This is a genomic window from Mesorhizobium sp. M0768 (assembly GCF_040320195.1).
Classification (GTDB): domain Bacteria; phylum Pseudomonadota; class Alphaproteobacteria; order Rhizobiales; family Rhizobiaceae; genus Mesorhizobium.
Genome location: NZ_JAMYPD010000001.1, coordinates 451,511 through 502,127, shown reverse-complemented (window position 1 = coordinate 502,127; position 50,617 = coordinate 451,511). Strand labels below are relative to the sequence as shown.

General features: G+C 63.2%; 47 protein-coding genes. 23 read left to right on the top strand and 24 right to left on the bottom strand.

What is annotated here, in order from left to right:
* Positions 1 to 66 precede the first annotated feature (66 nt).
* The 3 genes from cobU to NKI08_RS02370 all read left to right on the top strand — a co-directional run bounded on the left by cobU (position 67) and on the right by NKI08_RS02370 (position 1,998).
* Positions 67 to 564: a bifunctional adenosylcobinamide kinase/adenosylcobinamide-phosphate guanylyltransferase gene (cobU, locus tag NKI08_RS02380; RefSeq protein ID WP_352766979.1), complete on the top strand. Its 498-nt coding sequence runs from the start codon at positions 67 to 69 to the stop codon at positions 562 to 564.
* 1 nt (position 565) lies between these two features.
* Positions 566 to 1,183 carry a cob(I)yrinic acid a,c-diamide adenosyltransferase gene (cobO, locus tag NKI08_RS02375; protein ID WP_352613961.1) on the top strand — a complete coding sequence of 206 codons (618 nt, stop codon included), beginning with the start codon at positions 566 to 568 and terminating at the stop codon, positions 1,181 to 1,183.
* Between the two features lie 500 nt (positions 1,184 to 1,683).
* Positions 1,684 to 1,998, top strand: a complete 315-nt coding sequence (locus tag NKI08_RS02370; RefSeq protein WP_352470255.1) for a hypothetical protein — start codon at positions 1,684 to 1,686, stop codon at positions 1,996 to 1,998.
* A gap of 27 nt (positions 1,999 to 2,025) precedes the next feature.
* Here the strand turns inward: NKI08_RS02370 and cbiB are convergent, their stop codons facing one another.
* A complete protein-coding gene (cbiB, locus tag NKI08_RS02365; RefSeq protein ID WP_352613962.1) occupies positions 2,026 to 2,994 on the bottom strand; it encodes an adenosylcobinamide-phosphate synthase CbiB in 969 nt (322 codons plus the stop codon).
* On the opposite strand from cbiB, the gene cobD reads away from it, so the two are divergent.
* The 3 genes from cobD to NKI08_RS02350 are packed head-to-tail and all read left to right on the top strand — an operon-like array spanning position 2,993 to position 5,825.
* On the top strand, positions 2,993 to 4,051 hold the full coding sequence (cobD, locus tag NKI08_RS02360) for a threonine-phosphate decarboxylase CobD (protein WP_352766956.1): 1,059 nt from the start codon (positions 2,993 to 2,995) through the stop codon (positions 4,049 to 4,051). The two genes, cbiB and cobD, sit on opposite strands and share 2 nt — an antisense overlap.
* Positions 4,048 to 4,551 (top strand): tyrosine phosphatase family protein, encoded by a 504-nt coding sequence (locus NKI08_RS02355; protein WP_352766954.1) that lies wholly within the window; start codon positions 4,048 to 4,050, stop codon positions 4,549 to 4,551. The genes cobD and NKI08_RS02355 overlap by 4 nt, the downstream gene beginning before the upstream one ends.
* A gap of 59 nt (positions 4,552 to 4,610) precedes the next feature.
* Positions 4,611 to 5,825, top strand: a complete 1,215-nt coding sequence (locus NKI08_RS02350; RefSeq protein ID WP_352766952.1) for a serine hydrolase domain-containing protein — start codon at positions 4,611 to 4,613, stop codon at positions 5,823 to 5,825.
* A 62-nt stretch (positions 5,826 to 5,887) separates the two neighbouring features.
* On the opposite strand, the gene NKI08_RS02345 is transcribed toward NKI08_RS02350, so the two are convergent.
* Positions 5,888 to 6,691: a creatininase family protein gene (locus tag NKI08_RS02345; RefSeq protein ID WP_352681647.1), complete on the bottom strand. Its 804-nt coding sequence runs from the start codon at positions 6,689 to 6,691 to the stop codon at positions 5,888 to 5,890.
* Positions 6,692 to 6,748: 57 nt separating this feature from the next.
* Positions 6,749 to 7,132 (bottom strand): RidA family protein, encoded by a 384-nt coding sequence (locus NKI08_RS02340; RefSeq protein ID WP_352766950.1) that lies wholly within the window; start codon positions 7,130 to 7,132, stop codon positions 6,749 to 6,751.
* 379 nt (positions 7,133 to 7,511) lie between these two features.
* Here NKI08_RS02340 and NKI08_RS02335 point away from each other — a divergent pair, with 379 nt between their 5' ends.
* From NKI08_RS02335 to NKI08_RS02310, 6 genes are all read left to right on the top strand, one after another.
* A complete protein-coding gene (locus NKI08_RS02335; RefSeq protein ID WP_352766948.1) occupies positions 7,512 to 8,516 on the top strand; it encodes an ABC transporter substrate-binding protein in 1,005 nt (334 codons plus the stop codon).
* A gap of 3 nt (positions 8,517 to 8,519) precedes the next feature.
* Positions 8,520 to 9,344 carry an ABC transporter ATP-binding protein gene (locus NKI08_RS02330; RefSeq protein ID WP_352452129.1) on the top strand — a complete coding sequence of 275 codons (825 nt, stop codon included), beginning with the start codon at positions 8,520 to 8,522 and terminating at the stop codon, positions 9,342 to 9,344.
* Complete coding sequence (locus NKI08_RS02325; protein WP_352490743.1) at positions 9,331 to 10,182, top strand: ABC transporter permease; 852 nt, start codon at positions 9,331 to 9,333, stop codon at positions 10,180 to 10,182. Before NKI08_RS02330 ends, NKI08_RS02325 begins: the two co-directional genes overlap by 14 nt.
* A gap of 17 nt (positions 10,183 to 10,199) precedes the next feature.
* Complete coding sequence (locus NKI08_RS02320) at positions 10,200 to 11,498, top strand: cytosine deaminase (protein ID WP_352766977.1); 1,299 nt, start codon at positions 10,200 to 10,202, stop codon at positions 11,496 to 11,498.
* Positions 11,495 to 12,895: an FAD-binding oxidoreductase gene (locus NKI08_RS02315; RefSeq protein WP_502899544.1), complete on the top strand. Its 1,401-nt coding sequence runs from the start codon at positions 11,495 to 11,497 to the stop codon at positions 12,893 to 12,895. Before NKI08_RS02320 ends, NKI08_RS02315 begins: the two co-directional genes overlap by 4 nt.
* Positions 12,896 to 13,120: 225 nt before the next feature.
* Entirely contained in the window at positions 13,121 to 13,702 is a 582-nt protein-coding gene (locus NKI08_RS02310; protein ID WP_352766945.1) for an NAD(P)H-dependent oxidoreductase, read from the top strand.
* Between the two features lie 227 nt (positions 13,703 to 13,929).
* Here the strand turns inward: NKI08_RS02310 and NKI08_RS02305 are convergent, their stop codons facing one another.
* The 5 genes from NKI08_RS02305 to NKI08_RS02285 form a co-directional block, all read right to left on the bottom strand.
* Positions 13,930 to 16,404 (bottom strand): GcvT family protein, encoded by a 2,475-nt coding sequence (locus NKI08_RS02305; protein ID WP_352766943.1) that lies wholly within the window; start codon positions 16,402 to 16,404, stop codon positions 13,930 to 13,932.
* On the bottom strand, positions 16,401 to 17,582 hold the full coding sequence (locus NKI08_RS02300) for a pyridoxal phosphate-dependent aminotransferase (protein ID WP_352766941.1): 1,182 nt from the start codon (positions 17,580 to 17,582) through the stop codon (positions 16,401 to 16,403). The genes NKI08_RS02305 and NKI08_RS02300 overlap by 4 nt, the downstream gene beginning before the upstream one ends.
* Positions 17,582 to 18,481, bottom strand: a complete 900-nt coding sequence (locus NKI08_RS02295) for a homocysteine S-methyltransferase family protein (RefSeq protein WP_352766939.1) — start codon at positions 18,479 to 18,481, stop codon at positions 17,582 to 17,584. The genes NKI08_RS02300 and NKI08_RS02295 overlap by 1 nt, the downstream gene beginning before the upstream one ends.
* A complete protein-coding gene (locus NKI08_RS02290; RefSeq protein WP_352766937.1) occupies positions 18,478 to 20,931 on the bottom strand; it encodes a GcvT family protein in 2,454 nt (817 codons plus the stop codon). Before NKI08_RS02290 ends, NKI08_RS02295 begins: the two co-directional genes overlap by 4 nt.
* 76 nt (positions 20,932 to 21,007) lie before the next feature.
* Entirely contained in the window at positions 21,008 to 21,601 is a 594-nt protein-coding gene (locus tag NKI08_RS02285) for a helix-turn-helix domain-containing protein (RefSeq protein WP_352766935.1), read from the bottom strand.
* Positions 21,602 to 21,871: 270 nt separating this feature from the next.
* On the opposite strand from NKI08_RS02285, the gene NKI08_RS02280 reads away from it, so the two are divergent.
* A complete protein-coding gene (locus NKI08_RS02280) occupies positions 21,872 to 22,570 on the top strand; it encodes a nitroreductase (RefSeq protein WP_352766933.1) in 699 nt (232 codons plus the stop codon).
* Positions 22,571 to 22,589: 19 nt separating this feature from the next.
* Here the strand turns inward: NKI08_RS02280 and NKI08_RS02275 are convergent, their stop codons facing one another.
* The 4 genes from NKI08_RS02275 to NKI08_RS02260 form a co-directional block, all read right to left on the bottom strand.
* The gene (locus tag NKI08_RS02275; RefSeq protein ID WP_352766931.1) at positions 22,590 to 23,177 is read right to left on the bottom strand and encodes a sarcosine oxidase subunit gamma; all 588 of its coding nucleotides are present in this window, start codon (positions 23,175 to 23,177) and stop codon (positions 22,590 to 22,592) included.
* Complete coding sequence (locus NKI08_RS02270) at positions 23,170 to 26,166, bottom strand: sarcosine oxidase subunit alpha (RefSeq protein ID WP_352766929.1); 2,997 nt, start codon at positions 26,164 to 26,166, stop codon at positions 23,170 to 23,172. Before NKI08_RS02270 ends, NKI08_RS02275 begins: the two co-directional genes overlap by 8 nt.
* A complete protein-coding gene (locus tag NKI08_RS02265) occupies positions 26,163 to 26,459 on the bottom strand; it encodes a sarcosine oxidase subunit delta (RefSeq protein ID WP_023676536.1) in 297 nt (98 codons plus the stop codon). Before NKI08_RS02265 ends, NKI08_RS02270 begins: the two co-directional genes overlap by 4 nt.
* Positions 26,460 to 26,529: 70 nt before the next feature.
* The gene (locus NKI08_RS02260) at positions 26,530 to 27,789 is read right to left on the bottom strand and encodes a sarcosine oxidase subunit beta (RefSeq protein ID WP_352500964.1); all 1,260 of its coding nucleotides are present in this window, start codon (positions 27,787 to 27,789) and stop codon (positions 26,530 to 26,532) included.
* A 253-nt stretch (positions 27,790 to 28,042) separates the two neighbouring features.
* Here NKI08_RS02260 and NKI08_RS02255 point away from each other — a divergent pair, with 253 nt between their 5' ends.
* The 8 genes from NKI08_RS02255 (at position 28,043) to NKI08_RS02220 (ending at position 38,393) form a co-directional block, all read left to right on the top strand.
* Positions 28,043 to 30,532 carry a mechanosensitive ion channel family protein gene (locus NKI08_RS02255; protein ID WP_352766927.1) on the top strand — a complete coding sequence of 830 codons (2,490 nt, stop codon included), beginning with the start codon at positions 28,043 to 28,045 and terminating at the stop codon, positions 30,530 to 30,532.
* Between the two features lie 156 nt (positions 30,533 to 30,688).
* A complete protein-coding gene (locus tag NKI08_RS02250) occupies positions 30,689 to 30,952 on the top strand; it encodes a hypothetical protein (RefSeq protein ID WP_352452117.1) in 264 nt (87 codons plus the stop codon).
* Positions 30,953 to 31,220: 268 nt separating this feature from the next.
* Complete coding sequence (locus NKI08_RS02245) at positions 31,221 to 33,782, top strand: GcvT family protein (RefSeq protein WP_352766925.1); 2,562 nt, start codon at positions 31,221 to 31,223, stop codon at positions 33,780 to 33,782.
* 7 nt (positions 33,783 to 33,789) lie between these two features.
* Positions 33,790 to 34,752, top strand: a complete 963-nt coding sequence (locus NKI08_RS02240) for a site-2 protease family protein (RefSeq protein ID WP_352766923.1) — start codon at positions 33,790 to 33,792, stop codon at positions 34,750 to 34,752.
* Positions 34,753 to 34,852: 100 nt separating this feature from the next.
* On the top strand, positions 34,853 to 35,701 hold the full coding sequence (locus tag NKI08_RS02235) for a DUF1194 domain-containing protein (RefSeq protein ID WP_352766921.1): 849 nt from the start codon (positions 34,853 to 34,855) through the stop codon (positions 35,699 to 35,701).
* Between the two features lie 114 nt (positions 35,702 to 35,815).
* Entirely contained in the window at positions 35,816 to 36,766 is a 951-nt protein-coding gene (locus NKI08_RS02230; RefSeq protein WP_352766919.1) for an ABC transporter substrate-binding protein, read from the top strand.
* Between the two features lie 71 nt (positions 36,767 to 36,837).
* Entirely contained in the window at positions 36,838 to 37,614 is a 777-nt protein-coding gene (locus NKI08_RS02225; RefSeq protein WP_352539653.1) for an ABC transporter permease, read from the top strand.
* Entirely contained in the window at positions 37,611 to 38,393 is a 783-nt protein-coding gene (locus NKI08_RS02220; protein WP_352500960.1) for an ABC transporter ATP-binding protein, read from the top strand. Before NKI08_RS02225 ends, NKI08_RS02220 begins: the two co-directional genes overlap by 4 nt.
* 10 nt (positions 38,394 to 38,403) lie before the next feature.
* Here NKI08_RS02220 and NKI08_RS02215 read toward each other — a convergent pair whose 3' ends face one another.
* On the bottom strand, positions 38,404 to 38,577 hold the full coding sequence (locus NKI08_RS02215; RefSeq protein WP_352470283.1) for a type II toxin -antitoxin system TacA 1-like antitoxin: 174 nt from the start codon (positions 38,575 to 38,577) through the stop codon (positions 38,404 to 38,406).
* 57 nt (positions 38,578 to 38,634) lie between these two features.
* Positions 38,635 to 39,573, bottom strand: a complete 939-nt coding sequence (locus NKI08_RS02210; protein ID WP_352501106.1) for a GlxA family transcriptional regulator — start codon at positions 39,571 to 39,573, stop codon at positions 38,635 to 38,637.
* Between the two features lie 222 nt (positions 39,574 to 39,795).
* On the opposite strand from NKI08_RS02210, the gene NKI08_RS02205 reads away from it, so the two are divergent.
* Complete coding sequence (locus NKI08_RS02205) at positions 39,796 to 40,254, top strand: hypothetical protein (protein WP_352501115.1); 459 nt, start codon at positions 39,796 to 39,798, stop codon at positions 40,252 to 40,254.
* 140 nt (positions 40,255 to 40,394) lie between these two features.
* On the opposite strand, the gene NKI08_RS02200 is transcribed toward NKI08_RS02205, so the two are convergent.
* On the bottom strand, positions 40,395 to 40,580 hold the full coding sequence (locus NKI08_RS02200; RefSeq protein ID WP_352452109.1) for a hypothetical protein: 186 nt from the start codon (positions 40,578 to 40,580) through the stop codon (positions 40,395 to 40,397).
* A 229-nt stretch (positions 40,581 to 40,809) separates the two neighbouring features.
* Between NKI08_RS02200 and NKI08_RS02195 the strand changes: the two genes are divergently transcribed.
* Complete coding sequence (locus tag NKI08_RS02195; protein WP_023676521.1) at positions 40,810 to 41,709, top strand: LysR substrate-binding domain-containing protein; 900 nt, start codon at positions 40,810 to 40,812, stop codon at positions 41,707 to 41,709.
* Positions 41,710 to 41,715: 6 nt separating this feature from the next.
* Here NKI08_RS02195 and NKI08_RS02190 read toward each other — a convergent pair whose 3' ends face one another.
* From NKI08_RS02190 to NKI08_RS02150, 9 genes are all read right to left on the bottom strand, one after another.
* Complete coding sequence (locus NKI08_RS02190) at positions 41,716 to 42,699, bottom strand: alpha/beta hydrolase (protein ID WP_352500958.1); 984 nt, start codon at positions 42,697 to 42,699, stop codon at positions 41,716 to 41,718.
* Between the two features lie 268 nt (positions 42,700 to 42,967).
* Positions 42,968 to 43,150 carry a hypothetical protein gene (locus tag NKI08_RS02185; RefSeq protein ID WP_352500957.1) on the bottom strand — a complete coding sequence of 61 codons (183 nt, stop codon included), beginning with the start codon at positions 43,148 to 43,150 and terminating at the stop codon, positions 42,968 to 42,970.
* Between the two features lie 186 nt (positions 43,151 to 43,336).
* Positions 43,337 to 45,406 (bottom strand): ASKHA domain-containing protein, encoded by a 2,070-nt coding sequence (locus NKI08_RS02180; protein ID WP_023676517.1) that lies wholly within the window; start codon positions 45,404 to 45,406, stop codon positions 43,337 to 43,339.
* Between the two features lie 113 nt (positions 45,407 to 45,519).
* Complete coding sequence (locus tag NKI08_RS02175) at positions 45,520 to 46,494, bottom strand: methyltetrahydrofolate cobalamin methyltransferase (protein WP_023676516.1); 975 nt, start codon at positions 46,492 to 46,494, stop codon at positions 45,520 to 45,522.
* A gap of 80 nt (positions 46,495 to 46,574) precedes the next feature.
* A complete protein-coding gene (locus NKI08_RS02170) occupies positions 46,575 to 47,666 on the bottom strand; it encodes a methylenetetrahydrofolate reductase (RefSeq protein WP_352766915.1) in 1,092 nt (363 codons plus the stop codon).
* Complete coding sequence (locus tag NKI08_RS02165; RefSeq protein ID WP_352766913.1) at positions 47,663 to 48,286, bottom strand: methylenetetrahydrofolate reductase C-terminal domain-containing protein; 624 nt, start codon at positions 48,284 to 48,286, stop codon at positions 47,663 to 47,665. The genes NKI08_RS02170 and NKI08_RS02165 overlap by 4 nt, the downstream gene beginning before the upstream one ends.
* Positions 48,279 to 48,581, bottom strand: coding sequence for a virulence factor (locus tag NKI08_RS02160; protein ID WP_352452105.1), 303 nt, complete (start codon positions 48,579 to 48,581; stop codon positions 48,279 to 48,281). The genes NKI08_RS02165 and NKI08_RS02160 overlap by 8 nt, the downstream gene beginning before the upstream one ends.
* Positions 48,582 to 48,816: 235 nt before the next feature.
* On the bottom strand, positions 48,817 to 49,728 hold the full coding sequence (locus tag NKI08_RS02155) for a fatty acid desaturase (RefSeq protein ID WP_352747900.1): 912 nt from the start codon (positions 49,726 to 49,728) through the stop codon (positions 48,817 to 48,819).
* Positions 49,729 to 49,771: 43 nt separating this feature from the next.
* Positions 49,772 to 50,554: a formyl transferase gene (locus NKI08_RS02150; RefSeq protein ID WP_352766911.1), complete on the bottom strand. Its 783-nt coding sequence runs from the start codon at positions 50,552 to 50,554 to the stop codon at positions 49,772 to 49,774.
* Positions 50,555 to 50,617: the final 63 nt, after the last annotated feature.

Sequence of the window (50,617 nt, the reverse complement as noted above, 5' to 3'; positions counted from 1 at the left end):
GCGGAGGGTTCACGGCCCGGGCCACCTGCCGGCGCTACTGGTTTCCCGGCCGGGGGTGGGGGGGCAGTGCCCGTGGGCGGGGGCGGGGCGCGCGCCGCAACGCGCGCGCATGCCGAGAGCCTGGTGACGGTCGGCCCGCCGCCTTGGAGCTATATCGCCACGGCGCAAGCCTATGACGACGAGATGCGCCAGCGCATCGCGCTGCACCGCTCGCGCCGCGGCGCCGGCTGGACGACCATCGATGCGCCGCTCGACCTTGCCGGCGCGATCGGAGCGCTGCCTGACGGCCAGCCGGTGCTGATCGATTGCCTGACGCTGTGGCTGACCAACCATATGCTGGCCGACCATGATGTCGGGGCCGAATGCCGGAGGCTGGCCGATGTGCTGTCGCGGCCGCGTGGGCCGTGGTTCGTGGTGTCCAACGAGGTCGGCCAGGGCATCGTGCCGGACAATGCGCTGGCAAGACGGTTTCGCGACGCCGCCGGCCGGCTGAACCAGGACGTCGCGGCTGTTGCCGGCACCGTGCTTTTGATGGTGGCGGGGCTGCCGCTCAAGGTGAAATGACATGGCTGATACTATCGATCCCAAGGACGAGGAACGCCACCGCGCCAAGATGGCCAAGCGCAAGGCGGTGCAGGACGCCGAGGTCGCGGCCAAGACGGTCGAGAAGGGGCTGCTGATCGTCAACACCGGACCGGGCAAGGGCAAGACCACGGCCGCCTTCGGGCTGGCGCTCAGGATGCTCGGCTATGGCAAGCGCGTCGGCGTCGTTCAGTTCATCAAGGGCAAATGGCATACCGGCGAGAAGGACGCGTTTGCTAGTTTTGGCGATCGTGTCGTCTGGCACGCCATGGGCGAGGGCTTTACCTGGGAGACACAGGACCTGAAGCGCGACGTCGCGGCGGCCGAGGCTGCCTGGGCGAAGGCGCTGGAGCTGATGGCCGACCCGTCGATCAGCCTGGTGGTGCTCGACGAGCTGAACATCGCGCTGCGCTACGACTACCTCGATCTCGAAAAGGTGGTCGCGGCGCTGAAGGCGCGTCGCGCAGGCCTGCATGTCGTCGTCACCGGCCGCAACGCCAAACCGGTATTGGTCGAGGCGGCCGACCTGGTCACCGAGATGGGCGTGACCAAGCACCACTTCTCCGCCGGCGTGAAGGCGCAGCAGGGGATCGAGTTCTGAGGGGTGTTGCTGGCGCCTCTTCTTCCTTCTCCCCTTGTGGGAGAAGGTGGATTGGCGCGCAGCGCCAAGACGGTTGAGGGGTGCTGGCCGGAGCGCTGTTGGTGCCAAGCTGGAACACCCCTCATCCGGCCGCTTCGCGGCCACCTTCTCCCACAAGGGGAGAAGGGAAAGCCGCACGAAGCGGCTCGCCCCTGGAATGGTAAGGGTGAGGGGCGGCGCCGACCTGACGCGATTAGTTGAAGCGTAGCCCTATTTTGTTCTTGCTTTGTGCCGGCAGCTATGCTACTAATTTTGGTATGGTGCTAATTGGGCTCCAACGACCCGTCGCTTGGCGGGTTTTTTGTTTCGCCTGAGATCGGGCGAAGATCACAACAGAATTATGACCGTCGAGATTACCCCAACTAGTGCGATCAGCAGAAAGTCGGCGATCCGGTAGAGTTTCAGTGCCGCCGGATGTCAGGGGATAGAGTTCTGGTCGCTTGCGAAGCTGGAGATTGTTCGTGGACCAGGCGGTAATCGTCTATCTTATTCTCAATGATGGTCAGTTTGGTGCCGCTGACGAACGCGAATCCATTTATGCGCTCGAGGATCGGCTAGAGAAAGCTATCGAGGATGCATCGGTCGGCGAGTTTGACGGTGACTTGTTTGGTGAAGGCGAATGCATCCTCTACATGTATGGGCCAAACGCTGAACGACTTTTTGTCGTAGTCGAACCCTTATTGAAATCTTCTCCCGTAGCTGCCGGTGGGTACGCGATCAAAAGGTTTGGCGTGGAAGCCGATCCGAGCGCAAAGGAAGTCCGTGTTACCTGGTAGGTCGGGTTTGCCGACCCATTCGGACGTTCACGCGGCGATGACGATCACCACGATGATCCCGAACAGCGCGATCAGCAGTAAGTCGGCGACGCGGTAGAGTTTGAGGGCCCGTCGGATGTCGGCGCTCTCCACCTCGCGCCGGCCGCCTTCGCCCATCAATGCGTCTTCGACCATGACGCCGTCATAGGAACGGGGGCCGGCGAGCGCCAGGCCGAGCGCGCCGGCCATCGCTGCCTCCGGCCAGCCGGCATTGGGCGAGCGGTGTTTTTTCGCATCGCGCCGCACGGCGTGCCAAGCGCCCTTGGCGTCGGCGCCCTTGACCAGGAAAGCGGCGAGTACGATCAGCAGCGCCGTCAGCCGCGACGCCGGCAGATTGATCCAGTCGTCGAAGCGCGCAGCCGCCCAGCCGAAGGCTTCGTGGCGCGGGGTGCGATGGCCGATCATCGAATCGGCGGTGTTGGCGGCCTTGTAGGCGACGCCGCCGGCGAGCCCGCCGATACCGAGCCAGAAGGCCGGAGCGACGACGCCGTCGGAGAAATTCTCGGCCAGGCTTTCGATCGCGGCGCGGCAGACAGCGGCCCTGTCGAGCTTTTCCGGGTCGCGACCGACGATCCGCGAGACGGCAATTCGGCCCATGTCCAGTCCGCCGCTGTCGAGGGCATCGGCGACCGCTTCGACATGCTCGGCCAGGCTCTTCTGCGACAGCAGCGACGTCGCCAGGATTGCGGTGACCAACAAGCCGAGGGGAATGCTCCAAAGCAAGGTTTCGAGCCAGAGGGCGAGGGCGGCCGGCACCAGCACGATCACCAGCAGCGCGAAGACGCCCCAGCCGCGACGGTGGGCGTCGGAATCAGTGGCGCGGTTGAGCCTGCGGTCGAGAAAGGATATCAGCCTGCCGAACCAGGTGACGGGATGGCCAATGGCATCGAAGAGCCGGGCCGGGTAGCCGAGTACAAGTTCGATGGCCAGCGCCAGGAAAGTGATCAGGATCGGCATGAAGTCTCTTGATGGAGTGACGGCGGCAGTGGACCACGGCGGAAGCCTTGGCCGGGCGAGGGCGATTTTCCCTCACGCGCCGCTGCCTTTCGTCGACCTCTCGACCGGGATCAATCCGCACTCCTACCCGCTTTTCGATTTGCCCGCCACCGCCCTGTCGCGATTGCCGGAATCAGCGCGCAGCCGCGACTTGGCTGAACTCGCGGCAAGCGCCTATGGCGCCCCGTCGGCGGCGAATGTCGCAGCGGCGCCCGGCACGCAGATCCTGTTGCCGCGCGTCGCTTCCCTGGTCAGCCCGGGCACGGCGCTGGTGCTCGGGCCGACTTATGCCGAGCATCGGCGGGCAGCGGCGATCGCCGGCCATGCGGCGGCTGAAGTCGATGATTTCGAAGCCCTGGCGGCGGCCGACCTTGCCGTCGTCGTCAATCCCAACAACCCGGACGGGCGCGTCGTCGAGCGCGAAAGATTGCTTCGACTTGCCGGGACATTGCGCGCCAGAGGTGGGCTGCTGGTGGTCGACGAGGCCTTCATGGATGTCGGCCCGCGCAGCGAAAGCGTGGCCGGCGACGTCGACCAGGGCGGCATCGTCGTGCTGCGTTCGTTCGGCAAGTTCTTCGGCCTGGCCGGCCTGCGGCTTGGCTTTGCACTGGCCGGTGCGCTGACGGTCGAGCGGCTGGAGGCGCAATTCGGGCCATGGGCGGTTGCCGGGCCGGCGCTCGAATATGGCATAAGGGCGCTTGCCGATACCGGCTGGCAGGCCGGGATGCGGCGCCGTCTGGCCGAGGATGCCGCGCGGCTCGATACGCTGTTCGCCCGCTTCGGCGTGCCTGTCGCCGGTGGCACCGCGTTGTTCCGCTATATCAGGCTGGCGGGCGCCGCCGGCCTGTTTTCGGTGCTCGGCCAGCGCGGCATCCTGCTTCGGCATTTCGCCGATCGTCCGGATGCGCTGCGCGCCGGCCTGCCGGGAGCCGATGAAGAATGGCGGCGGCTCGAATCGGCACTTGCCGGCTGGGCCTCGCGGCGCGACGATGATGCCAAGGGAGAAACTACCCAATGATCCACGTCTGCTCGCTGTCCAAAGTCGAGGAAACGGTAACGAAGACCGGGGCCGGGCGGCTGCTTTCGCTGCTCGCTGCCGGAACGGAGGTGATGCGACCGGCCTCGATCACCAGGGAAAACCATCTGCATCTGGTCATGCACGACATTGCGGTGGCGCAGGAGGGCATGACCATGCCGGGCGAGGAGCATGTCGTGAACCTGCTCGATTTCGCATGCCAATGGGATCGCTCGCGGCCGCTGGTGGTGCATTGCTATGCCGGCATCAGCCGCTCGACCGCTTCGGCCTATATCATCGCGGCAGCGCTGGCGCCGAAGCGCGACGAGGCCGAGTTGGCCGAGACGCTGCGCGCGCTGTCGCCCACGGCGACACCCAATCCGCGGCTGATCGCAATTGCCGACGCACTGCTCGATCGCAGGGGCCGGATGATCGAAGCGATCCAGGCGATCGGGCGCGGCGCGGATGCTTTCGAAGGCACGCCGTTCGAATTGAAAATCTGAGCCTAAAAACAAATTCCAGGAAAAGTGCGCAGGAGTTCTAGGACACGGCCAAGGGGCGAATGATGATCGGGAGAATTTTGGCCATCGTTGTTGGCGTGGTCTGCGCGACAGGCAGCGCCATGGCCGCGTCCATGCCGGCTCTCAAGTCGATCGACCTGGCAGCGCTCCAAGCCACTGTCGAGGGTTTGGCCAAGGAACTTATGCTGCCCGGTGCCATGGTTTTGCTCAAGACTCCGCAGGGCAACCTCGTCTTCGGCTACGGTACGACTGAACTGGGTGCCACGAACCCGCCGCGCGCCGATACCCACTTCCGTGCGGCCTCGAACACCAAGACGATGACCGCCGCTGTCATCGTGCAACTGGTGCAGGAGGGGAAACTGAGCTTCGCCGATCTGATCTCGAAATACGTCCAGCGCGTTCCCAACGGCGACGAGATAACCATTCGGCAGCTCATAACAATGCGGAGCGGCCTCCCTAACTTCACCAATGCGCCGGAACTTGCCGAAAGCCTGGACAAGTATCCTTACAAGGCATGGACCGCCGATGAAGTACTCGGCATGGCGTTCAAACGGCCGCCGGACTTCGCGCCGGGTGCCGAATTCGAGTACAACAACACCAACTACTATCTGCTCGGCCTTGTTGCCGAGAAGATCGACGGCAAGCCGCTCTCGACCATCTTCCGGGACCGCCTGTTCGGGCCGCTCGGCATGAAGAACACCGCGTTGCCGCCGAGCACGTCGAACGCCATCCCCGAGCCATACTCAAACGGCTATCTCTACGGCAGTACTTCGTACGCCCTGGCTGATGCGCCCTATCCGGACGACCTCCAGGCTGCGGCCAGGGCGGGAACGCTCAAGCCCAACGATGACACATGGCAGAACCCGTCCGCCTACTTTGCGGCTGGCGGAGTCATCTCCACCGCGGATGACCTCGCGACCTGGATGCGCGCGCTAGTCGGGGGCAAGCTCTTCAATGCCGACTTTCAGCGGCAGTGGCTTGCAAGCCCTGAGGCGCCGGAGCCGGGCGAACCCGCCATGCAAAAATACGGCTATGGCATCCTAACGCTGACCTTCGGGCGTAACGAAATCTACTATCACGAAGGCGAGATGCCCGGTTACCAGTCCTTCATGGGCTACGATCCGGCCAATGACGTGACCCTGGTCATATGGACCAACCTGACTCTCGCGCTCGACGGCCAGGCGACCGCCAACACCTTGATGGTGAAGATACTGGACGAAATCTACACGGTGTCGCCGCTTCAAGAGGTGAAGTGAGGATCCTCGCGCGAATGGAATCGCTCCTCGTGAGCGAGGCCTGAGCTGGTGGGATCAAACACCTAAGCCAACCAATCCGCCAGCTTTGCATTGCGCACGTCTCTCAGCAGGCCAATGAAGCCGTCGGCCTGATGCTCGGCGGTGAGCTGGCCTTTTTCGGCGGTTGCAACGCTGGCGTCGCCGACCACGCCATTCGGGTTGAGATCGCTGGCGATCCAGGCGAAGGCGTGCGTTCCGGTGTGGCGCAGCAGCGCAAATTCCTTTTCGGCGCGGGCGACCTTGGACACGAAATTGTCGGCCTTGGCCATGTCGACGAGATCGGGCCGGAAATGCAGCATCAACGAGGTCTCGACGTCGCCGCCATGAATGCCGTGGCGGTCCTCGAGCTCGGTGTACATGCCGGCCGGCCGGCCAAAACGCTGCCAGCTGGTCTTTACCGCCAGCATCTTTGTCCGCACGCGCAATTCGCGGGTGACGATGCCCATGATCTCCTCATTGCCGCCATGCGAGTTGACGACAATCAGTTTTCGGACGCCGGCGCGCGCGACCGACAGGCCAAGTTCGGTCCACGCCTCGACCAAGGTCGTCGCCGGCAAAGTGAGGGTGCCGGGCGCATGCAAATGCTCGTTCGACTTGCCTACCGCCTGGACCGGCAGGATGCGGATGTCGAGATCGCCGGGCAGGCGCGCGATCACCGTTTCCAGCATGCCGTTCATGATCGAGGTGTCGGTCGAGACCGGCAGATGCGGGCCGTGCTGCTCAATCGCCGCCAGCGGCAGAACGGCAATGGTCGCCTCAGGATCGACGGTCGCGTATTCGGTGGTCCGGTAGTCACCCCACCATACGCGTTTTTTTGCAGCGGTCATGTCATGCCCTCTTGAACCGACAAGCCCAGACCTAACGCGGGAACGATCGGCTGTCGATCATCCCGCCGCAATGACCTCGATCTCGACCTTGAATTCCGGCCGGGCAAACCCGGACACGATCATCAGCGTCGAGGCCGGCGCCGGGCTGGCGAACAGCCGGTCGCGAACCTCCATATAGGGGCGCAGGAAGGCGCGGTCGGTGACGTAGGCATTGATGCGGACGATGTCGGACAGGCCGAGCCCGGCCTCGCCGAGAATCGCCGATATGTTCCGGAAACAAAGCTCGGCCTGTGCGCCGGCCTCCTCGGGAATCTGGTCATCCGCTGTGATCGCGACCTGGCCCGAACACAGAACCAGCCGCTTTCCGGGCGGCAGTTCGACGCCATGGCTGTAGCGGGCGAAGGGGGGCTTGATCGACTTCGGCGTGAGAAATTTGAACATGGCAATCTCCGTTCACGGCAGCCTATCGCATCGGCCCGAAAATCGGGATCGATTTTCGGAAAGCACGATGCGAAGATTCAAAGTTTTAGAGCGTACTTTGTGCGTCCAAGTGGACGCACGTCGCTCTAAGGCCGGATCGATGCGGGCATCAAGATGGCGGTGCATGTCACGAGGGCGATTATGGACAGGCGATCAAAAAATAGGCACGATGCCTTTCGTACAGCATGACCCGTCCGGCCTTCGCGCCGCCATTGCTCAGGCGGGCATTGCACAAGCGGGCGGTCCCGGCGCAACGCGCCGGTGGCATGTGTCTTGCTTCTTGAAACAATGGTGTCGAGCCCGGCGCGTGACGCGCCGGAGCGAACAAAGGGTGGTGTGGATGTACAGAAAACTCAAGATTTCGACGTGCGCGATCGTGCTGCTTGGCGCAGGCACGCTTGCCGCGGCAGCGAACGAAAAAGTCACCTTCGGCACCAACTGGCTGGCTGAGCCGGAGCATGGCGGTTACTACCAGGCCGTGGCGGACGGCACCTATGCGGCCTGCGGCATCGACGTGACGATCATGCAGGGCGGCCCACAGGTCAGCGGCCGGCCGCTGCTGCTGGCCGGCAAGATCGATTTTTACATGGGCGGCAATCTGCTGTCGGCTTTCGATGCCGTGCAGCAAGGCATACCGATGCGCGTCGTGGCGGCCGACTTCCAGAAGGACCCGCAGGTCATCATGTCCCATCCCGGGCAGGGGCTGGACAAATGGGAAGACCTGAAGAACGCCGAGCAGTACATCCTCGGCGACGAAGGTGCGCAGACCTTCTTCCAGTGGATGGTCACCGACCTCGGCTTCGATGCCGCCAAGCGCGTGCCCTACACCTTCAACCCGGCACCGTTCATCGCCAACAAGAAGTCGATCCAGCAGGGTTACGTCACCTCGGAGCCATTCGCCGTCCAGAAGCAGGGCGGTTTCACGCCGAACCAGTTCCTGCTGGCCGACTATGGCTGGGACACATATGCAACGACGGTCGAGACCATGCAGGAGACGATCGACAAGCGTCCCGAGGTGGTCCAGTGCTTCGTCGATGGCTCGGCCAAGGGCTGGTACAATTATCTCTACGGCGACAACAAGGCCGCCAACGAGATGATCAAGAAGGAAAATCCGGACATGACGGATGAGCAGATCGCTTTCTCGATCGAGCAGCTGAAGAAGTTCGGCGTGGTCGATTCCGGCGACAGCGAAAAGCTCGGCATCGGCGCCATGAGCGACGCGCGCATCCAGAGTTTTTACGACAAGATGGTGAAGGCCAAGGTCGCGCCGGCGGGTATCGACATCAAGAAGGCCTACACGCTGGCCTTCGTCAACAAGAGCGTCGGGCTCGACCTGAAGAAGTAGGCCGTGAAGCTGGAGAAAGTGGCGCAACAGCCAGGAAGTGTATCGGAGCCGACGCTGTTGGCGCTGCGTGGCGTCGGCAAGGTTTTTTCCAACGGCGTCACCGCGCTCAGCAATGTCGAGCTGACGATCCGGGAGGGCGATTTCCTCAGCCTGCTCGGGCCGTCGGGCTGCGGCAAATCGACGGCGCTGCGGCTGATTGCCGGCCTGTCGACGCCGACCTCGGGCGTGCTCGACTGGCGCGGCAGCGGCGCCCTCGAGCGTTCGAATATCGGCTTCGTCTTCCAGGAGCCGACGCTGCTGCCCTGGGCCGACGTCTTCGACAATGTCTGGCTGCCGTTGCGTCTGAAGGGTGTGTCGCGGGCCAAGGCGGCGCCGGCGGTGATGGAGATGCTGGCGCGGGTTCACCTGACCGGCTTCGAGAAGGCCGTGCCGCGCGAACTGTCAGGCGGCATGAAAATGCGCGTCTCGATCGCCCGCGCCATGGTGACCAAGCCGCGCATTCTGTTGATGGACGAGCCGTTCGCCGCACTCGACGAGATCACCCGCTTCAAGCTCAACAACGATCTTCTGGAGCTATGGCAGGATGAGCGTTTTACCGTCGTTTTCGTCACCCACAGCGTCTTCGAAAGCGTATTCCTCTCCAACCGCGTCGTCGTCATGGCGGCGCGGCCGGGCCGGGTGTTTGCCGAGCTTGCCGTCGACGCGCCCTATCCGCGCGACGAGGCGTTTCGCACCTCGCCCGACTATGCCGCGCTCTGCCGCCAGGCATCCGACGTGCTGATCGGCGCCATCAACTCAACTGCCGGACCGCATCATGACGGCCATTGAAGAACCAGTCTTGGCGCTCGACCCGGAGGAGGCGCGCCGCGTCCGCCAGGAGCGCTTCGAGCGCATCGGCAGATGGCTGCTGCCGCTGGCGATCATGATCCTGGCCATCTGGCTGTGGGACCGCATCTGTGTCTGGAACGACATTCCGAAATACATACTGCCGCGCCCCGGCGTGGTGCTGCAAACGCTGCACGACGATGCCGGGCTGCTGTTCTCGTCGCTGCTGGTGACGCTCCGGATCACCTTCTTGAGCCTGCTTCTCGCCGTGGTCGGCGGTGTCGGGCTGGCAGTGCTGTTCGCTCAATCGAAATGGGTGGAGATGTCGTTCTTTCCGTTCGCCATCGTGCTGCAGGTGACGCCGATCGTCGCGATCTTTCCGCTGATCAATATCTATGTCGACAACCAGACGACGAAGCTTTTGCTTTGCGCCTGGATCGTCGCCTTCTTCCCGATCCTCTCCAACACCACGCTCGGCCTCAATTCCGTCGACCGCAATCTGCGCGACATGTTCAAGCTCAACGGTGCGACCCGCTGGCAGCAATTGCGCTATCTGCGGCTGCCGGCGGCGATGCCTTATTTCCTCGGCGGGCTGAAGATCGCCGGCGGCCTGTCGCTGATCGGCGCGGTGGTGGCAGAGTTCGTCGCCGGGGCCACCGGCCAGTCGTCCGGCCTCGCCTCGCGCATCATCGAGGCCGGCTACCGGCTCAACGCGCCAAGGCTGTTCGCGGCGCTGATCCTGATCTCGCTCACCGGCATCCTGATCTTCCTGGTGCTGTCGCTGATTTCGCATCTCATTTTGCGGCGCTGGCACGAGAGCGCGCTGAGGCAGGAGCGGTGATGGTGAGCAGCGCCGCCTTGATACCGGCTTCTGGTTCCTACCATCTCGCCAAGGTTCGGCTTCATGCCTCACTTACGCCGCGCTTTTCCGGAGCCTTCGATACCGACGGGTTTGGGCTCGCCGATATCGCAATCGCCGATGGCAAGATCTCCGGGATTACGGCGCATCTATCCAACGCACCGGCGGACGCCACCGACCTCGGCGGCCGCATCGTGCTGCCGTGCTTCGTCGATTGCCACACCCATATCGACAAGGGCCATATCTGGCCTCGAAAGCCCAACCCGGACGGCACCTTCATGGCCGCTTTGAACGCCACCGGCGCCGACCGGGCGGCGCGCTGGAGCGCCGACGACGTTGCCCGTCGCATGGATTTTTCGCTGCGCTGCGCCTACGCGCACGGCACCAGGGCGCTGCGCACGCATCTCGACAGCGTCGCGCCGCAGGAAGAGATCTCCTGGCCGGTGTTCGAGACGATGCGGGAGAAATGGCGCGGCCGCATCGAGCTGCAGGCGGCCTGCCTGCTCGGCATCGAAGGCGTGCGCGACAGGAAATGGTTCGAGAGGCTGGCCAAGCGGGTGGCTGCCGCCAAGGGTGTCCTCGGGGTCGTCACCTACATGGTGCCAGATCTCGAAGAATTGCTCGACCAGGTGTTCGCGCAGGCGATCAAGCACGGCCTCGACCTCGATTTCCACGCCGACGAGACCGACGATATCGCGGCGATCTCGCTGAAGAAAATCGCCGAAGCCGCCCTTTGGAACGGTTTTGACGGGAACATCCTAGTCGGCCATTGCTGCTCGCTGGCGCGCCAGCCCGACCTCGACGTGCTCGACACCCTGGACAAGGTCGCCAAGGCCGGCTTGGCGGTGGTGTCGCTGCCGATGTGCAATCTCTATCTGCAGGACCGGCGCGGCGACAACACCACGCCGCGCTGGCGCGGGGTGACGCTGCTGCATGAGATGAAGGCGCGCGGCATTGCCGTCGCCGTCGCTTCCGACAACACGCGCGACCCGTTCTATGCCTATGGCGATCTCGACATGCTGGAGGTCTATCGCATGGCGACGCGCATCCTGCATCTAGACCATCCCGTCGCCGACTGGCCGCAAGCGGTGACTTCGACGCCGGCCAAGGTGATGCGGCTCGATGGTGTTGGCACGCTTGCCGCCGGAGGGTCGGCCGATTTCGTCGTCTTCAAGGGGCGGAGCTGGACGGAATTGCTGTCGCGGCCCGAATCGGATCGCATCGTCGTGCGCGACGGGCATGCGATCGAGCGCCAGCTGCCCGATTATGCCGAACTCGATGATCTGATGGTGGAATGATGGATATTGCGGCGCTCAAGCGCGACCTGGACGGTTTGAAGATCGACGACCATCCGGCGATCGTCCAGCAGAAGAGCCGCGACTTCTACTGGTACAGCCCGGTGCTGAAGCAGCAGCTCGAGCACGTCACCGGTGACCTGATCGTGACGCCGAAAACCGAAGACGAGGTCGTCCGCATTCTCGCCGCCTGCCACCGGCACGGCGTCCCGGTGACGCCGCGCGGCAGCGGCACCGGCAATTACGGGCAGGCGATGCCCTTGTCCGGCGGCGTCGTGCTCAATCTCGCCGAGATGAACGCGGTCAAGACGATCGCCCCCGGCCGTGTCGTCACCGGCCCCGGCGCCGTGCTCGCCGACATCGACAGAGCGACGCGGGCGCATTCCGGCCAGGAGCTCCGCATGTCGCCGTCGACCTACAACACCGCATCGATCGGCGGCTTCGTTGCCGGCGGCTCCGGCGGTATCGGCTCGATCCGCTGGGGTGGACTGCGCGACCTCGGCAACGTCATCCGGCTGAGGACCGTGACGATGGAGGCTGAGCCGCGGGTCATGGAGCTCACCGGCGAGGACGTGCTGAAGGTCATGCACGCCTACGGCACCAACGGCATCATCACCGAAGTCGAGATGCCGCTGACTGCCAGCTATGACTGGATCGACGTCATCGTCGGCTTCGACGATTTCATGGATGCGGCCGGCTTCGGCAACGATCTCGCCATCCAGGACGGCATACTGGCGAAACTGATCACACCGATCGCAGCACCCATCCCCTACGATTACTTCAAGCGCCACCAGCGGTTTTTCCGGCGCGGCCAAAGCATCGTCGTCTTGATGATCGCGCCGCATGCGATGGATGCCTTCCTCGCCTTCACGGCGCGCAGTAAGGGCGAGATCGTCTTTCGCGCCGACAAGGAGGCCGATCTCAAGGGGCTGCCGCCGGCCTATGAGCTGACCTGGAATCACACGACGCTGCGTGCCATCCGGGTCGACCCGACGATCACCTATCTGCAGACCCGCTATCCGTCGCCGGACCACCTCGGCCACGTCAAGGCGATGGTCGACCGCTTCGGCGACGAGGTGCCGGCGCATCTCGAATTCATCCGCTTCGACGGCGCCATCGGCATCGCAGGGCTGCCGCTGGTCCGCTTCACCACGGCGGAGCGGCTCGACGAGATCATCCGCATCCACGAGGACAATGGCTGCTGGATCTTCAACCCGCACCGCTACACGCTGGAAGAAGGCGGCATGAAGCGCACCGACGAGGTGCAGCTCGCCTTCAAACGCGAGACCGACCCGCAAGGCCTGCTCAATCCCGGCAAGATGATCGCCTGGGAGAACCCGGACTATGACTATCGCTCGGGCAAGTCGTTCCTGTTCAAGGGACTGGAGAAGGCGGTTTGAGACGATGACGGGCGTGTGGCGCTGTACCCCCCTCTGGCCTGCCCTCTTTGCCACCACTTGGCATCTCCCCCTCAAGGGGGGAGATTGGCAGTTCCATCGTCTCGACCATCTTCCAACGTCGTCGAGTGGCGAACGCGATACTGACAGCCGATCTCCCCACTTGAGGGGGAGATGCCCGGCAGGGCAGAGGGGGGTGCTTGGTGCCGACTTGCGAGATGTTCTCCTGTGAACATTCTCGTCCTCTATGCTCATCCTGTGGAGACCAGCTTCAATGCCGGCCTGCACCGGACCATCGTCGAGCGGCTGAAAGCGGCCGGCCATGTCGTCGACGACTGCGATCTCTATGCCGAGGGTTTCGATCCCAGGCTGACGCGGGCCGAACGGCTGTCCTATCACGACGAACGCAGCGACGGCGATCCGGCGTCAGCCTATATCGAGCGCCTTCTGCGGGCCGAGGCGCTGGTGCTGTCGTTTCCGGTGTGGAACTTCGGCTATCCGGCCATTCTGAAAGGCTTTTTCGATCGCGTCTTCCTGCCCGGCGTGTCGTTCAAGCTGGTCGACGGCAAGGTGCAGCCGTCACTGCACAACATCCGCAAGGTGGTCGCGGTCACGACCTATGGCGGCAGCCGGTTCCGAGCCATGCTGATGGGTGACCCGCCGCGCAAGCTGGTCAAGCGGGTGCTGCGCGCCACCATCAAACCCGGCGGGTCGGTCTCCTATCTCGCGCATTACTCGATGAACCTGTCGACGGACGAGACGCGGACGAGGTTCATCGCGAAGGTCGCGGCCAGGATGGACGCGTTCTGACGCGGGAGGGGACTTTTCCTTCTCCCCTTGTGGGAGAAGGTGGATCGGCGCGTAGCGCCGAGCCGGATGAGGGGTGCTGGAAGAAACGCGGCGTGGGAAGATTGGGACGGGAGCGCTAAACGCTAATTCCGTTGAGGTAGCGATCCTTCCAACACCCTCATCCGACACCCCTCATCCGACCGAGCTTCGCTCGGCCACCTTCTCCCACAAGGGCAGAAGGACAAGGGTTACATCCGCACCCGTTCCGATTTTGGATCGTACATCGGCTTGAGCGAGGCCTCGGCGGCAAAGCGCTCGCCGGCGATCTCGATCTCGTAGGACGACGACAGGACATCCGCCTCGCTCTCGCCCTGGCACGGCACGTAACCAAGCCCGATCGCGCCGCCGAGATGATGGCCGTAATTGCCCGAGGTGATCGGACCGACGATCTTGCCGTCGCGCAGGATCGCCTCATTGTGGAAGAGCAGCGGCTCGGTGTCGTTCAGGCGGAACTGCACCAGCCGGCGTGACAGGCCGGTTTCTTTCTTCTTCAGCACCGCATCGCGGCCGAGGAAGTCTCCCTTGGTGGTCTTCACCGCGAAACCCAGCCCGGCCTCCAGCACATTGTCCTCGTCGGTGATGTCGTGGCCGAAATGCCTGAACGCCTTTTCGATGCGGCAGGAATCCAGTGTGTGCAGGCCGCATAGCTTCAGGCCGACGTCGGCGCCGGCTTCTTCTATCGCCTCGAAGACGTGGGCGGCCTGATCGGTCGAGACATAAAGCTCCCAGCCGAGCTCGCCGACATAGGTGACGCGGTGGGCGCGGGCCAGGCCCATGCCGATTTCGATCTCCTGAAACGTGCCGAACGGATTGTTGTTATTGGAGAAATCATTCGGGCTGACCTTTTGGATCAGCTTCCTCGAATCCGGGCCCATCAGGCAAAGCACGGCTTCGGTCGCCGTCACATCGGTGATGACGACGAACTCGTCGGCAAGGTGTTTTCTCAGCCAAGCCAGGTCGCGTTGCAGCGTCGCACCGGGCACGACGAGCAAGAAGGCGGTTTCGGACAATCGCGAGACGGTGAGGTCGCTCTCGATGCCGCCGCGCTGGTTGAGCATCTGGGTGTAGACGATCTTGCCCGGCGTCACGTCCATGTCGTTGGCGCAGAGCCTTTGCAGGAAGGCGCAGGCGTCGCGGCCCTCGACGCGGATCTTGCCGAACGAGGTCATGTCGAACAGGCCGACGCCGTTTCGGACCGCCAGATGCTCCTCGCGCTGGTTGTCGAACCAGTTCTGCCGCTTCCAGGAATAGCGGTATTCGCGCTCCTGGCCGGGCCTAGCGAACCAGTTGGCGCGCTCCCAGCCGGCGACCTCGCCGAACACGGCGCCGCGCGCCTTCAGATGTTCGTGCAGCGGCGAACGGCGGACGTTTCGCGAGGTTGCCATCTGCCGGTACGGAAAATGATCGGCATAGAGCAGGCCGAGCGTTTCGGACACGCGCTCCTTGAGATAGCGGCGGTTCTTCTGGAACGGCTGGGCGCGGCGGATGTCGACCTCCCAGAGGTCGAAGGGCGCCTCGCCGTCATTGATCCATTGCGCCAGCGCCATGCCGGCGCCGCCGGAGGAGACGATGCCGATCGAATTGTAGCCGGTCGCCATCCAGTAGCCGGAAAGCTCCGGCGCCTCGCCGAGATAATAGCGATCGTCGGGGGTAAAACTCTCGGGGCCGTTGAAGAAGGTGTGGATGCCGGCGGTGGCCAGCATCGGCATGCGGTTGACGCCCATTTCCAGGATCGGCTCGAAATGGTCCATGTCCTGCGGCAACTGGTCGAAGCAGAAATCCTCACTTATGCCGTTCATGCCCCAAGGCTTGGCCACCGGCTCGAAAGCGCCGAGCATCATCTTGCCGGCATCTTCCTTGTAGTAGGCGCACTCGTCCGGCACGCGCAGCACCGGCAAGCGGGAAAGCCCGGGGATCGGTTCCGTGACGAGATAGAAATGTTCGCAGGCGTGCAACGGGATGGTGACGCCGTTCCGGGCGCCAAGTTCGCGTGCCCACATGCCGGCGCAGTTGACGACGATATCGGCCTCGATCAGGCCTTGCTCGTCGCCCTGCGCCCAGGAAACGCCGGTGACGCGGCCGGCCCTGGTATGCACCTTGGTCACCTTGACGTTCTCGACGATCGTCGCCCCGCGCTGGCGCGCGCCCTTGGCCAACGCCATGGCGATATTGGCCGGGTCGCACTGACCGTCGAGCGGCAGATGCACGGCGCCGACCACATCGGAAACATTGAGATGCGGGTACATCTGCTTGACTTCGTTGGGCGAAATCTCGCGCACGTCGACATCGAAGGCGCGGGCGAGAGATGCCTGCCGATAGATCTCGTGCTTGCGCTCCTCGGTCAACGCCACCGTGATCGAGCCGACCTGGCGCATGCCGGTGCCGACATCGGTCTCGGCCTCCAGCTTGACGTAGAGGTCGGCCGAGTACTTCGCCAGCCGCGTCATGTTCTGCGAGCCGCGCAGCTGGCCGATCAGGCCGGCGGCGTGCCATGTCGTGCCCGACGTCAGCTGCTTGCGCTCGAGCAGCACGATATCGGTCCAGCCGAGCTTGGCCAGATGATAGGCGACCGAGCAGCCGGAGACGCCGCCACCGATGATGACCGCCCTCGCTTTGGGAGGAATGACCTTGGTCGGAATGGTTTTGGTGGGCGAGGCGTTCATGCGGCCTCGCGACCATAGCTGGAGGCAAAGCGGCGCAGGCGCGTGGCAGCCTCCATCAGTACCGGCTCAGGCTGGCAGAGGCTGAAGCGGATGTGGCCGGCGGCGGCCTCGCCGAAGCTCGAGCCGGGCATAACGCCGACATTTTCCTGGTCGAGGAAGGCCCAGGCGAATTTTTCGTCGTCCGGCTCGATCGCCGATATGTCGAGCATGACGTACATGCCGCCTTCGGAGCCGCGCACGGTGATGTTGTTCATGCCGCGCATGGCATCGAGGACGACGGTGCGCCTCGCGGCGTAGCGCTCGGCGATTTCCTTGACGCCGTAGCCATTTTCGAGCGCCTCGGCGCAGGCGAGGCTGATGAAGGCCGGCAGGCCGTAGGTCATCACCAGATTGAGGTCGGTCAACAGCGAGACCATTGATTCCGGCCCGGTCAGCCAGCCCATGCGCCAGCCGGTCATGCCGTGGCTCTTGGACATCGAATTGATGACCAGCGTGCGTTCCGCCATGCAGGGCAGCGAGCGTGGTGAGACGTGCTCGCCGCCGCCCAGCGTCCAGTAGACCTCGTCCGACAGCAGCCAGAGGTCATGTTCGCGGCAGATCTGCGCCAGCTCTTCCAGGCGCTCGCGCGAATAGACGGCGCCCGTGGGATTGTTCGGCGTGTTGATCAGGATGGCGCGGGTGTTCGGCCGAAGGGCGGCGCGGATGTCGGCGGCGCGCGGCTGAAAGCAATCCTCGGCGGGGGTCTCGACGACGCTGAACTCGGCGCCCGCCGCACTGAAGGTGTTGGGATAGGTGGCGTAATAGGGCGCGACGACGATGGCATGGTCGCCCTGGTCGAGAACCGCTTGAATGGCCGCGTAAAGCGCGGCCTGCCCGCCCGGAGTGGCGATGACCTGGTTGGGGCTGGTCGCAACCCCGGTGCACCGCGTCGAGGCCGCCGCCATCGCCTTGCGCAGGCGTGGAACGCCGGCAAGCGGCGTGTAGTGGTGATTGCTGGCGCGAACCGCCGTCACGCAGGCTTCGATCGTCTCGCTCGGCGTGTCGAAATCATGGTCGCCGACCGACAGCATGATAATGTCCTCGCCGGCCTGCTTGCGCGCCCAGGCAGCGGAATGAACCTCCCAGCCATCCTTGCCCGAAGGCACGATGCCGGAAATGCGCGAAGATGGCTTGGGCATTATGCTGCTCCCGAAATTTCATAACCGGCCTGTTCGAGCCGGTCGCGCAGCGCGGCGATGTGGGCCGGTCCGACTTCGCAGCAGCCGCCGACAATGCCGGCGCCGGCCTCGACCCAATCGACCGCCTGGCCGGCATAGGCATCCGGATCGAGGTCGTGGCGGGCGTGCAGCACTTCCACCGTACCGCCATGCTTGAGCGCCTCAATCGAGGTGAAGCCGTTGGCATAAGCGCCGACCGGACCGCCGAGAGCGATCAGTTCGGGCAGCGCTGCAGCGATCGCTTCGGGCCGGCAGCAATTGATCAGCCGGGCCGCGACGGGCAGGCCGGCAAGAGCGCCCGCCGCCGCCGCAATGGCTTCGCCGCTGCGCAGGCGCGGCGTGCCGTGGTCGGCAAGCGTCCACGACACCCATACGGGCTTGCCGCTTTCCGACGCCGCGGTGACGGCGGCGCGCGCCTCTTCGGCCGACGCCATGGTTTCGCACAGAAACAGATCGACGCCGTCCGCCTGCTCGGCAACGATACGGCGATAGATGTCGAGCGTATCCTGGAAGGATATCGTCAGCGCCGGCGCATAGCTGCCGAACAGCGGCGACAGGCAGCCGGCAATCGCCGCGTCGCCGGCCTGGTCGCGGGCTTGCCTTGCCAGTTCGATGCCGCGCTTCTGCAGCGGCTTGAACAGCTCTTCCGCGCCTTCGCGTGCCAGCCGCTCCGGCGTGGCTGAATAGGTGTTGATGGTGATGACGCGGGCGCCGGCGCGGATGAATTCCGCATGCAGGTCGCGCACCAGATCCGGTTCGTCGATCAGCACCCTGGCCGACCACAGCGGCGTCGGCTCGGAACTGCTGCGGCGGACCAGCTCCTGGCCCATGCCGCCATCGGTAAGGATAACAGTCTTCATGCTCTGAGCCTCTCGTTCTTTGGATCCCATAACGGCTCATCCTTCTGCACGACCGCCCGAAAACGTTCGCCGAAGATCTCGACCTCGACAGCGGTTCCCGGCTCGGTGAGGTCGGCGCGCAGCACGCCGAGCGCGATCGACTTGTCGATGCGATGACCCCAGCCGCCGGACGTCGTCTCGCCGACGATCCCGCCGTCATGCCAAAGCGTCGACATGGTGGGCGCGTCGCAATCGCCGGGGTTTTCGACGACCAGCGTGACGAAGCGCTTCTTGATGCCCTGCTGCTTCTCGTTCTGCAGCGCCGCCTTGCCGCGGAAGTCGGGCTTATCCCATCTGACGAATCGCTCCAGCCCGCCCTGCAGGATCGAGTAGTCGGTCGACAGGTCGCCCTTCCAGGTACGGTAGCCTTTTTCGAGCCGTAGCGAATCCAGCGCGTACATGCCGAACGGTTTCAAGCCGTGCTTCTGGCCGGCCGCCCAGACGGCGTCGAAGATGGCTGCGGTATCGTCGACCTTGCTGTGGATTTCCCAGCCGAGCTCGCCGGCGAAGGACACGCGCACCAGCTTTGCCCAACGTCCGGCGATACTGGTTTCCTGATGCGTCAGCCAGGGCAGGGTGAGGTCGGCCGCGCAGAGTTCGGCGAGGATTTTTCGCGAGTTGGGGCCGGCGAGGATCTGGGTGGAGTATTCCTCTGTCCGGTCGACCAGCTTGAATGTGGCGTCCTTCGGGATGCGCGATTTCAGCCATTCGAAATCATGCCACTGAGCCACAGCGGCGGTGATCAGTGTCATCAGGTTCTCGTCGTGGCGGACCACCGACATTTCGGTGACGATGCGGCCCTTGTCGTCGGCAAAATAGACGAGGCCGATGCGGCCGGGTTTCGGCACCAGGCCTGTCACCTGGAGGCTCAGCCATTCGGCGGCACCCGGACCGTCGAGATTGAAACGGGAAAACCCCGGCAGGTCCAGAATGCCGGCGGCATCGCGCACGGCGAGGCATTCCTCGCGCACACGATGCTGCCACGGCCCGTCGCGGCGGAAAGTCAGCGTGGATTCTTCGGAGATGTCGTCGCCTGGCTTCGCATACCAGGTGGCGCGTTCCCAGCCATTATAGGCGTCGAACCGGGCGCCGAGTGCCTTGATGCGGTCGTGGAGCGGCGACAGCTTGCGGTCGCGCCCGGCCGGCCAGGCATGGCGCGGGAACTGGATGGCATATTCGTTGCCGTAGATCTCCATGCCCTTGGCCACGCAATAATCCGGGGCCGAGGCAAAGGCGGTGAAACGGCGCGGATCGCACGACCACATGTCCCATTCGGTCTGGCCCTCGGTCACCCATTCGGCCAGCACCTTGCCGGCGCCGCCGCCCTGGGCGATGCCGAAGGTAAAGACGCAGGCCTCGAAGGCGTTGGGCACGCCGGGCATCGGGCCGATCAGCGGGTTGCCGTCCGGCGCATAGGGGATCGGCCCGTTGATGACCTTGGAAAGGCCGGCGGTGCCGAGGATCGGCACGCGGGCGACAGCATCGGCCAGGTAATGTTCCAGCCGGTCGAGATCGTCGGGAAACAGCTGGAACGAAAAGTCGTCGGGCATCGGGTCGTTGTGGCCGACCCAGTGGGCGCGGCAATTGCGCTCATAGGGGCCGAGATTCATGCCGTTCTTTTCCTGGCGCAGATAATAGGACGTATCGACGTCGCGCAGCAGCGGCAGCTTCTTGCCCTGTTCCTTCGACCACGCCGCCAGTTCGGGGATTTCCTCGAACAGGATATATTGATGGCTCATCACCATCATTGGCACCTCGCGGCCGAACATCCTGCCGACTTCGGCGGCGCGGTAGCCGGCGGCGTTGACGACGATCTCGCAGCGGATCTCGCCTTGCGCCGTCTCGACCACCCACTCGTGATTGTCTCGGCTCACGCCGGTTACCGGACAGAAGCGGATGATCTTCGCGCCCATGTCGCGCGCGCCCTTGGCCAGTGCCTGGGTCAGCTGCGCGGGATCGATATCGCCATCATTCGGATCGTAGAGCGCGCCTTTCAGCTCATGCGTCTCGATGAAGGGGTAACGGCGCTTGATCTCGTCGAGCCCGACCACGTCGATATCCATGCCCTGGTAACGGCCCATGCCCTTGGCGCGCTGGAATTCCTGCATGCGCTCCGCGCTATGGGCTAGCCTGAGCGAGCCGGTGACGTGGTAGTTCATGGGATAGCCGACCTCGTCGGCCAGCCGGCGATAGAGCTCGGTCGAATATCGCTGCATGTTCATCAGCGACCATGACGAGGAGAAAGTCGGCACGTTGCCGGCGGCATGCCAGGTCGAGCCGGAAGTCAGCTCGTTCTTCTCCAGAAGCACGCAGTCGGTCCAGCCCGCCTTGGCGAGATGGTAGAGCGAGGAGGCGCCGATGGCACCGCCTCCGATGATCACAACGCGTGCCGTGGTCGGCAAACCGGCCATGTTCTTCTCCGACTATTTGTTTTGATGCATGTCGTTGTCCCAAAACCGCCACGCACTTTGGGCGACATGCATTCGTTCAATAGACAGGCGGCGAAACCACCCAGATGACGACAGCCGGCTCGGCTCCAGGATTGCGCCAGCGGAACGGCTTGCCGTCGAAGCGGAAGGAGTCGCCTTCGCCAAGCCGGTGCCAGACGCCGGCAATTTCGATGTCGAAACTGCCCGAAGCGACGTAGCCGGCTTCCTCGGTCGGCCGGCGCGCCTCGGCCTTCATCTCGGCACCCGGAGCGAAGACCGAACGCAGCATCTCGAAGCTACCGCCGAGATCGGGCGACAGAAGCTCCTCCACCAGGCCGGAATCGCTTGTGCCAAGCGTGCGCCGGTTGCCGGCGCGCACGACCACGCCGCGCTCGGTCTCGACAGGCACGTCATGGCTGAAGAACAGGCTGACCGGCACGCCGAACAATTCGGCGAAGGCCCTGAGATCGCCGAGCGACGGGACCGACAGACCGCGCTCGACCTGGCTGACCCAGCCGACGGAACGGCCGAGCTTCAGTGCGATTTCAGCAAGCGTCAAGCCGCGCGCCTTGCGCAACGCGCGAATGTCGCCGGCCAGGAGCCGTTCGCCGCTGTCCTGTTCCGATCTGGCGGCGGTTGAGGGCAAAGCCATCCCTGTCTCGGTGAAAAATTCCCAACAAATTTCATTTGATGGCGGGTTCATGAAAAAATCAAGAGGATTTTCACGAAACCACAAGATTTACTTGCGCCATTTTGACGGTTCGGGCAAAGGCTCGGCGCACGAGCGGCGAGTGGGGCGTCCGGTCGAGGCGGGTAGGCTATCGGGCGTTCAAAAAGACGCGCAAGGATGCTCCATCACTTCTAGTCGGCGCATGATCCTTCCGGAAAATCGGGTTCGGGATCATACGCAAAAGGACGGCCCATGCTGGAAAACAACACCCGGATTGCGGCGGCGATCGTCGATGACGCGATCACCTCGCGGCGGTCGGTACGCGCCTTCTTGCCCGATATGGTCGACGACGAGACCATCCGCGATATTCTCGCCGTTGCCGCGCGCGCGCCCTCAGGCACCAACATGCAGCCCTGGAAAGTCTATGTGACCAAGGGCGAGGTCAAGCAGCGCATCACCGATGCCATCCTCAGCTCGGGCATCCGCGCCGAAAAGGCCGAGTGGGACGAGTACCGCTACTATCCCGACCAGTTCTTCGAACCCTATCTGACGCGACGGCGCGCCAACGGCTTCGGCCTCTACGGCGTGCTCGGCATCGGCCGGCGCGAGGTCGACAGGATGCGTGCGCAGCACGACCGCAACTTCGTCTTCTTCGATGCGCCTGTCGGCATGATCTTCACCGTCGACCGGCGGCTGAACAAGGGGTCGTGGATCGACTACGGCATGTTCCTGCAAAACATCATGGTCGCCGCGCGGGGCAGGGGCCTGCACACCTGTCCGCAAGCTGCCTTCGCGCCCTATCACCGGCAGATCAGGCCGGTGCTCAACATTCCCGACGAGGAGATCGTCGTCTGCGGCATGGCGCTCGGCCATGAGGATACGTCCAAGCCCGAAAATGCCTTCCGCACCGACCGCGCGCCGCTGGAAGAGTGGGTGACGTTCGCGGAGTGACGTGAAGCGCCGTCCGGCTCTACTGCACTTCGTAGCCGACTTCCTCGCTCGCATGGCAGAGCGCTTTCCAGAACGAGCGGGCAAACGAGCGGAACACATAGATGTCGAACTGATCGGCGCCGGTGCGCTGGATCTGCGCGAAGATGTCGTGATGCATGGTCGAGCGGCCGGCGCCGATCGGGAAGGCCGGCAGCGCGAAGTCGATGGCGAAGAATTTCGCCAGCACCCACTCGGCCTTCGGCCCGGCGATACGGATCGCGGTGCGGCCGTGCGAAAGGTCGGTCACCGTACCGATGGCCGAAGTGACGACACTGGCAAAGGCCGGCCCCAATCCCTCGGCTTCATCGACCACAGTGAACTTTCCCGGCGCAAAGCCGAACACCGACCTGGCGCCGTTCGTCACACCGCCACCGGCGCCGTCGGGCAAAGCCAGGCCGGTGACCGCATGGATGCCGGCCATCAACGTCTTCTCCTCGCCGGGCCAGGCGGCGAGCTGCAGGATCGAACCCGGCCTGGTTTCGGAGAGGATGATTTCGACACCATGCTCGAAATTGCCATGCGAGCCCGGATGCAGCACCGGCTCAAGCGGTGATTGGCGTTCAACCATGCATGCGGCTCCCGTCCGGATCGAAGAAATGGTTGGAGACGATCTCGACCGGCCCGAACCGGTTGCGCAGCGGGTCGGAGACATAAGCGCGCGTGCCGCGCCGCGCCTTGCCGCCCTTGACCAGGGCAAGCGCGATATATTTACCGAGCGCCGGCGAATAGCAGCAAGCGGTGATGTGGCCAAGCGAGCCGTGCGGATTGGCTTCGTCAAGCTCCTCGACGATGTGCCCGCCGCCGTTGAGCGGCTGGTTGTCGAGCGAAACAATACCGACGAGTTCCAGGCGGTCCGGCGCGATCAGCCCCTCGCGGTCCATCATCGCCGAGCCGATGAACGGCTTCTTCTTCGACAGCATCCAGTCGAGATGCAGGTCGCGTGCCGTGGTGCGGCCGTCGATCTCGGCACCGGTGACGTGGCCTTTGTCGATGCGCATGGTGCCCAGCGCCTCCAGCCCGTAGGTCACCAGCCCGAACGGCTTGCCGGCTTCGATCAGCGCCTCCCAGACATGGGTGCCGTAGCCGGCGCCGGAATAGACCTCGAAGGCCATTTCGCCGGAGAAGGACAGCCGGCAGATCATCACCGGCACGCCGGCGATTTCGCCGTGGACGATGCCCATGAAGGGCAGGGCGGTATTGTCGACGGCGGTGCCGCTAACGCAAGCAGCCAGTATCTGCCTTGCCTTCGGCCCACCGATGGCGGCACCGGCCCATTGGTCGGTGACCGAGGCGACGTGGACCTTCAGCTCCGGCCAGATCACGTCGAGGAAATACTCCAGATGCTGCATCACCTTGCCGGCATTGGCGGTGGTGGTGGTCATCAGGAAATCCTGCTCGCCGAGGCGCCACGTGGTGCCGTCGTCAAAGGCGAGACCGTCCTCGCGCAGCATCAGCCCGTAGCGCGCCTTGCCGACGGCCAGCGTCGAAAACATGTTGGTGTATACGCGGTCGAGGAATTCCGCCGCGTCGGGGCCTTGCACGGCGATCTTGCCCAGTGTCGAGACATCGACGATGCCGGCGCTCTCGCGCGTGGCTCTCGCTTCGCGCACATAGGCCTGCTCGATCGTCTCGCCGGGATGGCCGTAGATCATCGGCCGATACCACAGGCCGGCCGAATACATGGTGGCGCCGTTGGCGACGTGCCAGTCATGCATCGGCGTCAGCCGCTCGGGCTTCAGATCGCCGAAGCGTTCGGCGGCTAGCGAGCCGATCGACACCGCCGAAAAGGGCGGGCGAAAGCGCGTCGTGCCGACCTCTGGGATCGGCTTGCCGAGCGCCTCGGCCATGATGGCGAGGCCGGGTATGTTGGAGCTCTTGCCCTGGTCGGTTGCCATGCCGAGCGTGGTGTAGCGCTTCAGATGCTCGACCGAGACGAAGCCTTCGCGATGCGCCAGCCGCACGTCATCCGCCGTCACGTCATGCTGGAAGTCGACGAAACTCTTTCCCTTGGCCTTGATCTCGAGCACCGGCGCCGGATCGGGATCGCAAGGTGCTGCCTCGACGGCAGGCAAGGCCGCCGGCGTGGCGGTTGCGCCCGCTGCGGAAAGGCCGGCGGCGCGGCCTTCGGCGATCGCCTCGGCGGTGGAGAAACTGCCGGTGAAGGCGCCGGCGCCGATCCATTGCCGCGTCGTCGGCTTGGGCGGCAGGAACGCTTGCAATGCTTCGTTCCATTCCGCTCTCGCGCCGGCCTGGCTGGCCAGATGAATGGTCGGCGACCATCCGCCCGACATCAGCAGGCAATCGGCGTGGATGCTGCGCGCTTCGCCGGAAAGCGCGCCGTTGACCATGTCGAAGCGCTGCACCTTGAAGCCGGAAAGCGCCTTGCCGCCCTCGGTGGCGATTACCGCGTGGCCAGAAAGGATCTCGGCCTCCGCTTCGCCGGCCAGCTTGCGCATTTCGCTCGAAAGTTCTGGGCGCACGTCGACGATGGCGACGACGACGGCGCCGGCCTTCTTCAGCGCAAGCGCGGAGCGATAGGCGCTGTCATTGTTGGTGAACAGCGCGACCCTGTCGCCCGGCAGCACGCCATATTCATTGGCAAAACGCTCGGCAGCATGCGCCAGCATCACGCCTGGCCGATCGTTGCCCGGAAAGACCAGCGGACGCTCCAGGGAGCCGGTGGCCAGCACCACCGACTTGGCGCGGATCGTCCAATAGCGATGGCGCGGCTCGCCCTTGCCGGCCTTTTCCTTGTGGTCGGTGACACGTTCGAGCGCGGCAAGCGTGTTGCCGTCATAATAACCCCAGACAGTAGTGCGCGGCAAAAGGCGGATATTGTCACGGCCTTCAAGCTGACCGGCGGCGCGCGCTGCCCAGTCGGCGGCCGGCATGCCATCGATCGTCTCGCGCGACCAATTGGCCGAGCCGCCGAAATGCGGCTCGAGCTCGGCCAGGATGACGCGTGCACCCTGATCGGCAGCCGCCCTGGCGGCCATCAGCCCCGCCGGGCCGGAGCCGACCACCAGCACATCGCAAAACGCGTTCATGCGTTCGTAGCGCGCCGTATCGGGAGCCGTGCCTGCCTTGCCCAGGCCGGCGGCACGGCGGATGAAATGCTCACAGAACATCCAGAAGCGAGTGCCCTTCAGCGGACCGATCACCGGTCCCATGAAGGTTTTGTAGTAGAAGCCGGCCGACAAAAGCTTGCCGCCGAGCTGGTTCACGGCACTGACGTCCCAGGCAAGCGAAGGGAAGCGGTTCTGGCTGACTGCGGCCAGCCCGTCATAAATTTCGACCATTGTGGCGGGGATGTTCGGCTCGCGAACCTCGCCCCTCAACACTGTGACCAGCGCGTTCGGTTCCTCGACGCCGGCGGTCAGCACGCCGCGCGGGCGGTGATATTTGAACGAACGCCCAAACAGGGTGACGCCGTTGGCCACCAGCGCCGAAGCCAGCGTGTCGCCGGCATGGCCGGTATAAGGCGCGCCGTCGAAGGTGAAACGGATGGTCCGCAGCCGGTCGATGCGCCCCCCGGCCTCTGTACGGCGCGGGCTCATGGCTTGTCCTCGGCCCGGTGCCGCGCAACCGAGTTGTGGTCGCCGCGCGCGAACGCGGTGCTGGAGATCTCGTGCGTCAGCGTATTGCGCACGACCCTGAGATGGGCGCGGCAGCCGCCGGAATGCTGCCAGATCTCATTGTGGTCGCCGGCCGGGTTAAGCCGGTCGTAGACATAGGCGTTCCAGGCGTCGAGGTTCTGCGAGGCGGGCTGGGGGCGCTGGCGATTGCCGTCGCCCTGATAGGTGAATTCGATCACGTCGCGCGGGCCGCAATAGGGGCAGGTGATGAGCATGGATCTCTTAAACTTCTCGTTTGACCATGATCTTGTCCGAAAACCGGTTTCCACTTTTCGGGATCATGGCCTAATGCAGCCGGGGCGTGGCGCCCTGGCCCTTGTCGTCGATCACCAGGCCACGGTAGAAGCGGTCGAGCGTGAAGGCCGCGTTGAGACCGTGCGGCTCGTCCTTGGCAATGGTCCAGGCAAAGCACCAGCCGGAAGCCGGCGTCGCCTTGAAGCCGCCATAGCACCAGCCGCAGTTGAGATACATGCCCGGCAGCGGACCGGTGGTGATGATTGGCGAGCCGTCCATCGACATGTCGCAGACGCCGCCCCATGAGCGCAGCATGCGGACACGGGCCAGCCCAGGGAACAGCGCCAGCATCTCGCTCATCACCTCATCGACGATAGGCAGGCTGCCGCGTTGGGCGTAGCTGTTGTAGCCGTCGAGATCGCCGCCATAGACAAGCCCGCCCTTGTCAGATTGCGACATATAAAAATGGCCCATGCCGAAGGTCAGGACCGTATCGATGAACGGTTTTAGCGATTCCGTGACGAAGGCCTGCAGCACGTGGCTCTCGATCGGCATCGTCTCGATGCCGGCAAGCCGCATGACCCGCCCGGTGCTGCCGGCAACCGCGACCGCTACCTTTTTTGCGCGGATTTCGCCGCGCGTTGTCGTGACGCCGATGATGCGGTCGCCGTCGCGCAGGAAGCCGGTGACCTCGCAATTTTCGATGATGTCGACGCCGCGGCGATCTGCGCCGCGTGCATAGCCCCAGGCGACGGCGTCGTGGCGGGCGGTGCCGGCGCGCCGCTGCATCAGGCCACCGACGATCGGGAAACGCGCGGTGGCCGAGACGTCGAGCGCCGGCACCAGGCGCGCGATTTCGGCCGTGGTCATCAGTTCGGCGTCAACGCCGAGATGGCGCATGGCGTTTCCGCGCCGGGCATAGTCGTCGAGCTGAGCAGGTGTGTGGGCGAGGTTCAGGCAGCCGCGCTGCGAGAACATGACGTTGTAGTTGAGGTCATGGGCCAGGTTCTCCCACAGCTTCATCGAATGTTCGTAGAAACGCGTGTTGGCCGGCAGGAGATAGTTGGAACGGACCGCCGTGGTGTTGCGGCCGACATTGCCGGAGCCGAGCCAGCCCTTCTCGAGCACCGCGACATTTGTGATGCCGTGCTCCTTGGCGAGATAGTAGGCGGTCGACAGGCCATGGCCGCCGCCGCCGATGACGATCACGTCGTAGGACGCTTTCGGGTCGGGCTTGCGCCAGGCCGGCCTCCAGTCCTTGTTTCCGGTCAGCGCGTTCTTGAGAAGCGAAAAGGCCGAATATTCCGCCATTCTTATTGTCATCCATTTCAGGCTTTACGGCAGAGTATAGAGCAGGCTGCAAACGCAAAGCCAAGATTGCGCCATCGCTTTTCGACTCCCCGACTTCGATTGGATTTGGCCGACTTCGATTGGATTGGCCGACTTCGATTGGCGGGACTTCGAAAAACGAGACGCCTGGGATGACTTGCCCCGTGATATGAGCCTCTTTATCAAGGACGTGCTTCAAAACTGCCGATGCCGCCCGCGAGTCGCCAGAAAAATCATGTTCTTTCGTTTATTCCGCCTGGTCCTGATCGCTGCACTTGTTGTCTCGGCGCCGCCGTCGCTCGTTGCTATGGCGCAGGCACTCGGGCAGGGCGCCGCCGGGTTGATCGCCGACCAGCAGAAGGTCATCCAGAGTCTGACGGCCAAAACCGACGGTCTCGAGAAGAAGATACAGCAGGACGGCCAAGACGATGCCACCCTCGTGGAAATCCGTCTGCAATTGGAGGATCTGTCGCGGGCGGCGCTCACCAGCGCGCTGGCGTTCCGCTCGCGTCTCGGCGATATCAACGATCGGATTGAGATGCTGGGACCTCCGCCGGCCGCGGGCCAGCCGGCCGAGCCAGACATCGTAACCGGTGAACGCCAGGCGCTGGCTTCCGAAAAAGCCGAGATCAACGCCGTTATTGCCAGCGCGCAGAACCTGTCGATCCGCATCAGTGGGCTGATCGAGAAGATCGGCAACATGCGCAGCGAGCTGTTCCGCAATGTGCTTACCAAACGCTACGTGCTGTCCGATGCGCTTAGCCCCGAAGTCTTTTCCGACGCCAACGCTGAGTTTTCCGGCTTCTATAAGGCGGTGTCGTCCTGGCTGAGCTTCGCCTTCAAGTTCAAGTTCCAGGCCATTCTTGCCGCGACTTTGATGGCGCTCGCATTCGCTGCAGTGCTTTTTATCGGCGGTCGACGCCTGTTCGGCCGCGTCTTCGAAGCGGATCCCTCCGTCGAGGACCCCTCCTATCTCAGCCGCCTGTCGGTGGCGTTCTGGTCGACGTTGCTGCCGACGCTGGCGGTCGGCGCCTTCCTTGTCTCGACGATCTTCTTCTTCGATTATTACAACGTTTTACGCGGTGACATCGGCATCTTCCTGAATTCGCTGGTTGCCGTTATCGCGGTGGTGTTCTGCGTCAACCGCCTGACCAACGCAGCGCTCGAGCCCCGACTGCCGAACTGGCGTTTGATCCCGGTCGAAACCGGCCCGGCGCGCTGGCTGGTGCGGCTGACGACCGCCATGGCTGTCGTCATCGGCAGCAACAACTTCCTGTCTGTCGTCAACGACAAGATGGGCTCGCCACTGTCGCTGACCATCGCCAGAAGCTTCATCGCCACCATCATCGTCGGCATCATCCTGATCCTTATGGGCCTGCTGAAGCCGTTCAAGGCCCCCGACGGAAGCTGGCGCCCGTGGCCGGCGTGGCTGCGCTACACCGCCGTCGCCCTAGGCCTATTCACCATCGCATCGGCACTGCTTGGCTATATCGGCCTTGCAATTTTCGTCTCGCTGCAGGTCGTGGTCACCGGCACCATCCTGGTCACCGCCTATATCGGCTTCCTGTCGGCGCGAGCGATCGGCGAGGAAGGCGGTTTCGCCAAAACTTCGATCGGGCGCTGGCTAGCGGCCAATTCAAGCTACGAAGAGACCGCCCTCGACCAGCTCGGGCTTGTCGTCAGCGCCGCCATCAACATCATGATTGTGCTGGTGTTCCTGCCGCTGATCCTGTTGATGTGGGGCTTCCAGCCCGGCGACATCCAGGCCTGGGCCTACAAGCTGGCGACCGGCCTCACCATCGGCTCGGTGACGATCTCGGTCACCGGCATTCTCACCGGCGTCGTCGTCTTCATCATTGGCTATTTCCTGACGCGCTGGTTCCAGGGCTGGCTCGACGGCTCGGTGATGGCGCGCGGCCGGGTTGACACCGGCGTGCGCAATTCGATCCGGCTGGCGGTCGGTTATGCCGGTGTCGCGGTCGCGGCACTGGTCGGCATCTCGGCGGCCGGTATCGACCTCTCCAATCTCGCGCTGGTCGCCGGCGCCTTGTCCCTCGGCATCGGTTTCGGCTTGCAGAATGTCGTCTCGAATTTCGTGTCGGGCCTGATCCTGTTGGCCGAGCGGCCGTTCAAGGTCGGCGACTGGATCGTCGCCGGCGACATCAGCGGCACGGTCAAGAAGATCAGCGTGCGCGCCACCGAGATCGAGACGTTCCAACGGCAATCGGTGATCCTGCCCAATTCAAACCTGATCAACAATGCGGTCGGCAACTGGACGCACCGCAACAAGCTCGGCCGCGTCGACATTAAGGTCGGCGTTGCCTATGGCAGCGACGTCAAGCACGTGCATGGCGTCCTGTTGGAGATCGCACGCAGCCATCCGCTGGTGCTGAAGAACCCGGAACCCTTTGTGCTGTTTTCCAATTTCGGCCCGGCCGCGCTCGAATTCGAGATCCGCGTATTCCTGGCAGACGTTCTTAGTGGCAATATCGTCCAGAACGACATCCGCTTTGCCATCTTCGATGTGTTCGCCGACCAGCATATCGAAATTCCGTCGACACCGCGCGCCGTCGTCGAGACCAAAAAGCACGAGGCGTGGCCGATCGACGACGACAAGATCGAAGTCGAATTCGCCGAGCGGGAACAAGCAAAAGCCCTAGCGGCGGTCGAGGCGAAACGTCTCGCCAAGTCGGGACGCAAGGTGCGGAAGCCCGATCCTGACTAGCTGATTGGAGCTTGCCTTCAAGCCTTCGGAAACCAATTGCGGCATGAATGCGGCATTCAGTTGCCGTTCAGCTTGCATTGCATATAAGCTCACCTGCAAACGGCGAGAATGCCTTGCGAAATGCAACAGAGGCGGTGGCAACACCGATACTGCAAAATGTGGAAGTCTCTCGTCGCCGCCGTCGCTTTTCTGGCCGTGGGCGGCTCGGCCCATGCCGCCAGCGCGGTTAACAAGGACGCCGAGACCCGCACGCTGATCGTGACGGAAGGCGGCGGCAAGACCGAGCTGGCGCTGGCCGCTGGCGAAACCGTGGAATTTTGCCCGAGCGGCTGTTTTGTTACCTTGCCGAATGGCGACCTCGAGGCGCTGACCGGTTCGGAGACGATCGAGATCTCGGGCGGCGTCGCGCGCATCAAGTAAAGTCGACGCCATGATTTTTGAAGGCCGGGCAAACACCCGGCCTTTTATTTGCTTCCGGTAATCGGCGATGAAGGTATGCATTTTTCTTCGAAGCTGCGCAGGACGGGCTCTAGCAGCGTCTTCGTACCGAGCAGGGCGAAGGCGTAGGTCTAACTGCATTCGACGGGCTGGTGGCGCGGGCTTTTTTGGCGATGTCGCAAACAGGCTGCAAGCGCGGCGCCGCGCCGCCCTATAGTCTGCTCGCAATAGCATCTTGGAGTCGCGGGCAATGGCAGGGTTTCCGGAAAAGGCGAAGGTCGTCATCGTCGGGCTGGGCGGCATCGTCGGCGCATCGGTCGCCCATCACCTGATCGAGCGCGGATGGGACGATATTGTCGGCATCGACAAATCGGGCATCCCGACGGATATCGGCTCGACGGCGCATGCCTCCGACTTCTGCTACACGACCAGCCATGATTTCCTGTCGTGCTGGACGACGCTCTATTCCATCGATTTCTACGAAAAGATGGGTCACTACGCGCGCATCGGCGGCCTCGAGGTCGCCCGCGTCGGCGACGGCGCCCGCATGGCGGAGATCAAGCGCAAGATCGCCTCGGCGAAGGCCTTCGGCACACGCGCCCGCCTGATCGATCCCGCCGAGATCAAGGAAAAATTCCCGCTGATCGAAGAACAGATGGTACAGGGCGGCCTGTGGGATCCCGACGCCGGCCTCGTCATCCCGCGCTCGCAGACCGTCGCCGGCAAGCTTGTCGATCAGGCGGAAGCTTCCGGCAAACTCAGGGCGTTTGCCAATACGTCGGCCAGGTCGCTCGTCATCGAGAACGGCCGCATCAAGGGCGTGGTGACCGACCGCGGCACCATCGAGGCCGACTATGTCGTGGTCTGCACCGGCATCTGGGGACCGCTGATCGCGGAAATGGCGGGCGAGGACCTGCCGGTCATGCCGATCGACCATCCGCTTACCTTCTTCGGGCCGTACACCGAGTTCGCCGGCACCGGCAAGGAGATCGGCTGGCCGCTGCTGCGCGACCAGGGCAACTCGGCTTACATGCGCGATACCGGCGACCCCAAGACCGCTGAAGGCGGGCAGATCGAATGGGGTTATTACGAAGAGACCAATCCGCGCCTTTGCCATCCGCGCGATATTCTCGAGAAAAACGAGGCGCGGCTTTCGCCGTCGCAACGCGATCTCGACATGGAGCAGATCCTGGCGCCGCTCGAGCGCGCCATGGAACTGACGCCGATCCTGGGCGAGCTGGGCTACAATGAGAGCCATTCCTTCAACGGCCTATTGCAGGTGACGGCGGACGGCGGCCCCTCGATGGGCGAAAGCCAGAAGGTCAGGGGCCTCTGGTATGCGGTGGCGATTTGGGTCAAGGACGGCCCCGGCATGGGCAAGCTCATCGCCGACTGGATGACGGACGGCCGCACGGCGATCGACCACCACGCCATCGACTATTCGCGTTTCTATCCGCACCAGACGAAAGAACAGTTCATCTGGGATCGCTGCACCGAAACCGCTATGAAGGTCTACAACCCAGCGGTCCATCCACGCGAGCCCTTCTCCAAGGCTCGCAATGTCCGCCGCTCGCCCTTCTGGGAGCGCGAGAAGGAACTCGGCGGCTATTTCATGGAACTCGGCGGCTGGGAGCGCGCCCATGGCTACGCCGCCAACGAGCATCTGCTCGAGAAATACGGCAACCGGGTGCCGGTGCGCCAAAACGAATGGGATAACCGCCACTTCTGGCGCGTCTCGAACGCCGAGCATCTCGCGATGAGCGAGGATTGCGGCATCGTCAACCTGTCGCATTTCGCCATGTACGACGTGGAAGGCCCGGACCATGTCGCGCTGATGGAATGGCTGTGCGCGGCAAAAATCGGCGGTGACGGCAATATCGGCAAGGGCATCTATACCCATTTCCTCGACGAGGAAGGCATGGTGCGCGCCGACCTGACCGTCATCCGCATGGCCGGCCGCTGCCGCGTCATCGACGGCGCCGATGCCGGGCCGCGCGACTTCCAGTACATGCGCCGGACGGCAGAGGACAAAGGCTTCGACGTTAGCGTCACCGATGTGACCGAGAGATATGTGACCGTCGGCATCTGGGGTCCGAACGCGCGGGCGACATTGAGCAAGTGCGTGGAAAACCCCGACGGGCTGACGCCGGAGAATTTTCCCTTTGCCGCGATCAAGCCCGTCAGGATCGCCGGCAAGGACGTGACCGCCTTCCGCATCTCCTATGTCGGCGAGCAAGGCTGGGAACTACATATGCGCTACGAGGACGGTCTGGCTGTCTGGGACGCGCTGCGGTCGACCGGCGTGATGGCCTTTGGCGTCGAGACCTATGCCAACAGCCGCCGCATGGAGAAGAGCCTGCGCCTGCAGAATGCGGACCTGTTGACCGAATACAATCTGCTGGAAGCCGACCTTGCCCGTCCGAAAGTCAAGGAGGCCGATTTCTGCGGCAAGGCAAAGCATCTGGAATATCGCGCCCGGGTGCATCAGCCGGCCATGCTTTGCACGCTTATCATGACGGACAATGCCGATTCCAATGGCGTTCCCCGCTATCCGGTCGGCACGATGCCGGTGATGGACCCGCAAACCGGTGAGACGCTCGTCGACGAGCTCGGCCGCCGCTCCTTCACGACTTCGGTGGCCTATGGTCCGACCCTCGGCAAGAACATCGCGCTCGCCTACCTGCCCTGGGCGTATTGCCAGGAGGGCCGCAAGCTGAGCGTCGAATATTTCGGCGAGAAGTACCCGGTCGAAGTGGCCGCCGTCGGCTACAGGCCGCTCTACGACCCGGAGAACCTCAATCCTCGCAGCTAAGCGTTGCTTGCCTGCCGATTCTCCACACAGGCAAGCCGAGCAGTGCCGGCAGGACCTGAATGCAGAAGCCCGATTCATCGTCGGGCTTTTCGCTTTGTGGAGCGATGATTCTCGCTTACCGTCGCGCTGCGATTGGGGGGTGCCTTTGCGGCGGATCGGCTGGGACAGAAAAAACGATGCGCTTGTGTTTCAGCTGAACCGGAATATCCCGGTTCGCGTCAGCTGGACCTTCGCAATTCCCATTGTGCTGCCCTTCCTGAACGAGTGGGCGAGCCGACCCAAGGATGCGCTGATCCATACCTCTATCTTTGCAGCGCTTCTGTTTGCGTCGATATTTCTGCACGAACTGGCACACGCCTGGATCGGACGCCGACAAGGCGTCGCCACCGACAGGATAGAACTATATCTCTTCGGCGGGCTCACGCGTTTCAAACGCGCCGCAGCGCCATCGCCTGCCTGGGCGCGGATTGCGATAGCGGGTCCCCTGGCGAACGTCGCGCTCGCCGCGTTTTTCGATGCGGCCTATTATCTGGTTTTTGGAGAACTCATCCCAGTTGCGCCCGAAAGGCCATTCGGGTGGCTGCCGTCAAGGTCGGCCGGTCCTCTGGAATGGACGCTTTGGATTGGCGCATTATTGAACGTTTCACTTATCATTCTCAACATCCTGCCCGCCTACGATCTGGATGGCGGCGTGATTGCAAGACATTTGTTCCTGAGACGCTTCGGCGTCCGCCGGGCCGCGCAGATCGTCGGCATGTGCGGCATCGTACTTTCAATTCTGCGTTTTGCGATCATCTTGCCTGCCGCGGTTGCAGGTATTCTGTTGTGGCTTCCGCCGTCATTCAAGCCGAACTGGAGGGCAGCGCGCGGAGTCGGTGCTAGAAAACCGAAGCCGGACCCATTCTCCGAGACGGATGTCGAGAAGGCCGTGGAGTGGCGGGGACGGGGCGGGCACCGCATCTACAAATGAAATTCGCTTTCCGGCGGTTCGCAAGAATGTGACCGGATGAGCCCGGCTCTTCACCGGGCTTTTCTCTTTGTCGATCGGCGATTTTCGCTTACCGTGCGGCATGTCTGGTTTTGCCCGTGCAAGACATCTCGTCTCGGGTGCCGCCGCGCTGGCGTCGGTGCTATGGCTGACTGCAAACTCCCGCGCCGCCGAGCCGGTCGACGTCGAACTGGTGCTGGCAGTCGACGTTTCGCTGTCCATGTCGCCGGACGAGCTCGAAATCCAGCGTCATGGCTACGCGGCGGCGCTGACGCATAACGATGTCCTGCAGGCAATCGGCGAAGGCGCTCATGGCAAGATTGCCGTCACCTATGTCGAATGGGCTGGCGCGACCTGGCAGCAGGTCGTGGTGCCGTGGACGGTGATCGCCAATCGTGCCGACGCCGAGCGGCTGGCAGCGCAGCTTTCCGCTCATCCGCCGGCCAGTGCCAGGCGCACCTCGATCTCCGGCGCGCTGGAATTCGCCAGCGATCTCTTTGCTGAAAGCGGCTTCCAGGGCGTCAAGCGGGTGATCGACATTTCGGGTGACGGCCCCAACAACCAGGGCGCACCTGTCGATATCACCCGCGACGCTGTGATCAAGCAAGGCATCACCATCAACGGCCTGCCGCTGATGACCAGGGGCGGGTTCAGCAGCGCTTACGATGTCAACAATCTCGACCGCTACTACAGCGACTGCGTCATCGGCGGGCCGGGCTCCTTCATGATCCCGGTCAATGACTGGACGCAGTTTCCGGCGGCCATCCGCCGCAAGCTGGTGCTGGAGCTTGCCGGTCCGGCCTCGCCGCAGCGAGCGGCGGAAGGGGCGGCGCATCCGCCATTGGTGCTGGCACAGGACATCCCCGTCACCGACTGCCTGGTTGGCGAAAAAATGTGGCGCGACCGCAGCTGGATGTACAACAGCCGCTGATGGCGGAGTTTGCTGTCGATGGTGACATACCGCAGTGCAGCATCTGCTTCATTGACAAGCCTGAGGGCGTCTGTGACACAATTCCGCATCCGAACACATAAAAGGGGAACCGACATGAACAGGATCGGAATTCTTGCCGCAAGCTTGACGCTTGCCATCGGATTGTCCGCGCCGGCGATGGCCGCCACATCGGTCAGCATCGGCATCAGTGGATGGACCGGCTTTGCGCCGCTGACGCTCGCCAAGCAGGCCGGCATCTTCGAAAAGCACGGCCTCGACGTCACCTTGAAGAAGGTGCCGCAAGCCAGCCGGCCGCTCGCCATCGCCAGCGGCGACCTGCAATGCGCCGCCACCACGGTCGAGACCTGGCTGGTCTGGAACGCCAATGGCGTGACGACCAAGCAGATATTCCAGCTCGACAAATCCTACGGCGCCGACGGCATCGTCGCCCGCAACGACATAAAGACCGTCGCCGATCTCAAAGGTAAGTCGGTTGCGTCTTCGGCGCCAGGCACCTCGCCCTATTTCATGCTGGCCTGGGTGCTCAACAAGAACGGCATGTCGACCAAGGACGTGACGGTCGTCAACCTGGAGCCGGATGCGGCGGCGCAGGCGTTTCTCGCCGGCCAGAACGATGCGGCGGTCACTTATGAGCCGTTCATCTCGGCGGTGCGCGAAAAGTCCGACCAGGGCCATATCCTTGTCACCACTCTCGACTATCCGATGGTGCTCGATACGGTCGGCTGCACGCCGGAGTTCCTCAAGGCCAATCCGGATGCGGGCAAGGCGCTTGCCGACAGCTATTTCGAGGCACTCGACCTGATCAAGAGCGATCCGGCGAAATCCTATGAGACGATGGGTGCCGACGTGAAGCAGTCGGCCAAGGAATTCGAAGAGTCGGCCAAATACCTGAAATGGGCCGACAAGGCTGAAAACAAGCAGTTCTTCACCAAGGAATTCCAGGACTTTTCCAAGACCGCTGGCGAGCTTCTGCTGCAGATGGGTTTGATCAAGGAAGCGCCTGACGTCTCGACGTTGGCCGACACCAGCGCCGTCGCCGACTAACCGCCAGGATTGTCGCCCGGCGGCGGCGCGTGCGCCGCCGCTTTTTCATTCAGATCAGAGGACGGTCGAAGATGCCGCGCCCCTTGCATCCGGTCTCGCCGGGCATTCGAACCGTGCTCGGCATTTCGTTCTTCGTGCTGTTCGTGGCGTTCTGGGCATGGATCACGCTTGGCGGCCACGTCAATCGCATTTTCCTTGCCGATCCGCTGTCGATGGTGAGAGACGGCTGGCGGCTGCTGGTCGAGGACCGCTTCTGGCTCGACATCCTTATCACCATCTGGCGCGTCTTCGGCGGGTTCCTGATGGCGGCCATCGTTGCCGTGCCGCTCGGCATCTTGATGGGTGCCTGGAAGCCCGTGGAGGCGTTCCTGGAGCCGTTCGTCTCCTTCGCCCGCTATCTGCCGGCATCGGCCTTCATCCCGCTGCTCATCCTGTGGGCGGGCGTTGGCGAGCTCGAAAAACTGCTGGTGATCTTCGTCGGCTCGGTGTTCCAGATCATCCTGATCATCGCGGTCAAGGTCGGCGGCACACGGCGCGACCTGGTCGAGGCGGCCTACACGCTTGGCTCGTCCGACAACGGCATCGTGCGGCGCGTGATCATGCCGGCCAATGCGCCGGAGATTGCCGAGACCCTGCGGCTGGTGCTCGGCTGGGCCTGGACCTATGTCATCGTCGCCGAGCTGATCGGCTCGTCGTCGGGCATCGGCTACATGATCATCAACAGCCAGTCGCGGCTGGCGACAGGGCAGATCATCTTCGGCATCATCGTCATCGGCCTGATCGGGCTGTTGTCCGATTTCGCCTTCAAGGCGCTCAACCGTTGGCTGTTTCCATGGAGCCTGGCGTGAGCAAGCTGCTCATCGAAGGCGTCTCGCGCACCTTCGCCGGTGTCGGCGGTGGGCAGCCGGTCAAGGCGCTGATGCCGATCGATCTGGCGGTCGCCGCCAACGACTTCATCACCATCCTGGGGCCATCCGGCTGTGGAAAGTCGACACTGCTCAGGATCGTCGCCGGCCTCGAAGCGCCGAGTGGGGGACGTGTTCTGCTCGACGGCAGGGTGGTGGACCGGCCCGGTCCAGACCGCGGCATGGTTTTCCAGTCCTATACGCTGTTTCCGTGGCTGACGGTCGCCGAGAACATCGCCTTCGGCCTGCGCGAACGTGGAATGGCCGAGCACGAGCGCAGCGAGATCGTCGCTTCTTACGTCGATCTCGTCGGGCTGAGAGGTTTTGAAAACCATTGGCCGAAGCAGCTTTCCGGCGGCATGCAGCAGCGCACCGCGATTGCCCGGGCACTGGCCAACGATCCGGAGATCCTGCTGCTCGACGAGCCGTTCGGCGCGCTTGACAACCAGACCCGCGGGCTGATGCAGGAACTGCTTCTCGGCATCTGGGAGCGCCGGCAAAAAACGGTGCTGTTCGTCACCCACGACATCGAGGAGGCGATCTTCATGGCGTCGCGCGTGGTCGTGATGACGGCACGGCCGGGCCGCATCAAATCGGACGTTGCCGTCGACCTGCCGCATCCGCGCCACTACACGCTGAAGACCAGCCCGGAATTTTCGGCGCTGAAAGCGCGGCTGACGGAAGACATCCGCGTCGAGGCTATGCGCACGGCGCAGGTATAGTCGCCGCAACCTACACTCGACCGCGACCGGAAAAGATGCTCGGTTCGCTCAACAGGCGCTTTAGGCGTGGAAGGTCGCGCGTAGGGGCGTCCATTGCCGCCATGAACGCGGCCCATTTTTCTGCATCGAGGCGGAAGCTGTGCGGGTCGGCCGGTTTTTCGGATAGGCTCGAACTCGTGGTCATGCGACATCTCTCGATGCGGAATATCACACTTCGCCGGTCCTCTGCTGATTTGCCAGATCAAGCCGCCAGAAGCTGCTTGCGGTCGACGCGTTCCTGTTGCGGCGAGCGGGCGTACAACTCGCGATAGCATTTGGAGAAATGCGAGGCGGAAACAAAGCCGCAGGCGACCGCCACTTCGACCACCGGCAACGACGACTGGATCAGCAGGTGCCGGGCGCGGTCGAGGCGGATCTCCAGATAGTAACGGGCAGGGGAGCGCCCCATCTCGGTGCGGAACAGGCGCTCAATCTGCCGGCGCGACAGGTCGACATGATCAGCGACCTCGATCAGCGAGAGCGGCTCGGAGAGATTGGCTTCCATCAGCTCGATAATGGCCAGAACCTTGGAATTCTGCACGCCAAGGCGGGCGCGCAGCGGCAGGCGCTGGCGGTCGGTCGGGCTGCGCACGCGATCAGTCAGCACCTGCTCGCAGACGCGGTTGACGAGGCTTTCGTCGAAATCGTCGCCGATCAGCTTCAGCATCATATCGAGCGCGGCGGTGCCGCCGGCGCAGGTGTAGATGTTCTGGTCGATCTCGAAGAGGTCGGCGAAGACATTGGCCTTGGGGAACGCCTCGGAAAAGCCCGGCAGGTTCTCCCAATGGATGGCGCAGCGCTTGTTGGACAGCAGGCCTGCGGCGGCCAGGATATGCGCGCCAGTGCACAGGCCGCCGACGGCAACGCCGCGATTGTACTCCTCGCGCAACCAGGCAAAGGCCGATTTGTTCTGGTAGCGCTCGACATTGATGCCGCTGCAGACGATGGCCATGTTCGGCCGGTCCGGTCCGGACATTTTCTTGCGCTCTTCCTCCAGCGAGGTGTTGACGGCGCATTCGACGCCGTTCGAGGCGCGCACCGGCTTGCCGTCGATGCTGGCGAGCCGCCAGCGATAGGCTTCATAGCCGAGCATGCGGTTGGCCGAACGCAACGGGTCGAGCGCCGTCGCGAAGGCGATCATGGTGAAATCGGGGACCAGGAAGAATACGAACGATCGCCGGATCGGGTGCTTTACGACGTTCACGGGTAGATCCTCACGCTGCAATGGCGCGAACAGGATGTCGCGATTAGCACAGCGACATCAGGAAAGACGTTTCCTGTCAATTGGCTAGATGGCAACGGAGCGACTTTATTTGCGACACGGGTCGCAAATGGGCGATCGCTATGCGGCGAAGGACGCGACATGCCGCCGGATCGACCAAACGAGCCTACGCAGTCTGCGCACACGAAAAACGCCGCCTCGGCAAAACCGAAGCGGCGCTGGATCGACTTCGAAGCAGCGCAAGGCTGCTTCCGCCGGGATTGCCGCGTCTCAGGCGACGAAGCCGAGGCGCGCGGCAGCCATGGCACCGGTCTGGCCAGGCATGGTGTTGGCCAGGCGCTGGCGCTCGAGCGCGGTCGTCAGGTTCATTTCGCGACGGGCAAAGAGGCGGGCAAAAAGCTTCATGATCATCTCCATTCGGTTGCTCAGACGGGTCGCCTTCGCTTGATGGAGTGGGGCAGCTCGTTTGTTGATGATGATATAGGCTTACGTGAGGGGAAACTAAATCGCAAAAGCGAAGCACTTGATATGAAAAGCGACACGGAATGCGACAAATTTGGGCATTCTGCCCAGGATTTTCGATTATTTACAATGTGTTGATTGCCAGTGCGGGCTGCTATGCGACTTGCTCATATGCGGCATGCGACGGCGACATGGCTCGGGAAAATCATTGGAGTACAAACAAAAAGGCCTGCCGGGCTGATCTGCGCGGCAGGCCTTCAGCTGTTGATACACACGGTTTACTTTGCTCCAGCCCAGGATCCCACACCATGGCGAGTGCCGGCCTTGGCATCGGCAGCTTCGGGCCAGCCGATATCCTTCTGCAGTTCAATCGGCAGCGCGCGGATGGCGCGTTCCGTCTGGTAGCGGGCACGGGCCTCGCTGAATTCGGTCGCGATCCGACCGATGGATGACAGGATAGACATCTCATTCTCCTTCGCGTTGGGCCGGGTCGTCCCGGCGCTTGCAGCGTCAGGCGGTACACCGGCTTTGTTTCAGCTTCATTTCGTGTCGATTGCAGGTCCGTGTCATGGTTGTTTCGGGACCACTTCGATGAGTCCTGCCTCCAACCGAGTTGACTATCCTCCCAAACTGATGTTCAATCAAACGAAATGGAATGATGGTTTGCATCAGAAAAATTGAAGGCCGGTTGCCATGAACGCCCCACTCAATCATCCGCTGCCGCTGCTCGATCTCGATGTTCTGCGCACTTTCGTCGCAATCGCCGAGACCGGCAGCTTCACCACTGCGGCCAATGCGGTCTTCCGCACGCCGTCGGCCGTCTCGATGCAGATCAAGAAGCTGGAGGACATTCTCGGCCGCTCGGTGTTCGCGCGCGACGCCCGTTCGGTGACGCTGACCACCGATGGCGAGATGCTGCTCGGCTATGCGCGCCGGCTGCTGTCGATCAATCGCGAGGTGGTGTCGAAGTTCATCATTCCAGACATTGTCGGGGTGGTGCGGCTCGGCTCGCCGGACGATTACGGCGAACGTGTGCTGCCGCATGTGCTGAAGCGGTTCGCACAATCGCATCCATCGATCGCGGTCGACGTCACCATCGACCAGAGCGTCAATCTGCGCCGGCGCATGGACGACCGGGCGCTCGACATCACGCTGCTCACCAACTCCTACAAGACCAGCGCGATCGGCGCCGAAGTGCTGCTCACAGAGCCGATCGTCTGGGCCGGTGCCAAGGGCGGTTGCGCGCATCTGCGTGAGCCGCTGCCGGTCTCATTGTGGGAAGAGGGCTGTGCCTGGCGGGCAGGGGCATTGGAGGCGCTTGGGCGCGAGGGCCGCAACTACCGTATCGCATATATGAGCGCACACACGGCCGGCCAGCGCGCCGCGATCATGGCGGATCTTGCGGTGGCGCCGCTGCCGAAATCCTTCCTCGGCAGCGATATGGTCGAGCTGTGCCCGAAGGACGGCATGCCTGACATCGGCACCTACAATCTGGCCATGGTGGTGACGCCGGACGCCAGCGCTCCAGTGAAGGCAGTCGCCGACCATATCCGCGCGACGTTTGAGATGTTCAGGGAAACTGGGAAGTTCTGAGCCAAACTACGACCTGAGCGGCGCAACCAGATCGCGAGGCGTTCCGTCGCGGTCTGCCCTTTGCAGCGACAACTCTCCTGCCTTGGCATGATAACTGTCAGTTTCGTTGGTCAAGAAGGCCACTATGCTGTCCCGCGCGCGACGCGCCTCCGGCATGTCGATCAACGGCCAGACATGGAACATGCCTTGCTCGTGGACGACCTCAATTTCGACGCCGGCCGCGCGTGCCTTTTCCGCGAAAATCAGATTGTCGGGGGTGAGCAGATCGCGTGAACCGGTCAGCAGCAGCGTTTTGGGCAGCACCGACAGGTCGCCGTAAACCGGGCTGATGCGCCAGTCGGTGGGATCTATGCCGGCGCTGTAAAGCCGGATCGCCTCGCGGCCGCCGGCAATGCCCAGCCACGGATCGTTGCGTTCGGCCTCATACATTTCTGGGTTGGCGAGCGACACGTCGAGACCGGGCGAAATCAGCACGTGGCGTGATGGCAAGGGCAGGCCGTCTTGCGCAGCCATCATGGTCAGCACGACGGCCATGTTTCCGCCGGCGGAATCGCCCATGAAGATGATATCATTCGCCCTGGTTTCGCCGAACATCTGGCGGTAGACGGCGCCGACCATGCCGAACATGGCGTGAAAATCGTGTTCGGGAGCAATGGGATAGATCGGCACGGTGATACCGAACCCGAGGCGGTCGGCCATGTCGGCGATCAGCCGCCAATGATAGGGTGTGATTTCAAAGACGTAAGCGCCGCCGTGCAGGTAGAGAATCCGCCTCCGCTCACCAGCCTGGGGAGCGATCTCGTAGACGGGAAAGCCGTTGATCGTGCGGGTTGTGATCTCCAGGCGTGACCACAGCGACGCAGGCGGCTGATGGTTTTCCGTCTTGCGCGCATAGGCGATCCAGCGCTGCAGGTTCTCGGGGCTGGAAAACGCCTTCTTGCGGCTGTACCTGAGGACGAACGACACGACGTGGCTTTTGAGACTGGGCATGCAGATACACGGACTTCGGCTGAGCCGACTAAGAGAACCCCCGACTATTTCGAAGATTGTGTCGCCACCAAAAAAGTCAAGATTGATGCAATCTCAATACGGTCGTTTGATCCCAGCTGTCGACAAAGCGTCCGGCCATGAAGTCTCTGGCCTACCGGTGCAGCTCAACGCCGCGGCAGCAACGCGGCGCGCAGCCAATTGCTGGGTGCAGCCGGAGCCGCATTGCGGCTCCGGCGAATACCGAGCAGCTTGCATTTGTCGATGAATTTCATCCGCGCTGCGTGCCCCATCCGACCGCAAGCTGCCTTTCGCTCGAACGCGGCGACACCGGCCAGCCAATGTCCTTTTGGATCTCAGGCGGCAAGCTGTTGAGGATGCGCAGCGACTTGCGCGCTTCGCGTGTTTTCTTGAAGGCCGCACCATAGCGGCCGAAGCTTTCGAACATCGACATCTTGATCTCCTTGGAGCGTTGCGGTGGCCGAAAACTGTTTCCGCCGGCCGTTCGATGCCGGTTAAATGCTCCGCCTATGTATCTGGCGGATTTCACGAAAACGCGATTTCGTTTCCAGATCGGCGCGATCTGGAAACATTTGCATACAAATGAAAATGGAAGTTCTGACAGCCTGGCGGAGGCGAGTCATCCCCGCCCGCGCCGCGCGGCATGGCCTTCGCGCGAACGCCGCCGCGGGGCAGCGTCGCCGGCAATGCCGTCTTCGCTCACCGTCTTGCGCGGCGGCAGTTTCACCGCCGCCGACAGCTTGGGAAACGGGTCGATCTTGTTCGGGAGCGCCATGGCATAAACGAAATGTTCCTGGAATTTCGGCTCCAGCGCCGTCTCGATCTTCTCGATCTTGCTAACGGTTTCCTCGATCTCGCGGCGATAGCCACGGTTCAACAGCGCCATGCGGGCGCCGGCGCCGGCCGCATTGCCAACGGCCGAGACCTTGTCGAGGTCGCAATCCGGAATCAGGCCCAGCACCATTGCGTATTTCGGGTCGATGAACGAGCCGAATGCGCCGGCGAAGTGGATGCGGTCGACATGATCGGTGTGCTGTTTTTCCATCAAAAGCTTGGTGCCGGCATAAAGGGCGGCCTTGGCAAGCTGGATAGCGCGCACATCAGTCTGGGTGATGGTGATCTTGGGCTCGCCTTCCTTCAGCACATAGGAGAAGGTGCGGCCATTGGCGACGACGCGGGGCGAGTGGCCGCTCAGCGATCCATCGACGACGCCGTCCTCGGAGATGATGCCGGCGAGATACATCTCGGCGACCACCTCGATGATGCCGGAGCCGCAAATACCGGTGACGCCGGTCGCCTGCACACTGTCGAGGAAGCCCGGCTCGTCGGACCAGAGTTCCGAGCCGATGACGCGGTATTTCGGTTCCAGCGTTTCAGGATCGATGCGGACGCGCTCGATGGCACCCGGTGCGGCGCGCTGGCCACCGGAGATTTCCGCACCTTCGAAGGCCGGGCCAGTTGGCGATGAGGCCGCCACGACCCGCTGGCGATTGCCGAGCACGATCTCGGCATTGGTGCCGACATCGACGATCAGCATCATCTCGTCCTGGCGGTGCGGCCCTTCCGACAGCGTCACTGCGGCAGCGTCCGCGCCGACGTGGCCGGCAATGCAAGGAAGCATATAGAGCCTGGCGCCCTGGTTGAGCTTCAAACCGATATCCGATGCCTTGATGTGCACGGCGCCGGAGACGGCTAGCGCGAAGGGGGCGCCGCCGAGCTCGGTCGGATCGATGCCGAGGAACAGATGATGCATGATCGGATTGCCGACGAACACGGAATCCAGGATGTCGTTGCGTTGGACGTTGCCTTCGGTGCAGACCTTGTCCACAAGCCCCGAAATGGCCTCGCGCACGGCGACCGTCATGCCTTCGCGGCCGTCCGGGTTCATCATCACGTACGAGACACGGCTCATCAGATCCTCGCCGAAGCGGATCTGCGGATTGGATGTGCCCGACGAGGCGGCGACGCGGCCCGACAGCAACGACACCAGATGCATGGCGATCGTGGTCGAGCCGATATCGCAGGCAAGTCCGTACGCCTCGTTCTTGAGGCCGGGCCACAAAGCGATGACCCGTGCGGTCTCGCTGTCGGTGTCCTTGTGGATGGCGGCGGTCGCGGTCCAGTTGCCTTTGCGCAAAATGCCTTGCACCTGCGGCAACAGATGGAAATCGAAATCGAGGCTCTTGAGGCCCCAGTCCTTCATCAGCGCGATCTTCAGACGGTCGAGGTCGCCGAGCGGCTTGTGCATGTCGGGTTCTTCGATCTCGACATAGCACATGCGGATTGCCGCATCGCGGGCGATGACCCTGGTGTCGGCGTCCTTGCGAATGGTCTGCGCGTTGATGACGGTGTCCTGCGGCACGTCGACGACGAGATCGCCGAGAATCTGCGCCGAGCAGGACAGCCGGCGGCGCTCGGGCAGGCCGCGTACGCGCTCGTAGCGCTCTTCCTTGGCGCCCTTGGGCGAGAGGTGATCGTTGGAGGAAACGATCTTGTGCTTGGCGAAATTGCCTTCCTGCACCTCGATCTGGCAACGCCCGCAAGTGGCACGCCCGCCGCACACGCTCTCGACGTAGACACCAAGCTGGCGCGCGGCGTCCAGAACCGGCGTGCCGACCGGAAACCGCCCGCGCTTGCCCGACGGCATGAACAGCACGAGCGGATCGGTGATGTTGACGGGAGAGTTCATACGTTCCAGACTTTACTTTCTACGCAGCTCGGGTCTTGGCTACGGCAGCGATGCCGCTATGTCTCGGTTCCTCCCCAGTCCTAGGCCCCATATCGTGTCGGCCAAGACCTGGCTCAACCCCGGGCCATACGCGCTTCACGGCCGCCGCGCCTGCGTCCGCCATTGCCATTGCCATCGCCCGGCGCGTTGACCTGCGTCCGGGCGGCAACGGCCTGGCCGCCCTCAGCAGGCTTGTAGTCCTTGTAGGTCCTGATCCAGTTGGTGCAGTTCTCGTCGGTGCCGTTCAGCACGTTGGCGCCACGCACCGCTTCCATTTCCTGCGGCCGCACCGGGTTCATGATCGCCGAGGTCATGCCGGCGCCGATCACCATCGGGATGAAGGCGGCGTTGATGCCATGACGGTGCGGCAGGCCGAATGAGATGTTGGAGAGGCCGCAGGTGGTGTTGACCTTGAGCTCCTCGCGCAGCCGGCGTAGCAGGGCAAATACCTGGCGGCCGGCATCGCCCAGCGCGCCGATCGGCATGACCAGCGGGTCGACGACCACATCATGCGCCGGAATGCCGAAGTCGGCACAGCGCTGAACGATCTTCTTGGCGACGGCGAAGCGCACATCGGGGTCCATCGAAATACCGGTCTCGTCGTTGGAAATGGCGACGACGGGAACGTTGTATTTCTTGATCAACGGCAGGATGGCTTCGAGCTTTTCCTCCTCGCCGGTGACGGAATTGACCAGCGGCCGGCCTTTGGCGACCTTCAGCGCCGCTTCGATTGCCGCAGTCACGGAGGAGTCGATCGACAACGGCAGGTCGACCAGGCCTTGCACGATCTCCAGCGTCTGCACCAGCAGCGCCGGCTCGGTGGCGTTGGGATCGACTGCAGTGACGCCGGCATTGACGTCGAGCATGGTGGCCCCACAGGCGGCCTGCTCCAGCGCATCCTTGATGACGGTCTCAAAATTGCCGGCGATCATTTCGGCGGCCAGCTTTTTGCGGCCGGTCGGATTGATGCGCTCGCCGATCACGCAGAAGGGCTGATCGAAGCCGATGATGATTTCTCGTGTCGCCGAGGCGACGATGGTGCGGGTCATGAAATCTCTCCATCGTGATATAAAGAGTTCTTTATATCGTTATCTGTTTCTGATCAAGCGAATGCTGACGATTCGCGCTGTCAATGCGCGGTCTTGACCATGTCGACCTGGGTTTCGGTGAGGTCGTCATGCAGTATGTGGTCGAGCCGGTCGGCAACGAGCTGGTCGTCGCGGCGGATTTCGCGTTTCCACGGCCGGCGACCCTTCAGCACGCCAGATTCGTCGACGATCTCAGCGACGTATTCTTCCTGGCGATAGGCCATCACATGGACGCCGGACACACCGGGAATTTCCTTCACCTCATTGATGATGTCGATGCAGAGCTGCTTGCCTTCCTTCTTCTGATCCTGAGCGCCTTCCAGGCGCTTGACGATCTGATCGGGAATGTGAATGCCAGGTACGTTGGAGCGGATCCATTTGGCCGTCTTGGCCGAGGCCAGCGGCCCGACGCCGCACAGGATGAAACATTTCTCGGTATAGCCGAGATCGCGGATCTTCTGCATGTAGGCGCGGAACATCGGTACGTCGAAGCAGTACTGGCTCTGCACGAACTGTGCCCCGGCGGCGATCTTCTTGCCCAGCCGATAGGGCCGGAAATCGATCGGCGGCGCAAACGGGTTGATCGCCGCGCCAAGGAAAAGCTGCGGCGGGGTCGTGAGTTTGCGGCCGGACAGGAATTTGCCGTTATCGCGCATAACGCGGCAGGTTTCGAGCAGCGACATGCAGTCGAGATCGAACACCGGCTTGGCGCCGGGCTGGTCGCCGGCCTGCACGCCGTCGCCGGTCAGGCACAGCATGTTGGCGACGCCCATCGCAGCACCCCCAAGCACGTCGCCCTGGATGGCGATGCGGTTCCGGTCGCGGCAGGCGATCTGCATGATCGGGGCATAGCCCATGCGGGTCAGCAGCGCGCAGATGCCGACCGACGACATGTGGCAGTTGGCGCCGGAAGCGTCGACGGCATTGATGGCGTCGACCCAGCCGTCGAAAATCCTGGCGCGGTTGTAGACGTCTTCCGGATCGGCGCTGTCGGGCGGATTGAGCTCGGTCGTCACTGCGAACTCGCCGCGCCTGAGGACGCGTTCCAGCCGGCCACGCGAGGTGTGGCCGGGCAGGGGATCGAGCGGCAAATGGATGCCGGCCGGATTCTCGTCTGGCTGACGGCCGATCATGCCGATGCTCCGGTCTTCGTAGTATTCCGGGCCGCATTGCGGGCGGCCGCGGCCTGCGCGGTGACCCGCAGCCAGGCGGAAGTTTCGCGCAAGGACTGATCCACCGGCTTCTGCACTTCCAAAATCTTGTCGCCATGCACCATGTTCCGCGAGCCTTCCCAGGCTTTGACCCAGACGCAAGGCATGTCAGGCTCGACCTCGCAATTGCCGTTGGCGCGGACACCGCCGCAAGGGCCATTGCGCAATTGCTTGGGGCAGTTCATTGGGCACGACATGCCGGTCGAGGAAAGGATGCACTGGCCGCACATGCGGCAGTCGAACATGAATCCCTTGACGCGCTTTTCGACGAATTTCACAGGCCCTTCGACACGGCTGTAGCCGATGCCCTTCCACAGCGGATGGAGGAGCAGGAACATGTCGGCGAATTTGCCGTAGAACCATTCGAGCAGCCGCGAATGCCGCACAGACCAAAGCCGCACCGCGAAAGAGCGCTGCACACGCCGCTGCGGCGACACGTCGGCCGGCTTGTAGTCGGATTTCGGCGCCGCCTTCTTGACGATGGTCGCCTGGGTTACGCCGGCTCGAGCCGTCGTCGCCGGCATTGATTGGGGATCAGACATTTTCTTTGCCCCCCGCCTTGACCAGAGCGACCAGCCGCTCACGGTCGTATTTCGCATCAAGTTCCTGAAGAGCCTTCTCGGCCTCGGCTTCAAGATCGTCACTGACCGGGAGGGGTTCTGCCTTGCGCCATTCGGCAAGATAGTCGTCGGTGCCGCCAGCGCCGGTGCGCATGGCGCACATGTCGATCGCCTCGGTGAAGCGCAGCGGCAGTTCGCGCTTGGCGTTCTGCCGGCCCTTCTTGACGATGACCTGGGCGGGGATGTCGCGCCAGTAGACGACGATCAGATCGGCCATAATTTCCTGCTCCTGCAGAGCGCCGTGCGTCCAATCGGACGCACAAACGATGCTCTACCATTTAACTCCGCTGCATCGTGCTCTCCGAAGATCGATTCCGATCTTTTGGCCAATGCAGTGGTTTCGAGCATTGCCGGAAGCGCTGTTGGGCTGCTTGTTATGGGACGACGCGGGGGCCTTCAAAAGCGACGCAATCGACGGCCGCGGTTGAAAGCGGAGTTTCTTCCAGCACTGGTCAGCCGGCGCGGCCATCGTAGCTGCCGACCAGCTTCCTGTGGAAGCGCACGTAACCTCGTTCGGTCGTGCGCAAATGCTCCCCGACGATGTCATGGAAGCGCGGCAGGCGGTGGAAGGGAACGGCCGGATAGGAATGGTGCTCGGAATGGTACGGCATGTTCCAAGCCACGAAGCGCACCAGCCTTGTGGTGAAGGTGGTGCGGGTGTTCTCGAGCATGTTGGCGACATGCGGGCACAACGCGTGCTCGGCCAGCAGGTAGGCACGCAAAAACGGCTGTCCGACCAGCACCGGCACGATCCAGACCCACAACAGCAGCGCCGACTGCGCGGCGAGCGATGCGGCCAGCAATGCCGCATAGCCGATCAGGAACAGCCGTGCTTCGGCAACCACCTTGCCGCGGCCCTTTTCCGGCACGAAGCCGTCGCGATTGCGGCCAGCCGCATTGGTTACGATCACGCGGCCCATGGCGATCCAATAGGGGCTGCCGGACAGATAGCGCAGATATTGGCTGACGGTCTCCGGCTTCGGCGCCATCAGTTCGGGGTCGTTTCTCCGGTCGTGCGTGTGGCGGTGATGGGCGAAATGGAAATAGCGGAACCATGCCGGCGGCAGCAGGATCAGGAAGCCGGCCACGGCAGCAACAGCGCGATTGAGCCACGCCGTCCTGAACGCGGTTTCATGGATGGTCTCGTGCAACGGCGTGAAGAAGAAGACGATCAGGACTCCCTGCGGCAAGACGAGCAGCGGCCAGAACGGGATGCGGGCGGCGATCAGCGCGCCCAGCAGGATAACCAGCCCGGCATGGACCGCCAGCCGGACAATGCCTGGCCGGTCAAGCCTGGCGGTGAGGTCGCGACGGTCCTCGACCGAAAGGCCGGCAATGATGGTGCGGTGGTCGATGTCGCTCATGATGCAATGTTAGTGGCGGGTGGCTGTCCGGTAAATCGGCGCGTCACCAGACGCCGTTCCTTATCCCCGTCCAGAGATAAAACCATACCGTCGGATGATACCATTGTTTCGAAGGCAGGCCGGGATCCACCGTGCCGACCTTGTCAGCCAGCGCATCCCTGACCGCTTCGACGCAGATGTCGCGCGAGAAGGCCGCCTGCCGCAACGCGTAGCTTGAAATTGTGTCGCCCGGCTGCGGTTTGCCACGCGTCTGCCGCAGCACGCCGCCAGTATCGACGCCGGCGTCGACCAGATGCACGGTGGTGCCGAAGTTCTCCGCATCGCCTGAAGCCAGCGCCCAGTAGCCGCCGTTCATGCCACGATATTTCGGGGCGATGCCGGCATGGTAGTTGAGGACCGGGCAAGGGATTTTCGCCAGCGTCTGCAGCGACAGCAAGCGGCAGCCGGCGAGCAGCACCACACCCGGCTGGATTTCCGCAATCGCCTGCAGGCACTCCGGCGCGTTGGCCGACGAGACATAAATGATCTTTTGCCCAGGCTTCGGTTCGGTTTGCAGCTTCTGCCCGGCGGCAAGCCGTGCTGCGTGGCCGGCGAAGAAGCGCTTGCCGAGGCGCGTCAGCACCATCGTGCCGAGTTGACCGATGGCCGAGGTCCAGCCTTGCCGCCGCGCCCGCGCGAGAAGCAATTGCTTTTTGGATTCAGGAGCTTCGAGGATGACGCTGACCGGGCCGAGTTGATCGGCGAGGGCGTTGACGATCGCCCAGATATGCGGGCCGCCTTCGGTGACGACGACGATCGGCCGTTGGTTTGTTTTCGACAGTGCCATGCTCTGCGACCCCCCGCAAAGAACCTGTTCTTTGCGCGCGAATGCTAGGCTGACCGGGTTAAC

Bases quoted from the DNA above. Each gene is read 5' to 3' on its own strand.
- NKI08_RS02290 (WP_352766937.1), bottom strand. From the start codon at position 20,931: ATGGCCGGTTTGCCGACCACGGCACGCGTTGTGATCATCGGAGGCGGT.
- cobO (WP_352613961.1), top strand. From the start codon at position 566: ATGGCTGATACTATCGATCCCAAGGACGAGGAACGCCACCGCGCCAAG.
- NKI08_RS02215 (WP_352470283.1), bottom strand. From the start codon at position 38,577: ATGACCACGAGTTCGAGCCTATCCGAAAAACCGGCCGACCCGCACAGC.
- NKI08_RS02355 (WP_352766954.1), top strand. From the start codon at position 4,048: ATGATCCACGTCTGCTCGCTGTCCAAAGTCGAGGAAACGGTAACGAAG.
- cobD (WP_352766956.1), top strand. From the start codon at position 2,993: ATGAAGTCTCTTGATGGAGTGACGGCGGCAGTGGACCACGGCGGAAGC.
- NKI08_RS02325 (WP_352490743.1), top strand. From the start codon at position 9,331: ATGACGGCCATTGAAGAACCAGTCTTGGCGCTCGACCCGGAGGAGGCG.
- NKI08_RS02200 (WP_352452109.1), bottom strand. From the start codon at position 40,580: ATGTCTATCCTGTCATCCATCGGTCGGATCGCGACCGAATTCAGCGAG.
- NKI08_RS02235 (WP_352766921.1), top strand. From the start codon at position 34,853: ATGTCTGGTTTTGCCCGTGCAAGACATCTCGTCTCGGGTGCCGCCGCG.
- NKI08_RS02170 (WP_352766915.1), bottom strand. From the start codon at position 47,666: ATGATCGGCCGTCAGCCAGACGAGAATCCGGCCGGCATCCATTTGCCG.
- NKI08_RS02270 (WP_352766929.1), bottom strand. From the start codon at position 26,166: ATGAGCCCGCGCCGTACAGAGGCCGGGGGGCGCATCGACCGGCTGCGG.
- NKI08_RS02260 (WP_352500964.1), bottom strand. From the start codon at position 27,789: ATGGCGGAATATTCGGCCTTTTCGCTTCTCAAGAACGCGCTGACCGGA.
- NKI08_RS02265 (WP_023676536.1), bottom strand. From the start codon at position 26,459: ATGCTCATCACCTGCCCCTATTGCGGCCCGCGCGACGTGATCGAATTC.
- NKI08_RS02300 (WP_352766941.1), bottom strand. From the start codon at position 17,582: ATGCCCAAGCCATCTTCGCGCATTTCCGGCATCGTGCCTTCGGGCAAG.
- NKI08_RS02195 (WP_023676521.1), top strand. From the start codon at position 40,810: ATGAACGCCCCACTCAATCATCCGCTGCCGCTGCTCGATCTCGATGTT.
- NKI08_RS02255 (WP_352766927.1), top strand. From the start codon at position 28,043: ATGTTCTTTCGTTTATTCCGCCTGGTCCTGATCGCTGCACTTGTTGTC.
- NKI08_RS02335 (WP_352766948.1), top strand. From the start codon at position 7,512: ATGTACAGAAAACTCAAGATTTCGACGTGCGCGATCGTGCTGCTTGGC.
- NKI08_RS02305 (WP_352766943.1), bottom strand. From the start codon at position 16,404: ATGAACGCCTCGCCCACCAAAACCATTCCGACCAAGGTCATTCCTCCC.
- NKI08_RS02280 (WP_352766933.1), top strand. From the start codon at position 21,872: ATGCTGGAAAACAACACCCGGATTGCGGCGGCGATCGTCGATGACGCG.
- NKI08_RS02285 (WP_352766935.1), bottom strand. From the start codon at position 21,601: ATGGCTTTGCCCTCAACCGCCGCCAGATCGGAACAGGACAGCGGCGAA.
- NKI08_RS02275 (WP_352766931.1), bottom strand. From the start codon at position 23,177: ATGGTTGAACGCCAATCACCGCTTGAGCCGGTGCTGCATCCGGGCTCG.
- NKI08_RS02160 (WP_352452105.1), bottom strand. From the start codon at position 48,581: ATGGCCGATCTGATCGTCGTCTACTGGCGCGACATCCCCGCCCAGGTC.
- NKI08_RS02180 (WP_023676517.1), bottom strand. From the start codon at position 45,406: ATGAACTCTCCCGTCAACATCACCGATCCGCTCGTGCTGTTCATGCCG.
- NKI08_RS02230 (WP_352766919.1), top strand. From the start codon at position 35,816: ATGAACAGGATCGGAATTCTTGCCGCAAGCTTGACGCTTGCCATCGGA.
- NKI08_RS02315 (WP_502899544.1), top strand. From the start codon at position 11,495: ATGATGGATATTGCGGCGCTCAAGCGCGACCTGGACGGTTTGAAGATC.
- NKI08_RS02150 (WP_352766911.1), bottom strand. From the start codon at position 50,554: ATGGCACTGTCGAAAACAAACCAACGGCCGATCGTCGTCGTCACCGAA.
- NKI08_RS02190 (WP_352500958.1), bottom strand. From the start codon at position 42,699: ATGCCCAGTCTCAAAAGCCACGTCGTGTCGTTCGTCCTCAGGTACAGC.
- NKI08_RS02340 (WP_352766950.1), bottom strand. From the start codon at position 7,132: ATGTTCAAATTTCTCACGCCGAAGTCGATCAAGCCCCCCTTCGCCCGC.
- NKI08_RS02345 (WP_352681647.1), bottom strand. From the start codon at position 6,691: ATGACCGCTGCAAAAAAACGCGTATGGTGGGGTGACTACCGGACCACC.
- NKI08_RS02250 (WP_352452117.1), top strand. From the start codon at position 30,689: ATGTGGAAGTCTCTCGTCGCCGCCGTCGCTTTTCTGGCCGTGGGCGGC.
- cbiB (WP_352613962.1), bottom strand. From the start codon at position 2,994: ATGCCGATCCTGATCACTTTCCTGGCGCTGGCCATCGAACTTGTACTC.
- NKI08_RS02165 (WP_352766913.1), bottom strand. From the start codon at position 48,286: ATGTCTGATCCCCAATCAATGCCGGCGACGACGGCTCGAGCCGGCGTA.
- NKI08_RS02350 (WP_352766952.1), top strand. From the start codon at position 4,611: ATGATGATCGGGAGAATTTTGGCCATCGTTGTTGGCGTGGTCTGCGCG.
- NKI08_RS02295 (WP_352766939.1), bottom strand. From the start codon at position 18,481: ATGAAGACTGTTATCCTTACCGATGGCGGCATGGGCCAGGAGCTGGTC.
- NKI08_RS02225 (WP_352539653.1), top strand. From the start codon at position 36,838: ATGCCGCGCCCCTTGCATCCGGTCTCGCCGGGCATTCGAACCGTGCTC.
- NKI08_RS02210 (WP_352501106.1), bottom strand. From the start codon at position 39,573: ATGATCGCCTTCGCGACGGCGCTCGACCCGTTGCGTTCGGCCAACCGC.
- NKI08_RS02205 (WP_352501115.1), top strand. From the start codon at position 39,796: ATGCCGCCGGATCGACCAAACGAGCCTACGCAGTCTGCGCACACGAAA.
- NKI08_RS02175 (WP_023676516.1), bottom strand. From the start codon at position 46,494: ATGACCCGCACCATCGTCGCCTCGGCGACACGAGAAATCATCATCGGC.
- NKI08_RS02155 (WP_352747900.1), bottom strand. From the start codon at position 49,728: ATGAGCGACATCGACCACCGCACCATCATTGCCGGCCTTTCGGTCGAG.
- NKI08_RS02185 (WP_352500957.1), bottom strand. From the start codon at position 43,150: ATGTCGATGTTCGAAAGCTTCGGCCGCTATGGTGCGGCCTTCAAGAAA.
- NKI08_RS02245 (WP_352766925.1), top strand. From the start codon at position 31,221: ATGGCAGGGTTTCCGGAAAAGGCGAAGGTCGTCATCGTCGGGCTGGGC.